The following is a 57,671-nucleotide window of genomic DNA, read 5'->3' as shown; positions in this document are numbered from 1 at the left end:
TAATTCCCGATAAATTGACTGAATTACGAAAATGAACATCTGCGAATAGATTTTTAACTATTTTTTGACAATCATCAAAACTACCTTCGATAGCTATAATATCAACATTAAATGCTCTAGAAGTCGTCATTTGTTTTTGCTGAACAAGAGAAACTCTTCCCTTTGGGAAAAGAATACAAACTTTAACTCTTTTCTTTCCTGCAAATGCCTTGATAGCAGCAGCACCCGTATCCCCAGAAGTCGCCCCTACTATTGTAATATACTGATCTCTTTCTTCTAAAATATGATCAATCAATTCTGCAAGTAATTGCATGGCTATATCTTTAAATGATAAAGTCGGACCATGAAACAATTCTAACAAGAAGTCATTTTTATCTAATTGAACAAGTGGTGTAACCGCAGCATTACGAAAACAATGGTACGCTCTATTCACTATTTCCTGAAGTTTGCTAGATTCAATCTCTTCCCCAACAAAAGGAAGAAAAATAAATTGTGCTATTTCTTCATAGCTTAAACCCCGCAAATTTCTAATCTCTTTTTCTGAAAAATAAGGAATATCTTTTGGAATATACAATCCTCCATCTTCTGCTAATCCAGAAAGGATTGCATCACAAAAACCAATATTCAGATCAACATTGCGCGTGGAAATATATTTCATAAAATCTACCATCAAAACTAAATTTTTTCAAAAAAAGGAAATACTATACAGATAAACATATTCCCAAAGGGGATATAATCATTTTTTTTGTTCTGTTAATGTATATTAAAGTCCAATTCATTTATCATAGGTTAATTGTATCATATACTATTAAATATCAGAAAGATTATATAATGGTTCAAAGATGATGAAGGATTTAATGTGTTTATAATCCCGGGTATTGGTAATCCAGGTAATGAAATGACCGCCATAATCTTGCTTTTATGGCAGTTGATAGTATTTATTCATTTTATCAATTCTCTTCTTGGAAAAAAAATTCAGCACTGAAATATCCGCTGAAAATCTTGATGGAATAAAAACAATTCTAGTTAAGCCACAAACGTTTATGAATTCATCTGGAAAAATCCATTGTTGAAATAGTAAATTTCTATAAACCCTTGTTGAAAAATTTCCTGATCATACACGATGGAGTAGATCTTAAAATTGGAAAAAATACGCCTTAAAATTGGTGGCGGAGATTCTGGACACAACGGATTAAAATCAATCTGTGAATAATCATGCATTAATTATTTTATAGCCAATCTTGTTTTGCGGGTTCAACTGTTTCCTGTTTCCAAAACATATCATGCCTCACTCCAAAATAGCTTGTGTAAATAATCGTCATTCATAATTAAAAAAAGACTGATATTCCTCTGAAAAGTCCTTGCCCTTAGAAATATATACAATATCCATTAATTCATCAAAAAAACATTACTTATTAAATTGATCTCAAAAGAAAAAACCTATTATTCAATGACATATAATACTTGTAATAATTTGATTTGGTACTGTCAAAAAGGCACAATACTCCTTTTGCTTACAATATATAACACCAATAACTTTACAAAAAATAGAATCCTAATCTTTAGAAAATAAAATAACGTTCGTAAAAAAGAATATGTGGATGGATTATGGATTAATATCGGCTAAATAGGCATTTTCCAATAATTTACTATCAATACATAAAAATTATGTAATCGCATTAATGCAGAAGTCATCAAACAAACCAATAATTACCTATAGCAATATAATAAATCGCGTATTTAGATAATAATGTAATAACAATACACTTTTTAATGCTGTTTCTTTCACATTTACTTCTCTGGCAAGGCATTAATTAACCGATTTTGATAATCTAATCATTAGATTGAAATGCATTGATCAATACCAATAATATCTCATTGATAATATGTTATACTTTTCACTCATAAAACGGCTTTAGTTAGCGGCATATAAATAACTAATCACTTCAATACTGCATTCAATTATGGATGATTATTTTTTAATTCCTCAAACATTGATTGTGCCAAAAAAGCTTGAGAAAGCTGTATACCCGGCAATACAAAATAGTATCCACCACCAAATGGCGTTATGTAACGCTCCAGGGGCTCACCATTAAGGCGGTTCTGGGTATCAATAAAACCTGTTTTTAAGTTTTTTTGATAAGCAACAAAGATCAATCCCATATTAAGCGAACCATTACTATTCACACCCAATGAATAGCTATAGCTACGACGCCTTAATTTTGCGGTATATCGTTCAGGATGACGCGGTTCTGCACGACGCATATGAGAATCAAATAATATGATATCACCATGTGGATCTTTTTCAAATTCAGGTGATTCCATTTCTTGTTTTTTTCCTATAGGAGCACCAGTTACCTTATGACGTCCAAAATCATTTTCCTGATCTTCTAATGGAGTTCTATCCCAAAACTCAAGACTAAAACGAATGAGACGTACTACTTGGTATGATCCACCCTTAGACCAAAATGGTTCATGATCCTTTTCTGTTACCCATATCAAATCATCCATTAACTTTGCATCATGAACTGGCGCATTACCTATCCCATCTTTAAATCCAAATAAATTGACAGGTGTGGCATTTTGATCAATATCTCGAGAAGGTAGGAAACCATCAATTTTCCATAATGGATATAGGTATGCAGATGTATGTCGTAAAATATCACGTAGCGCATAAATTACGCTTTCTTGACTATTTGCACAAATTTGTAACATTAAATCGCCACCATACCATTCTTTTTCCAATTTATCATTTGGAAAACTAGTCATATCTTTTAAAAAATACGGTTTAATCTTTTCAAGTCCAAAACGTGAATCAAACAAGCTATTTCCTAAGGAAACAGTAATTGTTAATGAATCAGGTTTTAAGTAAGAGCCTAGAATGCCAGATTCAGCGGGTGGCATCTTACGATTATGATTAATCGGTGCTGTTCGCGCTTTTGTTAAGTAAGCAATCCGATTAGTGAGTATTTTAAAAAGATTTTGTAATTCATCAAGTGTTTTAGCCGTAACATTCAAAGAAACAAATGATGCATTTTTCTGTTCGGATGTTATAACACCCGCCTGATGAACATCTTCAAAAGAAATGCTCTTCTCATAATTAGATGGACAGCCTCTTATATATTCTAGGATGATAATTATTAATAAAGTATAAACAATAATACCCAATGATAATATTTTAAATGCATTGCGTCTTAATATTTTATAATTTTTATTATACTTAATTTTCATATATTTTCTTTTAATATTAGTGATATACATCAATATTCAATTCAGATCTCAATATAGCAAGACATTCCGCTTGTTGTGATAAGATGGAATAAAGAACCATTTTATCTGTGAATCTTAATTGGAAATATGGACGATATCCCCCTTGCATGAGCTTGTAATGCGAAAGAATCTCATTTATATTACGGTAATTCTGCGAAATGGGGAGCAATACTTTTTCTGAGATAAAAGAAGAAAGTCTTTTAACTAACTCTTGAGATCCACGCACGTTAGAAGCAATATTATTGAGATCAGAAAAGCTATAAATACTTTCTTTGCCATTTATTTTGTTTTTAAGAATCATTTCAATAAAATCGCTAGCAGCTCGCACCATATCCAAAATGGTAAAATTATGGATAGATATGCGTTTTTTAAGGTCTCGTAACTGTATTAAAAGTTGATCTGTAGCATCTAATGCTGCTTTGATATCTTGCTGATTAAAGAGCTGATACTCAATAAAATGAAAACCTGTAAAGAGACGGTCTTTAACACCATCACGAAAATAATCTGCCCGAGCATCAATTATACGGTCAATATTACCAAATGAAATAACAATTGGGCGTATTGATTCATAGTGATAATAAGATTGAATATACGCCTGTTGTGCCGCTGCTAATTCACCTATTTGCAATTTTTTATTAACAATTTCTAGATTAGAAATCATCTCAATAGATTCTGAAAGGATAAAATCTAAATAGGATTTCATTGCTGGATGGTATTTTTCAGCGGTGGGGATATCTCCTTTGGCAATAATCATATTACCCTCTTCTATAGAAGCGAAGAACATTATATATACTACCATTAGAATGCCAATAGACAACATCATAACACTCAGAATTAGCATTCGATGAGTCAAACTACACATGTTTTGTATCCCGTGAAAACAAAGAAATTACAACGACCCAGTATATAATAAAAGCGATTACGCTTAATCCCGTAGGCTGCGACTGTAAACAATAGAGAAAAAATGAAGAAATAATATTTTCTATCAATCCTAGATTATCAGCACTCCATATAGGATAAATCAAAAATGACGGCAAAGAATAATCGAACTCAATCAATAGATTAACACTTTCTTCCATCGCTTTAAGCAATATGACAGAACAAAAAAATAGCAAAATAGCACTAGTGACTTTAAAAAAAATACGCCAGGAGACAAAGCGGCTTGTCAGCAAGAACACATATAGAGTTATAATTGCACATATTGCGCCACCCGCAATCTCCATAAAAAATTTTAGTGCATTGGATCGTGTAAGTAACATTATCAAACCAGAAAGGAAAACTATAATCTCACTACCTTCTCGAGCAATGACAAACATGGTGATTAATGTAATACCCCACCAATTATAGCGTGCAACATTGCTTTTTATATTTGATTCGATTGTAGAACTTCCGTAGTTATTTACACAATAGACTGTGTGAACGATCAAGATACAAGCCATAAACTCCATAAAGATCATAAACAGCGCTTGTCTTGTATTATCAAGAATATTAAATATACCGTATATTAACAGGGCTAATAAGATAGAAGAAAATATACCAAGGGCAATACCCATCCAGAGAAATTTTATTCCGTTATGCACATCAGGATGGCGCTTAATCCAAGAATAAATTATACCGATCACCAGAAGCGCTTCGAAGCTTTCACGCCACACAACAAATAAAACTTGTCCCATACAACACTACTCCATCGCGATTATCTCACCTTTTGGATGAGACGGATGAAAGTCATCAAAAAAGGTATAAGTGCCAGATTTAAGAGGAGCAATCACCACTACAGAACTTGCATTTGGCACCAATACTTTCTCTTTACGCAACTGAGTGCTTTCAAATTCGGATGGTTCAGTCCCCGTATTAGTGATTTTAATACGAATAACCGTTTCTGATGGCACTTTTATTACACGAGGATTGAAAACACCATCCTTCATTTCTAACTCAACAGTAATTTTTTCATAAGCAAAAATAGGAACTGGTATTAATATAAACAACACCACTAATCCTAATATTTTTCTCATGAAATCGTTCCAAAGAAAATAATTTACTTATTCAAATCTATTGATTCTTGTATTAATAATTTTGTTTGCGACCCAAACCTGAATATGTAAAATCCCACGAAATTTCAAATGGATCAAACCATGGAGAAACGCCTGTTTCTTTATCAATGTGGCGACCAAATTCTACCTTTTTATTATGAGAAGATGGGTATATTTTATAGGTAACACGATATTTACCATAACCGTTTAATTTAATATTATCACCGTAATGGGGACCATCAGAGGCAATCATTGGCATAAAAGTTCCCGATTGTTCTTGAGAATCTACACCTATCTTAGAAATCGAATATTCAATAGTAAGATAAGGAATCCAGTCACCTTCTGCAAAACCATTTGGATTGTCTTGAACGGCATGGATATCGGCCTCTAAGTGAATATCAGATTTATCCGCAGCAAGATGATGTTCTGAATTAATATCCATAGTAATGGGCTGCAAATAAACAGCTTGGATTTCCATACCATTTTTAATGGTAGGATGACCAACAGGATACTCCTTAGCAAAAACAACCGAAGAAAAAAGCATTAAACATAAAGTGACGCTGTAATAAACGAATCTCATTTTTTTTCCAATATAAACACATAAAATTAAAATAATAAAAATAAAGATAAAGATAAAGATAATAAAAACATCTTCGTGTAACATTGTTATGCAGAATATTCAAGATAAATTTATAGAAAATTAATCAATAACGATACCAATTTTAAATCACTTATTTCCTAATAAAAACTATTCAAGGTTATAATGATATTGTGTATCTATTATTCTGTAAAAGAAATCCATAACTGATTGATAAGATGAACTATTGACACATAAATATTCAAATAAAGATGCCAATTTATTAGAAACAAAAAGTGGTATTGCCATAGATTTTTCACTTTTCAATTTTCTTCTAAGAGCTTCCAATGATTAAGATATTTCAGAAAAATGAAAAACGCGGGAGAACAATGGGACCGCTATAATCGTATTAGCTTGCAAAAGGCAAAAAATTGGTTCTTAAGGAAATAATCAAATCAGTGACTATTCAAGAAATTATACCAAATCCTTCTATCATAGCTTCTTGACTTTCAATGTTAGTACTTTAGTTATGAATTTCATTAAGAATAGAAATAAGGAGAACAGTTTTTACTTCTTCTCCTTGCTCAATCATTTGAGCAATTTGTTTCTCAATATCTTCCTGTTGCCGAGATAATATTCGATATCATTTATATAGTTCTAAATCTTGTTCATAACTTTTACGCACATCTACAATATTGGCTTCTGTTGCTATACTCCAAAGTCATGCATCACGGATATCCTGATCAATATTGTGCAACAATTCACTAAAACCACCCATAAAATCAGCTGTTATAGTAACCCCTTGATTTTACATAGCTGTATTTATAGCATCCCGCGCTTTTGTCTATTACATGGATATTTCAATTAACTCCACCACTCCCAAACTATTTTATCCGTACCAAGACTTTAATTATTAATAATAACATACAAGAATATCCTGAGCACTACAAAGAAAGTGAGGGAAAAACAAAAAAACAACTAATATCTTATTCTTATAAGATGTTTTCAAATATCAGAAAGGTATTTCGATATCATTTACCAACTATTTTCATTTTACTACACAAATAAATTATCTTTTTATATTCAATAAATATAAAATTATTTTTTTTAATAATTTATAAACTAACTTCGGTAACCATGTTCTCAAGATTAAAAAGCATTAACTCGAGAATAAAGTAATCCTTCATGAACAAAAAGAGCCGTCTTGTTATTGATCAAAATAAAAATTCTATTTTGTCATGGAAAGATAAGATAATTAAAGGCAACAGTATATCAGTTCTAGAAAAGTTGCCTGCTAAATCCGTTGATCTTGTTTTTGCAGATCCTCCCTACAATCTTCAACTGAATGGAAAACTACATAGACCCGATAATTCTTTAGTCAATGCTGTAACTGATTCATGGGATAAATTTTCTTCTTTTGAGGCTTATGATGCTTTTACACGCGCATGGCTTTTAGCTTGTCAACGTGTTCTCAAGCCTAGTGGAACATTATGGGTCATAGGTTCATACCATAATATTTTCCGTATCGGAGCAATGTTGCAAAATCTAAATTTTTGGATATTAAATGATATAGTATGGCGCAAATCCAATCCAATGCCAAATTTCAGAGGACGTCGATTTCAAAATGCACACGAAACCCTTATTTGGGCGTCTCCTTCACCAAAATCAAAAGGCTATACTTTCAATTATGATGCTTTAAAAGCAGCTAATGAAGACGTGCAAATGCGTTCTGACTGGCTTTTCCCTATTTGTTCCGGCGCAGAACGCTTACGCAATAAAGATGGTGAAAAATTACACGCTACTCAAAAACCTGAATCTCTCTTGTCACGCATTCTCACATCTTCTACAAAACCCGGAGACTTTGTCTTAGATCCTTTTTTTGGATCAGGAACAACTGGAGCCGTTGCAAAAAAACTTGGCAGATCCTTTTTAGGAATAGAAATGGAGCAAGATTATATTGATATTGCGACCAAACGCATCGAATCCGTAAAACCTTTGGGAAATATTGAGTTAACTGTGCTAACAGGGAAAAAGGCTGAACCTCGCGTTGCTTTTAATCTCCTCGTAGAAAGGGGAATAATCCAAGCAGGCCAAGTTCTGACAAATGCCCAACGTAATATAAGTGCGATTGTCCGCGTTGATGGCACTTTAGTCTCTGGAGTTGAATCTGGCTCTATTCATCGTGTTGGCGCTAAAGTAAGTGGTTTAGAAACATGTAACGGATGGAATTTTTGGTATTTTGAAAAATATGGAAAATTACATTCAATTGACACGTTACGTTCTTTAGTACGCAAAGAGTTATACGCAATTGATAATAATGAGAAATAATCTATCCAACCTCTCTATCTATCTCCTTGTTTTTCTAGACAAAAAACGGAAACATAACGATTGAAAGACCTAGAGGATTATTCGAAGCAGATTAACAAATATAGACAACATTACACATGGATAATCTAATGATGCAAAGGGTTACAAGTGTCGCACGATCGTCGCAAATCACTAAGATATGGTTTATTCGCTGAATTTTTTGCTGCTATATTTTTACTAATAAAAGGATGGAAAATTATAGCTTTACGTTACCGTAACCGCCGCGGGGAAATTGATATCATTGCCCGTCGGAAGGATCTTATTATTTTTGTTGAGGTCAAAGCGAGAAAAAATTTTCAAGAAGGTATTGATTCTGTTTCCTATAATAGTTGCAAACGCATTCGTGCCGCTAGCAAAGTTTGGCTTGCACAGCGAGAAAATAGTCCATTACTTTCATATCGATATGATATCATTGCAGTGGTTCCTTGGCGATTACCGAAACATTTCCCGCATGCTTTTTAAGCATATACGCAATCATTTGCTTTTAAATTCTTTGAAATTTTGTCTTGGTTCATTTATAAAATACTGCTTAAAGCGAGCTAAAATTATATTTTTCTATTTGCATGGATAGAGTAAATATCTCAAAATCTATTATGAAAAATAATACAATAAACGGAATACATAATAATGAACGATTTAGTCAATAAAAACGATATTTCTCTTCTCCCCTTTGAACAAGCGGTATCTGAACTTGAAAACATTATCACAAAACTTGAGCGTGGTGACGTAACGTTAGATGAATCTATTTCCATTTATGAGCGTGGTGAAGCTTTAAAACTGCATTGCGAATCCTTACTCTGTTCTGCAGAAAAGAGAATAGAGCAAATAAAATTAAATCGTGATAATAAAATACAAGGCGTTGAACCTTTTGACAAAGAACTTTGAAAAAGCCATGTTAATTTTAGATTAATCTGAATAATGTTCAAAAAAGCATTTTTAATCTATAACTTAAGTATTTTTTACTAGAGGGAATCTATCTTTTAATAATTTTAATATAGAGCTAGATCTTAAAGGAGAAGTAATATGAGAACCTTGGATATAATCGCATCCCATTCTTGCTAGTTCTTTTGTATCTATTTCTCCATAGATATCTTTTGCGATTATCATCACCTCTAATTTTTTTGCTATTGAAACAAGCGACCGTAACATAGAAATACGCTTTGTTGTAGAACCGGTCATTAAAGATCCATTGAATTTTATCGCATCAAATGGCATATAGCCAAGATACGACAACAATGAACATTTTGTTCCAAAATCATCAAGAGTTAAACCAATTCCCATTTTCCTTAATTTATCAAGTAATAAGCAACTTTTTTCAGGATTTTCCATAACAATAGATTCAGAAAATGCTAATTTAATACCACTTGGCGAACAAAGTGTCTTAGAAATAATTGCTTGTATATATTCACATAGCGAATCATCTAGAAGAACGGTACTTCCAATATTAATAGATACAAAAATTGGGGGCATGTTTGCTTGATCGCGCCAATTGATGATATCCGCCGCAATACGTTCTAACATGAATAAATTTATTGATTTGATAATAGATAACTCTTCGGCAATAGACATAAATTTAGAAGAAGGAATATTACCAAATTTAGGATGATTCCACTGTAAAAGTGCTTCAAGCCCTACAATTTCTTCATCCGCCAATCGTATGATAGGATTATAAACAAGATATAATTCAGAATTTATTATTGCACGACTTAAATCTTCTTTTATTCTTAATTTATCGCTACGAAAAGATATCAAAGATGGACGAAATGATTCTATACAATTTCCCCCTCTATTTTTAGCATGATACATAGCTAATTCAGCATTTTTAAGCATTTCAGTTGACGTAATCTTAGAACTTGTCCAGGATACAAAACCAATCGATGCAGTAACAATAATTTCACGATTGAGAAGATGGATAGGCATAACTACAGCTTTACTCACAGTCATAGCAAAATCTGCTATCTTTGTGCGATCCTTTTCAGATGTAAGAATAATACCAAATCGATCACCTGAAAGACGTGCTAGCGTATCTTGAGATCTCAACAAGCTACGAATTCTTCTAGTTAAAACGACTAGAACATCATCCCCAATAGCAATACCTAATGTTCTATTAATCTGTTTATATTTATCAATATCCAAAACCATAACAGCAGGATGCAAATTATTGTCTACGGACAAACTAATAATCGTTGTGAGACGATCTAGAAAAGATTGTAGATTTGGTATTCCCGTCAAATTATCTTGAAGTGCATTGTATAGAATCCCATCGATTGATTTTTTCTGTACCGTTATATCATTGGCGATTCCGATACAACGCAAAATTTCACCATTAACATTTAAAACAGGACGAATCCGAAGCATTATCCAGTGAAATTGTCCGTCTTTCGCAAAAATTCTAAATTCGTGTTTTAATCTTCCTCGTCGATATTCTAAAAAGCTATCAAGTATAGTACGAAAACTATCTTGATCATCTAGGTGTATATGAGGCAACCAATTGCGTATCGCTCCATGCATGGAACCAGCAGCCAAACCCAATGTAGTCGCAATATCTGGTGTGGTTGTTACCTTATCGTGCACCACATCCCAATTCCATATAATATCTCCTGATCCCAATACTGCTAAAGACTGACACTCCACATCGGGAAAAATCCCCTGTGATATATTGCCACTTGTCAATACATGCTGAATTACCGTAAAACCTATTAATAGGATAATTAGCACTAAGCCACCATCAAGAGCTGACTGTATAATATCGTTGTCTAATCGCTTGGTTATAGCCATCCACGATCCAATTGACCATATAACAATCAGCATCCACGCAGGGATCAATAAAATAGAACGCTCATATCCTTTTTTCCCTAGATAAAAAATACAACACGTTCCCAATAAAACAATGCCACCAAAAGAAAGACGGGCGATACCCGCTGTCAGCGATGGATAATAGAAAGATATACAGAATAATATCGCTAAGCATGTAATCCAAGCAAACGTGATGTGTCCCAATTTAGTACGCCATCTATTCAAATTAAAATACGTAAAAAGGAAAATCAGCAAAGAAAGAGACAATGCCATTTCAGAACAAGCTCTCCAAATTGGCAATTCACCTGATGGAGAATTAATCAGCTTAGAAATAAATCCGAAATCAATGCAAATATATCCAAGAACAACCCATGCCATTGTAAAAGCAGAAACAAGCATCGAGCTTTTATTGACCATATAAAGAACAGTCAAGAACACCGCTAATAAGCTTGCAATGCCTATTATTATGCCTTGATATAATGTAAAAGAATTGACTGTATCTTTATAAAAATCTGGTTCCCAAAGATAGATTTGAGGCAAATTTGAACTAGTTATCTCCATAACAAAAGTAACAATAGCCCCTGGATTAATTGTAATGCGAAATACATCAGCATCAGGATTAGGCACACGATCTAACGAAAAACCTTCTGATGGAGTAACGGAAATAATACGACGAGATCCAAGATCTGGGAGGAAAAAACGTGATCCTACAAGACGGAAATGAGGCACAACAATTAAACGCTCAAGCTGACTATCAGAAGTATTAGCTAACGCGAAGACAGCCCAATCACCTTGATGCTTAATACTTGATGCGCTTACTTCAATACGCCTACTTATCCCATCTATATCTGCCGCTGTGAATACTTGAAAATTTTCACCTCGATTGACATAAATTTCTGTTACAGCAGTTAAATCTAACGCACTATCACTAGATGAAATCTTAATCGGCTCAATAGCAAAAGAAGGCAATGCCATCCAAAGAAAAAACATCACTAAAATCGAGAAATTATTTTTCAAAATGACTTCCCAAATAATTGCCTGAAAACACAAATATTCGTATACCTATAAAAAATAGGCTGCGATTACTTAAAATAGCATCACTTCGGCCAAAGGATACGAAACTGCATTCTAATTCTATTACATATTTTTTACCAAATTTTCCACAAATTCATCAAATTTTTTCACAATATCCACCACGTAATGTCTCAAAAAAACGAGCAATCTAATACTGATGAATATCCAAATAAGAAATCAATAAACTAATGAAAATTTTATCGTGGCTAACATTTTTATTTTAACTAATATTCATACACAATACAAACAAGAAATATTTTTATAATACAACCAATCTTCAAGGTTCTTCCGCAACAAATCCAAAAACAATATATTTTCGATATCAGTAGCTTAGTTAAAAAACAAAATACAATAAATGCCTTATTATTAAATGGTGCCCAGAGCAGGATTTGAACCAGCGACACATGGATTTTCAGTCCATTGCTCTACCAAGCTGAGCTATCTGGGCATCTGAAAGATAATATATGTTGGACTAATATGGTCATCCTTCCCACTTTTCATCCGCAAAGTAATTACATGCTAATCCAAAAACATTTTTATGAAGAAAAATCAAGTCTTACCAACTATGAAATATCTTCCTCTTTATTGAATGCCTCATTTTCCGTTCTTACAATGACATATCCATCACTCAACCAACGTGAAAGATCAATCGAACGACATCGCGTAGAACAAAAAGGATAAAATGCAGATACAGAATCTTTCCTACACTCAGGACAAAGACACCTTACTAATTCACAATCTGACTTTTGCAAGATCTTTCATCCTTTTTCGCCACCCTATATAACAAAAGTGCATATTATCCTATTTATACTAAATAGCCGTTATAATATAATTTTTTATTCAAAAAACAATATTTTACAAAATATCCCCTCTTTTAAAACGGAACATACTTCTGCAACAAAAAAACAACCATTGATTCCTAAAAAATTATTTAAAACGATAAGTAATCCGAGCTCTCGTCATATCGCACGGACTAATTTCTAATTTTACCCTATCTCCGACTGATATACGAATCCTATGCTTGCGCATACGACCCGAAGTATAAGCAATTACTTTTGACTTGCCAATAAGAGAGATAAAATCAATGTCCTTGGAATTCAATTTGGATCCTGAAGATTTTAAATCTGAATCTGAATCTGAATCTGAATCTGAATCTGAATCTGAATCTGAATCTGATTTACAATAAGAAGAGTTATCTTCAAGTGCAATTAGCTGCACACGAAAGTTAGCATTCGGCAATAATTCAGAAACAACAGCAGAAAATTCAAGAATTTCTTCTTTGGCCATATTATACAAAACATCCTATAAAAAACAAAAATTTATAGTTTTTACGCTATAAATAAATCTACATATACTCAACATTCTTTCCTCAGAGAATTAACTTTAAGGAAATATACCTTCTTTCTAACAAAAGAAAGAAACTATTCCTCATATACAAACTATGAAAGTACAGTTATTCCCCAATAAAGTAAAAAAGACGATAACTCCCATTACCACATAAAGACTAATGTAACAACTAAAAAATATTTTATTAAGGCATCTCCTTACAAAGAGACAATCAATTCAACAACACAGCTATTGTAGCTATATCTTAATGAAGATATAATAATAGCTTTGGCAACTTATGAGACCTTACTCTATCATAAACTATTTTAGGAATCAAAACCTCGTAATCGACATAATAGGAGTTATCCGCTTCACATTACATTATAACTTTTTGCTAATGTATACTACGCATACTTTCATCCATCGGCATCATATTATAATTAAGATGGTACATCACCCACATAGAACCAACGAAACAAATGGCAATGATAATAATGGTAAAAACCATCGCCATCACATTCCACCCATCTTCAACCTTCACATTCATATGCAAGAAATATACTAAATGAACTATTATTTGTGCAATAGCACATAGAACAATTACTAGATATGTCATGTTTTTATCTAGAAAAGAAGAGCCCTGCATTACCATTCCAAAAGGGATAGAGGTTAAAATCAAAGATAATATGAATCCAATCAAAGATTCTCTTCTTGTCCCATGAGAATGAGTTCTTTTATTATGATTATAATCCATCCCGTTTTCTTTCCACAAAAAATATCAAACAACACCCATAAGGTATACAAAAGAGAAAACACATATCCAAATTAAATCTAAGAAATGCCAAAACATAGATAGACACATCAAACGACGCCTATTGTCTGGGATAAGACCTTTTTTCAAAATCTGTATAACCAGAATAAAAATCCAAATAAGCCCAAAGAATACATGCAATCCATGAAGGGCAACTAAAGAAAAAAAAGACGATAGAAATGCAGATCGTTGAGGTGTCGCCCCCTTAGAAATCAAATGGGCAAACTCATGAATTTCCATCATAATAAAAATAATCCCGAAAAATGCTGTGACTAGCAACCAAAAAACTGTTTTATTCTTCACATCTTCGGAAGCCAACATGGCGAAGCTATATGATAGAGATGATAATAACAAAACAATAGTCGACACAAGGATATCCCTAATACCAAAAATATCTATCGGTGCCGGACCCGCTGCATAATTTTTTCCAAGAACAGCGTAAGTTACAAAAAAAACCGCAAACATTAAGCAATCGCTCATCAAATATATCCAGAAACCCAGATACGTCCCATCATGATGATCAATACAACTCCCCTTCTCCTCTTTGAGATAAAAAACAGGTGTATTGGGCGATTTTCCAATCTTTCGTTTGCTCATCTTAACAACGCTCCTTGTCTTGTTCCATGCTAATTTGTCTACAAGATTCTTCAGAAGATTCTACATCTTTCGCCGGTATTTCATATCCATGACTATAATTAAATGTATGAAAAATCGTATATAAGACAATTGACACAAAAGAAAGGATTGCTAACCACCACATATACCATACCATGGCAAAGGAAAATAAAAAGCTCAATCCCGCTAAAACAATGCCCGTAGCAGTATTCTGTGGCATGTGAATAGGCAAGAAACCATTAATTGGACGACGATATCCCTGCTCTTTCATATCACTCCAAGCATCTATTTTATGCACTACAGGAGTAAAAGAAAAATTATACATTGGTGCAGGAGAAGCAATAGACCATTCCAAAGTACGCCCATTCCAAGGATCACCACTCGTATCACGTAATTGAGCTCGATTTAGGAAAGAAACAATGAACGAAAGAATAAAAGAAAATATCCCTCCCGCTATCAGAACAGCTCCTAAGAGAGCCACAACATAATAAACTTGCAAAGAAACATCTTCATACTGACTCAAACGACGAGTCACACCTTTTAAGCCAAGAGCATAAAGCGGCATAAATGCAAAATAAAAGCCCATAAACCAGCACCAAAAAGAAACCTTGCCCCAGAAAGGATCTAATCTATAACCAAAGGCCTTAGGAAACCAATAGACAATACCCGCTAACAAACCAAAAACAACACCTCCAATTATAGTATTATGAAAGTGAGCAACCAAAAATAACGAATTATGCAACGTAAAATCTGCAGGAGGAACAGCAAGCAATACTCCTGTCATCCCACCTATTAAAAAGGTGAGCATAAAACCCAAGGTCCACATCATCGGAACCTCAAAACGTACTTTTCCAAAGCGCATTGTAAATAACCAATTAAAAATCTTGGCCCCTGTAGGAATCGCGATAATCATTGTCATGATTCCAAAAAAAGCATTTACGTTCGCACCAGACCCCATAGTAAAGAAATGATGCAACCAAACAGTGTAGGATAGAATTGTTATTGCTAGAGTTGCATAAACCATGGAGCTATATCCAAAAAGTCTTTTGCCTGAAAAGGTTGCCACTACTTCAGAAAAAATTCCAAAAGCAGGAAGTACTAATATATAAACCTCTGGATGCCCCCAAATCCAGATCAAGTTAACATACATCATTGGATTTCCACCAAGATGATTGGTGAAAAAATTAGTGCCTATATAACGATCAAGAGTTAACAAGAAAAATGTGGCAGTTAAAATAGGAAAGGCCGCTATAATCATGATATTAGAACAAAAAGATGTCCAAACAAATACTGGCATTTTCATCATTGTCATGCCTGGACACCGCAATTTTATAATGGTTACCACCAGATTTATTCCAGACAAAGTCGTACCAATCCCCGAAATTTGCAGTCCCCAAATATAATAATCAACTCCAACCCCAGGAGAATACGATATTCCAGACAATGGAGGATATGCCAACCAACCTGCAGAAGCAAATTCACCTATGAATAAAGAAGACATCATCAGCACTGCACCCATCGCAGTCATCCAAAAAGAAAAATTATTCAAGAAAGGAAAGGATACATCCCGAGCACCTATTTGCAAAGGAACTACAAAATTCATGACGCCCGTCACCATAGGCATCGCCACGAAAAAAATCATAATAACGCCATGAGCCGTAAATATCTGATCATAGTGATGAGCGTCTAGATATCCTTCTCCCCCTCCTGACGCTATCGCTTGCTGAAGACGCATCATAATAGCGTCAGCAAAACCTCGGAAAAGCATTACCAACGATAGTATTATATACATAATGCCTATCTTCTTATGATCAACGCTCGTAAACCATTCTTTCCATAAATAGCCCCAAAGACGATAATATGTAACAGTAACAATGGTAGCTATACCTACTAAAGCAACAACACAAAACGTTCCCAAAACTATAGGAATCTTATAAGGAAAGGATTCAAGTGTTAGACGACCAAACACGAATTTGTAGAAATCAACATTTTGCAACATTTATTCTTTCCTTATACAAAAAACCTCAATCATTTAAATACGCTAATTAGGATGCAAGGACAATCTTTCCGCCATATCTTAACCACGCAGAATCATCTTTGCTTTTCCCAGGCATAATCCTCGTCATAAACAAGAAAACGACGATCAATCCCTTTCACGCCTCCCCCTCCCATCGCATTAATACGCATCACTTCATCCATACAGATTTTATTAGGATGGACGCAAAAATTCATGATAGCAGAATATAAACCCGATTCTACAGAAGAAAAATAAATAACCGGATCTTTTTCCGAAGGCTTTTCTAATAAAAGATACCTTTGTCGATCAAGACAATTTCCTTGGCGCTTCACTTTCGCGACCCAATCGTCAAATCCCTTCTCCGATTTTCCATGAAATGTGAAACGCATATGAGAGAAACCTTTTCCTGAATAATTGGCGGAAAACCCACTATACGCACCTTCTCTATTCATGACAGCATGCAACTTGGTCTCCATGCCGGGCATAGCATAAATCTGTCCAGCCAAGCCAGGAATATAGAAAGAATTCATAACAGAAGATGCTGTAATCCTGAATTCCAAAGGACGATCAACTGGAACTACCAATTCATTAACCACTGCAATTTTCTGCTCCGGGAACAAAAAAAGCCATTTCCAATCTAAGGCCACAACTTCTACAATAAGGGACTTGCTGTTTTTTGGAATAGATTTGTTCTCACTTATTCTTTCTAAGGGAGCATATGGGTCCATACGATGAGTAGCGTCCCAAGTAATTGCCGCCAAACACCCAATAATTATAAGCGGAATAAGCCAGACAAAAAATTCTAATCGAGTCGAATGATACCATGCAGGATCATAATGGGCTTTCTTATTAGTAGCGCGGTACCGCCAAGCAAAAAACAAGATAGAAAAAAAAACCGGTACAACTATCAACAACATCAAGGAAACCGATATATAAATAAGACCAGCCTGTTGCGAAGCAACGTCCCCGTAAGGATTCATGACAACAAAGTCAAATCCTGAAAGGATTACAATTGAAAAAAACAAAGCAACAAATTTCATATTTTTAGTCATATTCGCCATCATCTAATGCAAGACGATCTCCAATAAAAATAAAGCGCCAAATTATCATTTTTGTATTAAATTACAGAAAACAAAAAGTATTACCGCAATAATTCACGTTAACTAATAGCACAGTATCCTTAACAATAATAATATTTTTTATCGCATTTATATAAACATGATTTTTTTTAAAAAATTAACAAAATGAAAATGTGAATTCTTCTTGACTTTATCAGCAACGACTCGTACGATTTCTATGATACTTGTATAGGATTACTATCTCTTTTTTACCTATGTCAATATTGTATCGTAAATGAAATGCGAGATGTTATGGAATAGAAAATGGCAAAAGCTGCAACTATAAAAATCAAACTCATATCGTCAGAAGGAACTGGCACTTTTTACGTTACTAAAAAGAATTCCCGCACCATGCCAAAGCAAATGGTGAAAAGAAAGTATGATCCCGTAGTCAGAAAACATGTAGATTTTACGGAAGGGAAGATCAAGTAACATAGGGTACTATTCACCCGCTATAAACCGAATTTGTGATAGAAATATGGGAATACTAAGCCCAAACTTAAATATTTCTGGTTTCAATAAAAACAGATATCTCTAATTTAAAAACGACTTATTGACAATCAAAAGATGAGGTTAAATATATAGCTAAGTGTTTTTTATTGCGATGTGTTACCAGATAGCAAGATGGCAACAAGTCAAAGACGCTTTTCTCCCAAAACTAGAAAAAAGCCTCGTCGTCCCTCCTCTCAAAAAATAATTTAGCCGAGACAACTTTAAAAAAATAATTACAGGGTGTATTGTTTGTTCACAGCTCCCTTTAAATATAGGCCACCTGCAAAACACAATTTTTCATCGATCAAAAATAATTTACCGCTAAATATGTATCAAAAAAATATTATTAAACTTAATTTCAAAACCACGCATAAAAAATGCGATACATCTTCACTTTCAGGCCTCTCCAATATACTTTTTAATCGTTTCCATAAAAATAGAAAGCGAAATTGGCTTGGAAATATATGCCTCACACCCCCCTTTACGTATCCTTTCCTCATCTCCCTTCATCGCAAAAGCTGTTACCGCTATCACAGGGATATCTTGAAGTTCATTGTCTTCTTTGATCTGCTTTGTGATCTCTAATCCTGATATTTCTGGCAATTGTATATCCATGATTATAATATCAGGCTTATGCTGACGAGCAATCTCCAAAGCCTCTAAACCGCTCCTTGTCTGAATAGACATATATCCAGAAGTTTCAATCAAATCCCTAAAGAGCTTCATATTGAGCTCATTATCTTCTACAATCATTACTTTTTTAGGCATTTCAATATCCCGATCATAATTTTTGTACTTTTCAAAAAATATAAAAATGCATCAGAAAAAAATGCCTATTTTATCTTTATTCATAATTCTCTCAAATAAAAAATTGAGTTGTTAACCACTCCACCCACTATAGCAATGCCCTCTAAATATAAAATTAAAAACAGCCCATTAAAATTCTTTATGATCGTCTAAATTTATCATTTATAACCTAATATATGCTCACATAAACGCACCTTAATTCTATTATCATAAGGAAAATGCAAACACTAAGCTCATCCCTAAACAATAAATATAAATTACATATTAAATTTCTATGACTAAACAAATCGAATCATCAAATCAAAATATTTAAAACAATTATTTCAATTAGGAATCTTTCTCTATCATGCTATCAATTATTTTTGAAAAAACTTCTTCTGACATATCGCCAAGGTAAAGATTACCTCCAATAAAAAAAGACGGAGTAGAATTAATTAAAAGCTTCTCAACAGCAATCTTATTCCCAGTCTTAATATCATCTAGAATACTTTGGTTCCCCAGACATGAATCAAAATCATTCCGCGAAAAACCAGCAATTTTAGCCATATTAAACATCGATTCTCGATAATTTTTTGATTCTATCCAATCATTTTGCTTTTTAAATAGCATTGATACGAAACCAAAATAACCGCCTTTCACACGATTTTCCGCGCATCGTGCTAACATACTTGCAGCGGTAGAAACAGAATCCAAAGGAAATTCTCGGAAAATAAAGCGTACTTTACCTGTTTTTATGTATTTATCTTCAATCTTTTTAAAGGTTTTATTATGAAATTCCGCACAATGAAAACACGTCATTGATGCATATTCAACTATTGTAAGCGGAGCATCTTGTCGTCCAATTGATATCTCTTCCATGGCATGAGGAGAAGCAGCAAGTAAAATATCCACATCTATCATACTGTAGGGAAGCGGTAACGCATTAGAGGAATTTCTACTTTTTGTATAAAAAAAGACAGATCCCACAACAAACACTACTGCGATGCATAAAGCCCCTATTTTAGCCGTTTTCATAACTACCTTTTCTCCCGTTTAAAAATTACTTCTAACATCAATATCATTGTCACAAATTTATTATTAACTGCACCAGTACCAACTCACATCCCCTATAAATAGGAAAATCCGATCACCGCATGACCAAACCGGACCAACGCTTTTTTTAATGGCTCATCCTTAATTCCTTCAGTCATTTTTTCGATTTTTTTACAGTCATTTTCTCTCAAAGAAGGAATCGCACAAGGAGAATCTTGATTCGTGATGCCTACGGGTTTCTGAAGAAAGCGAATTTTTTTAATAGCACAAAATCCAAAAAAAACATTAACGTTTCTAATGATTTTCGACTGATCGTGCATCAAAAAAAGAGCATATGGACCCTCACATGCAATAACTAAAATTCCACCGATATTGCTTGAAAAATCTCGTTCATCAGCATAATCTCTACGCGGCCAAATTATTTTTTCCGGCTTACAGTGCTTGGCAACATCGTCTCCCACCAACTCACTCCATACACCGATAAGAGATATACTTATACCTGCTCTACGACGTAAAAAGGGATCTAATAAATCATCAATAATTTCAGAAAAATGCATCATACCTTCACAATCCTCTTTAATCCCTATCATACTAACCTAATAATTATATAAATAAATGAAAAAATATCTTGTTATAAAAATTTCTACTTTCATCGTTGAAAACAAAATATTTCTACGATAAAAATAGTGTAATTTTACATTTTTTAATTTATTAAAAAACAGATGATAATCTCATAGTTATATCCTATGCTCAATATGAAATTACAGTGAGACTTAAAAAATCATGCCTCAATATGAGAATACAATTCAAATCGATATTCTCAATTGGTACGATATTAATCACCGGACACTTCCTTGGAGAATCCCTCCTAAAACCAACAAATCTAGTTTACCTGATCCTTATACAATATGGCTTTCTGAAATAATGTTGCAACAAACAACCGTTACAACAGTAGAGCCATATTTTAAAAAGTTTATGCAAAAATGGCCCACAATATTTTGTCTGTCTTCTGCAACAGAGGAGGAAATTTTATCTGCATGGGCAGGACTTGGATACTATACACGAGCAAGAAACCTCAAAAAATGCGCCGACGTTATCGTACAAAAATATGAAGGAGATTTTCCAAACAAAGAAGATATTCTTAAAAAACTTCCTGGTATAGGAGATTATACGGCATCCGCCATAGTTGCCATAGCATTTAATCATTTTGCAGTTGTAATAGACACCAATATTGAACGAATAATATCTAGATGCTTTGCAATCACCAAATCCCTTCCTCTCTATAAAAAAACAATAAAAAGCTATGCTCGTACAATCACCTCAGCATCCCGCCCAGGAGACTTTGTTCAAGCTATGATGGATTTAGGAGCGCTAATCTGTACTGCTAAAAAACCTTTATGCCATTTATGTCCTATTCAAAAAAAATGTTTAACTTTTTCTAGAGGAGAATCTCATCTTCTCGGCATAACTTGCCCTAAAAAAAAACCCGCACGCGTTGGTGCTATTTTCCTAGCAATTACATCCGACAACCGTATCCTTCTTCGCAAAAGAACAAAAACGCGCTTATTGAAAGGAATGGATGAGCTTCCAGGAAGTGATTGGAGTGCAAAAAAAGATGGAGAAATTGATGTTGGAAACGCCCCTTTCTTAGCAAATTGGACTTTATGCAACACAATAACTCATACATTTACCCATTTTAACTTAAAGCTATTCATTTGGAAAACAGTTGTGCCCCAAATCATATCGATACCAGAAAGTAAATGGTGTTACGTGCAAGATCTCACAAATATTGCCTTGCCAACTGTCATGAAAAAAGCCATCTCTGCGGGAGGGATCAAAGTACCCAAATAAATTAAATAAATAATTCGTTGTCAACAATATTACTTAAAAATTCAAGTTGCCAAAACCAATTTTCCCTTTATCTAAAATGTAATCGCTGTCAGAGATCGTTCAAATCAAAAACTACTCAATAGCACGGAAATGTTTTGATAATTTTAATCCTTGAGCTTGATAATTAGATCCTCTTGTGTCGCCATAAAGATTCTCCGGCTCCTTCATCATAGACTCATATCTAAGTCGTCCAATAATTTGACTATGCTCCAAGAAAAAAGGAACATACGAACGCACCTCTAAAACAGCTTTTGCCCCAGACCCTTCCGGGTATCCAAATCCAGGATCAAAAAAACCAGCATAATGAACCCTAAATTCCCCTATCAGAGGGTTATATGGACACATCTCAGCTACAATTAAAGGCGGAATCTGCACAAATTCTTGCGATGCGAGAATATAAAATTCATTTGGATAAAGAACCAGTCCATTTCCTTCTTGGGAATACAGAGGATCCCAAAAATCAGCAATATCGTATGCCTTTTTAGAATCAACGTCGATTGCTGCTGTATGGCGTTTACTTCTATATCCTATAATTTGCCCACTGTTCCCTTCTCCCTTAAGATTCACAGATAAAGCAATACCTTCGTCTGAAAAATCAACTATGCCACCTTGAATTAAAGGTTTTTCTTGATGTAACAACAGTAATTTTTCTTTGGAAAAAACCTCTCTCTTGTACATGAATCTAAGCTGCGACAAACGAGATCCAGTCCTAACAGTAATCGGAAAGCTTAACGATAAAATTTCCAAATAAAGCCTTCCACAATAGTTTGCAGGAATGCAATCAAACTGCGAGTTCCTATCAACTAACACACGGGCTAATACATCAATTCTTCCAATAGAACTCTTAGGGTTTGCATAAGCATACATGCCCCCTTGGAGCTTAAGACTCTCCATTAGCGGAACAATATATACACAATTTTCCTCTAATACAGCTCCTTCTAAAAGGTCTATTTCATGTAACTTAAATCGCTCTATTCTATCTAATACCAAACCTTCATCCTTGGGCAAAAAACTTGCACTAACGCGATACGCTTTTGCAGAAAGACGCAAATCAAGGCTAGAAGGTTGCACCTGATCTTCTGCTAATGGACAATCAGCAATAATCTCCCCGTTTGCAACCAATTCAGTTATAAATTTATCTGGTAAGACTCCTATACCCATTTTGTGTCTATCCATGCTCCACTTAATACTATTTTTATAAAAATATTTACTATAATATCACAATTAGGATTTCATAATACCGCACCCATACCCGCACCTCTTGGAGTTTAAAGTTCTCCATTAGTGAAACTAATCTCTACAATTTAGCTCTAAAACAGATCCATGTAACTTAAACAGCTCTATTTTTTAACACCAAACAAATCTTCTGCCAATGGATAATCAACAATAATCTCTCCGTTTGCAAACAATTTAGTTATAAATTTGTCTACTAAGATCCTATGCCCATTTTGTGTCTATCCATGCTCCACTTATACTATTTTTATAAAAATATTTACTATTTAATCTCACAATTAGGATTTCATAATCCTGTACCCATGCCAACGCCTCATAAATATTTGCTTCAATTGACTTCCAAAGTTTTCTTATTTAGAGTACCGGTTATATTGTGTATTAAATCGTGAAGGGCCTTTAGGTTATTGATCAAATGAAGCGTACGTATAATCCCTCTAATATTGTCCGAAAAAGGCGCTGCGGTTTCCTTGTTCGAATGTCTACACGCAGCGGAATCAAGTTAATGGCTCGCCGAAGATCTAAGGGTCGTAAACGCTTGTCTTTTTAACGATCTTTAAATGTTGTTTCTATGCTAATTGCGGATGTATACTGTCAAAATGCTAACTATGAATTTTCAGATGCGTGGATGAGCAATATCTCTATACTTAAAAAATGCAGGCAATTTGCCTTAGTAAAAAAAGGGGAATCGAGGAAGGGTCCTTATTTTTCCTTAGAAGTATTGAACAATAACAATCCTAAAGGATTGTCACGTATAGGATTTACCGTAACAAAAAGACAAGGTTGTGCGGTTGTGCGCAATCGGATACGTCGCAGGCTAAAAGAAGTGGTTCGACTTTGTTCGAAAGATATTTTAAAACCTGGACACGATTATGTGATTGTTGCTAAACGGGATACCCTACTTGTCCCTTTCAAGGAACTCTGCACTCATTTCGTTGAACGTGTCCGTTACAATAAAAGGTTGTATCGTTCGGGAAAAATTTTCTCTAGGGAAACATGATGGAAAAAAATTGGAACTATTTTGCTGCCATTGCAATATCTGTGGCTATTGTATACGTTTGGCAACTCGTATATGTTCAACCTCGCATTGAGGCAATCAAAGAAGGAAAGAAGACTCCCCTCACTATAGAAAAACAATCTATTCAAAATACTATTGTTCCTATAGATAATCGTGCGCAAGCTTTATCTCGTTCCCCTCGCGTTGAGATTAATAGCCCTTCTCTTGCTGGATCTATCAATCTAAAAGGCGCTCAGTTTGATGATCTTAGCTTAAAAGGATATCGTGTTGATGTTTCTCGCAATAGTCCAATGGTCGCACTTTTAAATCCACTTAATACAGAAAACGCCTATTTTGCTGAGCTGAATTATATTTCTACAACCAATACCACGGTATTTCCTAATGAAAATACTGTCTGGAATCTGGTTTCTGGTCAAGTGCTCACACCTTCCAGTCCAATAAAATTAGCCTTTAAAAGCGCAAATAATATTTTGTTTGAACGCATAATATCCTTAGATGAAAATTACCTTTTTACAATAGTTGATACAATAACGAACAATGGCACGAATCTTATTAGTTTTTCCCCGTATGGAAAAATAACACGTTACAAGCTACAAAAGGAAAGCAATTCTTTTGGTGTACAAGAGGGATTTATAGCTGTTTTAGGAGATCAATCTCTTATAGAAAAAAAATATTCCGATATTGAAAAATCCAGCGTATCTAATTTTCATGAATCTAATAGCTGGCTAGGAATATCAGATAAATACTGGGCATCCGCCTTTATCCCGCCCAAGGAAAAATCATTTCAAAGCCGATTTGATTATTTTTCTGATGGTCGAGCTCGTTATCAAGCAAATTTTAAAATTAATGAAATTATTTTATCTCCTGGAAAATCTACCAAAACAACAAATTCATTGTTTGTAGGAGCCAAAGAGCTTCCTATAATTCAACATTATGAAAAAGAATTGGAAATTCCGCGTTTTGAAATGCTCATTGACTGGGGATGGTTTTATTTTATTGCAAAACCTATGTTTGCGCTTATGAGTTATTTTTATAATCTTGTAGGCAATTTTGGAATTGCGATTATGCTGACAACAATTTTTGTCAAAGCTCTATTTTTTCCACTAGCGAAGAAACAATATGTTTCTACCGCTAATATGAAAAATATTCAGCCAAAAATAGATGCGTTAAGAGAGAAATTTAAGCAAGCTTCTCCTCAAGTATTACAAAAAGAAATGTTGCAATTATATAAAACACATAAAATCAATCCTCTTGCAGGATGTTGGCCTATATTGCTTCAAATTCCAGTGTTTTTTGCTATCTATAAAGTGATTTCTATCTCTTTGGAAATGAGACATGCTCCTTTTTTCGGATGGATTCAAGATCTTGCAGCGCCTGATCCAACCAATATTTTCACCTTATTTGGCATTTTACCATTTCAACTGCCGGAGTTTATACATGTTGGTATTTGGCCTATAATAATGAGTCTATCCATGTTTTTACAACTGAAAATGAGCCCTCCTCCTACTGACAAAGGACAAGCAATAGTTTTGAATTGGATGCCAGTTGTATTTGTTTTTGCACTCTCTTCTTTTCCCGCTGGATTAATTATATATTGGTCGTGGAGCAACATTATATCTATCATTCAACAAACAGTGATCATGAAAATGTACGGTGCTAAGATTGATATAATAGATAGATTACGCTCTATGTTTGCAAAATCCTCTAATTCTAAATAACTACATATAATTGTTGCTGTTTTATTGCAAAACGATCTAAGACGGATAAAATTATTGATAAATCAAAAAATTTTTACCAAATCTATGTGGATTTTTTTAAGAGGAGTCCCAGAGATGAGGCTGTTACCTGAAGAAGGACCTCCTGAAATAGCTTTTTCTGGACGTTCTAATGTTGGAAAGTCATCCTTAATCAACATGTTGCTTAATAGAAAAAATCTAGCAAGAACATCTAATTCTCCTGGACGAACTCAAGAAATAAATTTTTTTATTCCAAGTGATTGTTCTGGAAGAAAAGACAATCTTCCTACAATGACTTTAGTTGATATGCCCGGATATGGTTATGCTAAAGCACCGAAAAAAAATGTTGCGGCATGGGGTAATTTAGTTGTTAGATACTTACGTGAACGCTCAACACTAAGATGTGTATATCTATTGATTGATTGTCGTCATGGGATAAAAAAAATAGATCAGGATGTTTTTGCCCTTTTAGACAAAGAAGCTGTTTCTTATCAAGTTATTCTTACAAAAGCCGATAAACTGAGCCCTGCTATGGCACAAGAAAAATTGGAAAATACTAAATCTCTATTACAGAATCATCCTGCAGCACATTCAGACGTAATTCTCACTTCTTCTATCAAAGGAAATGGAATAGAAATGTTACGAAAATCAATTCTTGAAACAATAATTTATTAGCCATAAAATTGGATTGTCGAAAATATAGAATTCTACCAATATTTTAATGAATATTTGTATAAAAATTTGTTTTACTTTTATACTTAACAATTGATTGCAATAGAGTGCTTGTTAATGACGGAAAATATATATCAATTTCACACAGATATTCTAGAACAAGCTCTACCATTCGTGCAGTTTTATGAAAACGAAACCATTGTCATAAAATATGGTGGGCATGTCATGGACTGCGTAGAACTAAGCAAAGGTTTTGCTGACGATATCGCTCTTTTAAAAAAAGCAAATATTATTCCTATTATTGTCCACGGAGGAGGCCCGCAAATAGGAGCTGTACTCGAAGAAATGGGCATGGAGTCCAAATTTAAAAATGGTCTACGTATTACAGATCAAAAAACAGCAGAAATCGTTGAAATGGTTCTTGCTGGATCAATTAATAAAAAAATAGTTTCTTTAATTAATCAAACCGGGACTTGGGCTATCGGCATATGCGGGAAAGATGGCAACCTAGTATTTGCGAAAAAACACCTCATAGATTCACTGTCAAATACCAATAAAAAAGTAGATCTAGGTTTTGTGGGAGAGATAATAGAGATCAATCGCACTATTCTTGATTTATTAACAAAATCAGGAATAGTCCCAGTAATAGCCCCTATCGCGCCTGGACGCGATGGCTCTACTTATAATATTAATGCAGATACCTTCGCTGGAGCTATAGCCGGAAAATTAAATGTTATCCGCCTTTTATTTCTTACAGATGTTCCTGGAGTTCTTGATAAAAATGGAGAATTAATTAGCAAACTATCTATAAAAGAAGCTCGTACTCTGATTAAAGATGGTGTTATTTCTGGGGGTATGATTCCTAAAATTGAAACTTCAATTGAGGCTATTGAAAATGGCGTAAAAAGCATTGCTATTCTTGATGGAACAAAACCTCATTCTATTCTCATGGAAATATTTACTAAAAATGGCTCTGGAACACTTTTAGTTCCTTAGATGTTTTGTTGATGAATATTAATTTTTGCAAAGCTTATTTATCGGTTAAAAATATTTTTATAAAACCATATGTATGGATATTCCCCTAATAGTCAATTATTGACTCTAATGTCACATAATATACTAAAATAAAATAATTGGTCATGGTATTATTAATCTCAAAATTCTGAATTCTATTCCTATCCATCTCTTTTCCATTTGAATTATCGTATGAATTCTTATATTTTTCAATTAATAAATTATAATTTGACAATATATATTGTTTTATAATAGAAGTACAACTATATGTATTCCTATTGATTATTCCACAACATCCCGTAGCGTTCTCTAAAATGTGAAGGTTTCTATATTCTGAAGATAATGCTCCTTTCTGACAAATATTGAAGAGAAACATATGTGTAAATCTAATGCCACTTCAAAAAAAGAATGTGACAATAAACCAAAAACTTGGACTTTCAAAGAAGTCCTTCAAATATACCAAATGCCATTTAATGATCTTTTGTTTTGGTCTCACACGGTTCACAGAAAAAATTTTGAACCAAACCATATCCAGCTTAGTAAGTTGCTAAATATTAAAACAGGAGGATGCCCAGAAGATTGTGGTTATTGTAATCAGTCTGTACATAACAAAACAAAGTTAAAAGCTTCAAAACTGCTAGACGTTGATCAGGTTCTAAAAGAAGCGCAACTAGCTAAAGAGAATGGAGCTACTCGTTACTGTATGGGAGCTGCTTGGCGTGAACCTAAAAAACGTGATATTGCTGTTATTGTAGATATGATCCGAGGAGTAAAATCACTTGGACTTGAAACATGTATGACGCTTGGAATGTTATCTTCTGAGCAAGCTCAAGAACTCTCTGAAGCAGGGCTGGATTACTATAATCACAACATTGATACTTCTGAAAGATTTTATCCTAATGTCATTACTACCCATACTTTTGAAAATCGATTACAAACATTAGAAAATGTTCGTAAATCAGGTATTAAGGTGTGCTGTGGTGGTATATTAGGGCTTGGGGAAACGACTGACGATCGTATTGATATGCTCATTACTCTAGCTAATCTTGCAACGCCACCAGAAAGTATTCCAATTAATTTGCTGATTCCAATCCCAGGATCAAAATTCTCAGAGAACAAAAAAGTAGATCCAATTGAATATGTCCGTATTATCGCAGTTGCTCGTATATTGATGCCAAAGTCACGCCTACGTTTGGCTGCAGGACGTGTAATGATGTCAGATGAACTGCAAGCTCTTTGTTTTTTTTCTGGAGCTAATTCCATTTTTGTAGGAGATACGCTGTTAACAGCTAAAAATCCTAACTACAACAAAGACACTATCCTTTTTGATCGCCTTGGATTAATGCCAGATTTAAATATATGACAACTGTAAAAATGTCTTTTTATGAGGAAAGACTGAAAAAAATTAAATCAAAAGGACGTTATCGTCAATTATTATGCCATCAAGATAAATTTGATTTAACTTCCCATGATTACCTTGGACTATCGTCATCTCCTTTATTAAGAGAAAAAATATTATCTTCTCTCAGCTCTGATATTCCTATCGGATCAGGTGGTTCAAGATTACTTCGTGGGAACTATAAACAACACATAGAATTAGAAGAGGAAGCAGCTGATTTTTTTGGATTTGAAAAAATGCTCTACTTTGGAAGTGGGTATTCAGCAAATCTCGCAGTTCTTTCAACTTTACCACAATCAAACGATCTTATCCTCTATGATAAATTAGTGCATGCAAGTATTCGTGAAGGAATAGAATTAGGAAAAGCACAATCTATTGCTATTCCTCATAATGATATACATGCCTTTACTGATGCTATTAATAAATGGCGTGGAAATGGAGGGCAAGGATTCCCATGGATTGTAGTCGAAAGTATTTATTCCATGGATGGAGACAAAGCGCCATTAAATGCTCTTACCAAGCTTGCTAATGATTATGATGGGTTTCTTTTTGTGGATGAAGCTCATGCTACTGGAGTTTGTGGTCCATTGGGTAAAGGAAGAGCATACAATATAAAAGAACGACATAATGTAATTGTAATGCATTCTTGTAGCAAAGCTCTTGGAACATCGGGAGCGCTCGTGGGCTCTAATAAAATATTGTATGATTATCTTATAAATTATGCCAAACCATTTATTTATACCACATCTCCTTCCCCGCTTCTAACAATAGCTACACGAGAAGCTCTACGAATCCTCAAGAGAGAACCAACTCTACATAACTCTCTTCTGAATCTTATTAATTTTACAAATAAAATTTCTAATAAAAAATTAGGTTTTTCAAGCCAAACCCACATACAACCGATTATCATTGGAAATGAAAAAGTAGCTCTGAACATAGCAAAAAAGCTTCAAGAAAAAGGTTTCGACATTCGTGCAATTCGTCCTCCAAGTGTACCAATTAATACAGCACGCCTGCGCATCAGTATTACGTTAAACATAGAAGAATCTACAATTATAAAATTTTTTGATATTCTTCCTCAAATTATTTCAGAGGAAAAATTATGAATTTACGTTTAGTCGTTACCGGAACAGATACATCCGTTGGAAAAACAATTTTTTCATCTGCGCTAGTACATGCATTGAATGCATACTATTGGAAACCAATCCAAGCCGGAATGAAGGAAAAAACAGATAGTGAAATTGTCCAAGAAATGGGACGTGTTCCACAAAGTCATATTATTCCAGAAAAATGGAAACTCAAAACACCCGCATCTCCACATTTATCCGCCGAAATAGATGGAGTTATAATTGATCCTAAAACAATTGATCCACCTCAATTAAACCATCCTATCATCATTGAAGGAGCCGGTGGTCTTCTTGTTCCTCTCACCACTAAATATCTATTTATAGATTTGATTGAACGGTGGAAATTTCCAACTATCTTGTGTGCACGCACATCACTTGGCACAATCAATCACACTCTACTTTCCTTAGAAGCCTTACGTCATCGTAATATAAAAGTTCTTGGAGTTGCTTTTATTGGAGATTCAATGCCAAAAGTAGAAAAAACTATTACAAAAATTGGACAAATTCCATGTCTTGGAAGGATGCCTAAAATTGATCCTATGGATCCTGATATACTTCATCAGAATTTTCACAAAAATTTTGCACAATCACTATTAAAGAAAAATGTTTATGAATAATTCAAACTATAAGTTTCCGATATGGCATCCTTTTGTTCAACATTTTTTCAATCCTACTTTTAACAAGATTATTAAGACACAAGGAACTTATCTTATTGATGAAGATCACAATAAGATTATCGATGCAATTTCTTCTTGGTGGGTTATTACGCATGGGCATTGTTATCCAAAAATCATGCGTGCCATACGATCTGCATCTAAAAATTATGATCAAATAATTTTCGCTGAATATACCCATGAACCCGCTGAAAAACTTGCAAAATCACTGATTAAAATTGTACCCCCAGGGTTACAATATGTTTTTTTCTCTGATAGTGGTTCTACTTCCGTAGAAGTAGCACTCAAAATGGCGCTAGGTTTTTTTTATAATAATAATATAGAACGTCATAAAATCGTTGTCATGGAACATGGATATCATGGTGATACAATCGGAGCTATGTCAGTTGGAATGCGTGGAGCATTTAATAATCCTTATCAACCTCTATTATTTGATGTAGAAAAAATTCCGTTTCCATATCCTCATTCAGAACAAGAAACTATTGATTGTCTTGAACAACACTGTCGCACCAAAAAGATTGCTGCTTTACTGATAGAACCACTAATACTTGGTGCAGGAGGTATGAAAACCTATCGTCCATATCTTCTAAAAGAATTTATACGGATAACAAAAAAATATGATACCCTTCTCATTGCAGATGAAGTGATGACTGGATGGGGAAGAACGGGCGAACTTTTTGCTTGTAATCATGCAAATATTACCCCAGACATACTTTGTTTATCTAAGGGAATAACAGGAGGTGCATTACCACTAGCGGCTACACTGTGCTCTGAAGAAATTTTTGATTCTCATGTATCTTCTGACCCTAGAAAAACATTTTTTCATTCTAGTTCTTATACTGCTAATCCTATTGCTTGTGCAGCAGCACTTGCTAATCTTAAAATATGGCAAAAAGAACCAGTAATGGAACGCATTAAAAATTTAGAAAAAATGCATGCTGATAAGTTGCTTTTATTCCAATCAAATAAAAAATTTATTAATATCAGACAAATAGGAACAATTGTAGCGCTTGATTTAAATGTTCAAAATAAAGGTTATTTTTTTAAAAAAAATGCAGAATTAAAAAAATTTTTCCGCGAAAAAAATATTCTTATCCGCCCTTTAGGGAATGTAATATACCTCATGCCTCCTTACTGTATAACATCAAGTGATATTGATCATATATATAATACAATTAATGAAACTGTTGATTTTTTGGAGTTATAGTTGATGAAAAGTTCTAGTTGTATTCTTGGATTCGGACATTCTGTTCCTAGCCAATGCATTCACAATTCGATAATTGAAAGACACCTAAATCTTAAATCTGGAATTATAGAAAAAAAAACTGGTATTAAATATCGATATTGGGCAGGAAAAAACGAAACGCTAACTGATATTGCAATACAAGCAGGAGATATAGCCTTACGCAACGCTAATATTAACAAGGATAGCATTGCTTTAACACTTCTTGCCACTTCAACTCCTGATCACTTATTACCACCATCATCTCCTGTAGTTACCCATCGCCTTGGACTTTTAAAATCCGGAGCTATTGATCTTACAGGAGCGTGTTCAGGTTTTCTTTACGCCCTTGTACTCGCTGATAGTTATATAAATTTACACCAAAAACCTGTTCTGATTATTGCAGCTAACCTCCTCAGTCGACATGTTAACTTAGAAGATAAAGATACAGCTATTATTTTTGGTGATGCTGCCGGAGCTATTGTACTTGCACCATCATCTTTGAAATATACAAGCGGTATTCTTGGAACTGAACTTATGTCAGATGGTAGTAAATATGATCTTATTAAAATTCCAGCAGGGGGTAGTACCGTTCCTACTGAAAAAAACTCGAATCCTAATGATTTTTTTATCCGTGTTACTGATGGATCAGATGTCTTCTATAATGCAGTTAAAATAATGACAGAATCTGCCCTAGAAGCATTAAAAAGAGCTCATCTAAAACCTGAAGACATTGACCGTTTTATCCCTCATCAAGCTAATACTCGAATTCTTCAAAAAGTTTGCGAAAAGATCGGTATTTCTAAAAAAACAATGGTGAACTCTCTAAGTAATTTTGGAAATTCTTCAGCAGCCACTATTCCTCTTTCGTTGTCTTTAGAAAACAAAAGGAAACCATTTCAGGCAGGAGAAAAAATCTTACTATCAGCTGTCGGTGCAGGAATGACTGGTGGATCTGTTGTTTTTATGATCTAACCAGCCACATATAGTGATAAATATACCTTGAAGCATGGCCACACGGGACCTGTTTATCCAGAGGTCTACTTGCATTAGACCAATATAAAGCAACTCTTGTGAGATACCTTATCCAGAACAAACAAAAATTCCTTACAAAGCTTGCCTCTCAGAAAAACAAGAAGGAATTATCACCGTCAGGTGATCGATATCTATGGCAAACACCATACTATAGAGCTCTCATATCTCATGCACCAAGAAAATACACCTTGGCATCAAACCATAAATACAACAGGATACCGTATCCCTATATCTCTAGATTCGGTCTAACGCTACTATAACCAAAAGCTAAAAGATCAAATTAAAAGTGCATAAATATACCAAAGGAGCAGATAGGATGCGACTGGGCATTAAATCTTCTAGAGTTGTTGTCTTTATTGAGCATGTTTATTGAGCATGAATATCATGATCCCCTTAAAGAAAGTGAGGAGAAAGATCATAAAAAATAAGTGATATCATCTGCTTACTATGCAGATATTAGATAGTCTTTTCATATCCACGATATTAATTGTTTCTCCTGGTATGTACAGGATTTTCAACGCATCCAAAATTTGTTGCTCTATGTTTTGGTTCATTGTAATAAGATTCCATAATACAATGGTTGCGGGGGTAGGATTTGAACCCACGACCTTCAGGTTATGAGCCTGACGAGCTACCAGACTGCTCCACCCCGCGACAATAATTTTGATCAATATACAAATAACAATAAAATAAGAACCCGCTTTTTATAGACCTGGCAGCGACGGACTCTCCCGCATCTTAAGATGAAGTACCATAGGCGCTAGGGCATTTAACGGCCGTGTTCGAAATGGGAACGAGTGCAGAAACCCCGCAAAAGCCACCAAGTCTATAAAAAACGAATGGAAAATGGTCTAAAACATTATATGACTATATATGACTATGGACAATAAGAGCAATCAAGCCAATCGAGCTATTAGTACTGGTCAGCTTCACTAGTTACCTAGCTTCCACATCCAGCCTATCAACGTGGTAGTCTCCCACAGCTCTGATAGGGAATACTCGTTTTCAGGTTGGTTTCCCACTTAGATGCTTTCAGCGGTATCCATTCCGTATTTAGCTACCCTGCTATGCTATTGGCATAACAACAGGTCCACCAGAGATACGTCCATCCCGGTCCTCTCGTACTAGGGAAAGATCCTGTCAATATTCCTACACCCACGGCAGATAGGGACCGAACTGTCTCACGGCGTTCTGAACCCAGCTCACGTACCGCTTTAATTGGCGAACAGCCAAACCCTTGGGACCTTCTACAGCCCCAGGATGCGATGAGCCGACATCGAGGTGCCAAACAACCCCGTCGATATGAGCTCTTGGGGGTCATCAGCCTGTTATCCCCGGCGTACCTTTTATCCGTTGAGCGATGGCCCTTCCACTCGGAACCACCGGATCACTATGACCGACTTTCGTCTCTGCTCGACTTGTCAGTCTCACAGTCAGGCAGGCTTATGCCATTGCACTCAACAAGCGATTTCTGACCGCTCTGAGCCTACCATCGCGCGCCTCCGTTACTCTTTCGGAGGCGACCGCCCCAGTCAAACTACCCACCATACAATGTCCCGGCCCCGGATAACGGAGCGCAGTTAGACGTCCACATGGATAAGGGTGGTATTTCAAGGATGGCTCCACAAAAGCTAACGCCTCTACTTCAATGCCTACCACCTATCCTACACATATCAACGCAAACGCCAATGTAAAGCTATAGTAAAGGTGCACGGGGTCTTTCCGTCTAACCGCAGGAACCCCGCATCTTCACGGGGAATTCAATTTCACTGAGTCTGCGTTGGAGACAGTGGGGAAGTCGTTACGCCATTCGTGCAGGTCGGAACTTACCCGACAAGGAATTTCGCTACCTTAGGACCGTTATAGTTACGGCCGCCGTTTACTGGGGCTTCAATTCAGAGCTCTCACCCCTCCTATTAACCTTCCAGCACCGGGCAGGCGTCAGGCCCTATACTTCGTCTTACGACTTCGCAGAGCCCTGTGTTTTTGGTAAACAGTCGCTACCCCCTAATCTGTGACACCTCCTCCTGGTTGCCCAAAAAAAAGGTCACGCTTATCCCGAAGTTACGCGTGCAATTTGCCGAGTTCCTTCAACGCAGTTCTCTCAAGCGCCTTAGTATACTCTACCTGACCACCTGTGTCGGTTTCGGGTACGGTCTATACGGTGAAGCTATTTCCTGGAATTAATCCAAAGCACATCTAATCCAATAAAGATGTACAATATACTTAATCCGTCACTTACACCAGGCCCACAAATATTAATGTGGTTCCCATCAGCTACGCGTTTCCGCCTCACCTTAGGGGCCGGCTAACCCTGCTCAGATTAACTTTAAGCAGGAACCCTTGGTCTTTCGGCGAGAGGGTTTCTCACCCTCTTTATCGTTACTCATGTCAACATTCTCACTTCCGATACCTCCAGAAGTCCTCACAGATCCTCCTTCATCAGCTTACGGAACGCTCCGCTACCACTCGCTTATCTTAAAAAAAATAAACAAATCCTCAGCTTCGGTGCATGGCTTGAGCCCCGTTACATTTTCGGCGCAAAAATCCTTAATTTTAGACCAGTGAGCTGCTACGCTTTCTTTAAATGATGGCTGCTTCTAAGCCAACATCCTGGTTGTTATGGGATTTTCACTTCCTTTCCCACTTAGCCATGACTTCGGGACCTTAGCTGGAGGTCAGGGTTGTTTCCCTCTCCACAATGGACGTTAGCACCCACTGTGTGTCTGCCAACTATTACTCCTCGGTATTCGGAGTTTGGTTAGGATCAGTAAGGCGGTAAGCCCCCATAGCCTATCCAGTGCTCTACCCCCGAGGGTATTCAGTTAACGCTCTACCTAAATAGATTTCGCGGAGAACCAGCTATCTCCGAGTTTGATTGGCCTTTCACCCCTAGCCACAAGTCATCCCAATCTATTGCAACAGATACGGGTTCGGTCCTCCAATTGGTGTTACCCAACCTTCAACCTGCTCATGGCTAGATCACTCGGTTTCGGGTCTAATGCAACAAACTAAACGCCCTATTCAGACTCGCTTTCGCTGCGCCTACACCTATCGGCTTAAGCTCGCTTGCCACACTAAGTCGTTGACCCATTATACAAAAGGTACGCCGTCAGCTTTACAGCCTCCGACTGTTTGTAGGCATTCGGTTTCAGGGTCTATTTCACTCCCCTAGTAGGGGTTCTTTTCGCCTTCCCCTCACGGTACTAGTTCACTATCGGTCATGCACGAGTACTTAGGCTTGGAGCGTGGTCGCCCCATCTTCAAACAGGATTTCACGTGTCCCGCCCTACTCAAGGATAGAAAAAATTATTACGTGTACGGGGCTATCACCTTCTATGGCTTACCTTCCCAGATAATTCTACTTAAATCTTCCCTACCACTGGCCTGATCCGCGTTCGCTCGCCACTACTAACGGAGTCTCAATTGATGTCCTTTCCTACAGGTACTTAGATGTTTCAGTTCCCTGCGTTCGCTTCTTTTACCCTATTTTATTCAGGTAAAGATACCTTCAAGTACCTAGAAAATTAAACCTTAATAGTATACTTTCCTAGACACCTAAGGTGGGTTGCCCCATTCGGAAATCTACGGATCAATGCTCATTTGCAGCTCCCCGTAGCTTATCGCAGCGTATTACGTCCTTCATCGCCTGTGCATGCCAAGGCATCCACCAAATGCCCTTATCGCGCTTGATCACTCTCATTGTCAATACGTCATAAAGTTCATTACAAACGTTTCTTAATTAAAAAAACATAAATAAATTATGCTCTTTCAATAGACCAATTTCCTGAGATAAATCTTCAACGTGCGGTTATACAACGTCGGTACCTCCCATATCGCATACAATGCCAATATAAAAAATACAAAAAAATCTACCTTCTATTCAATTTTCAAAAAACTATTGCTCTAAAAAAAAAATCCCCTAGAACAAAAAAAACTATAAATTCGCAATTGGTGGAGCCGAGCGGGATCGAACCGCTGACATCCTGCTTGCAAAGCAGGCGCTCTCCCAGCTGAGCTACGGCCCCTTGCCTGATTGAATGGTGGGCCCAGGTAGATTCGAACTACCGACCTCACCCTTATCAGGGGTGCACTCTAACCGCCTGAGCTATGGGCCCTTAACATAAACTCAAATGACCCCATCAACCGCAAAGTTATTCAAAAAGAAAGAGAAACATGGACGGCGATCCCTTAGAACTTGCTAAAATTAACAAATTCTCTTCTTGAGCTTATCGCTCTAATTCTTTAAAAAATGCTCAGATCATTAAATAAATCTAACAATACTAAACATCTTCCTTAGAAAGGAGGTGATCCAGCCACAGGTTCCCCTACGGCTACCTTGTTACGACTTCACCCCAGTCGCTGACCCTACCGTGGCCGGCTGCCTCCTTACGGTTAGCGCACCGTCTTCAAGCAAAACCAACTCCCATGGTGTGACGGGCGGTGTGTACAAGGCCCGAGAACGTATTCACCGCGGCATGCTGATCCGCGATTACTAGCGATTCCAACTTCATGCACTCGAGTTGCAGAGTGCAATCCGAACTGAGATGGCCTTTTGGGATTAGCTCCGCCTCGCGACTTCGCAACCCATTGTAACCACCATTGTAGCACGTGTGTAGCCCAGCCCATAAGGGCCATGAGGACTTGACGTCATCCCCACCTTCCTCCGGATTATCACCGGCAGTCCCTATAAAGTACCCAACATCTAGATAAAATCTAAACTTGATGGCAACTAGAGGTAGGGGTTGCGCTCGTTGCGGGACTTAACCCAACATCTCACGACACGAGCTGACGACAGCCATGCAGCACCTGTATAAAGGTCTCCGAAAAGAAAATACCATCTCTGATATCGTCCTCTATATGTCAAGGGCTGGTAAGGTTCTGCGCGTTGCATCGAATTAAACCACATGCTCCACCGCTTGTGCGGGCCCCCGTCAATTCCTTTGAGTTTTAATCTTGCGACCGTACTCCCCAGGCGGAGTGCTTAATGCGTTAGCTGCGCCACTGAATGGTAAACCACCCAACAGCTAGCACTCATCGTTTACAGCGTGGACTACCAGGGTATCTAATCCTGTTTGCTCCCCACGCTTTCGCGCCTCAGCGTCAGTATCAGGCCAGTGAGCCGCCTTCGCCACTGGTGTTCCTCCGAATATCTGCGAATTTCACCTCTACACTCGGAATTCCACTCACCTCTCCTAAACTCTAGATAACCAGTATTAAAGGCAGTTCCAAGGTTGAGCCTTGGGATTTCACCCCTAACTTAATTACCCGCCTACGCGCCCTTTACGCCCAGTTATTCCGAACAACGCTCGCCCCCTTCGTATTACCGCGGCTGCTGGCACGAAGTTAGCCGGGACTTCTTCTCCGGATACCGTCATTATCTTCTCCGGCGAAAGAGCTTTACAACCCTAAGGCCTTTCTTCACTCACGCGGCATGGCTGGATCAGGGTTGCCCCCCATTGTCCAATATTCCCCACTGCTGCCTCCCGTAGGAGTCTGGGCCGTGTCTCAGTCCCAGTGTGGCTGATCGTCCTCTCAGACCAGCTATAGGTCGTAGCCTTGGTAGGCATTTACCCCACCAACTAGCTAATCTAACGCGGGCTCATCTCTCTCCAATAAATCTTTCCCCTTCTCAGGGCGTATACGGTATTAGCACACGTTTCCGTGCGTTATCCCGTAGAAAAAGGTAGATTCCCACGCGTTACTCACCCGTCTGCCGCTCCTATTAAAAATAAGCGCTCGACTTGCATGTGTTAAGCCTGCCGCCAGCGTTCGTTCTGAGCCAGGATCAAACTCTCATGTTCTTGCCAAAGGCGCCACCATGTAAAAAAAATCCTAATGCTAAAACATCTCTCAACGTCATAACAACCAGAAAAACATGAAAAAACGCCTCCTACCTTCGTAATTAAATCCTTAATTACAAATATAAAAAATCGCCGCCCATGTCTCCCTTTCTTCTCTATTCTATTCTCAAATAACATCCGCCATACTAAAACAATTGCTATAAATAAGTCAATAAAAAATAATCAAAAAAATATTATTACCCTCAAACCATTAACCATATCCAAACCCTATAATTTGACTCTTAGTAAGAAAAATTACAGCATATTTTACAGGATATAACGAGATATATCGGATTCTGAAGAAAAATCCCCCATATGTAGACGCACGTACTCAGCATCAATCACAACAGTTTTTTCTTGAAGTTCCGAAGCAGAAAAAGATATATCCTCCAAAACACGTTCCATCACTGTCTGTAAACGACGAGCCCCTATATCACCAACAACACTATTCAAATTAACCGCCACATCAGAAAGCGCATCTATTGAATCTTCCGTAAAATCTAAAGTAACACCTTCCGTTTTCATCAGTTCCTTATACTGCACTATAAGATTTGATTCTGTGTCTGTTAAAATCAAGCGAAAATCATCTCTACTCAAGGGTTTTAAATGGACACGAACTGGAAACCTTCCTTGCATTTCGGGCAAAAGATCAGAAGGCCTAGAAACATGAAAAGCACCCGATGCAATAAAAAGAATATGCTGAGTATTCACGGTCCCATATTTCGTCGAGACAGAGGATCCCTCCACCAATGGTAAAAGATCACGCTGCACTCCTTCACGAGAAACCCCCGCTCCATCCCCTGATTCGCGCGCAACTATTTTATCAATTTCATCCAAAAAAACTATTCCATAATGCTCAACCATCTGAATGCTTTCTCTGTGAACTGTATCAATGTCAATCAATTGATCGGATTCATCGCGCACAAGTTCAGGATAACATTTTTGAACAGACATACGTATCTTCTTCTTACGCACCCCTCCCATAACCTTGGAAAATAATTCTGAAAGGTTTAAAACCCCAACATTAGCTCCCGCTCCCGGAATATCAAAGCTTGAAATATCAGGAGATGTATCCGCTACTTCTATATCTATTTCCTTATCAGATACCTCACCGTCACGAAACTTCTGACGAAAAAGCTCTCGTGTAGTTGATGTAGCGGTTTTCCCAACAAGAGCATCTAATATTCTCTCTTCTGCATTGAGGCTGGCTTTTTCCCGCACTTCATCACGTCTATTTTCACGAACAAGATTTACTGCAACATCCACTAAATCACGTATAATTTGTTCAACATTACGCCCAACATATCCAATCTCAGTAAACTTAGTAACTTCAACCTTAATAAAAGGAGCTCCTGCTAATTTTGCCAAGCGACGAGAAATTGCTGTTTTTCCAACCCCAGTAGGACCAACAAGCAATATATTTTTAGGCATGACTTCATCACGCAGATTCTCTGATAATTGTTGTCGGCGCCAACGATTTCTTAATGCTATAGCAACAGCACGTTTGGCATCCAATTGACCAACAATATAGCGATCAAGCTCAGCAACAATTTCACGAGGAGAAAAATTAAATGTGAGCATCATTTATCCTTATTAAACCTCCACTTCTAACGTTTCTAATATAATTTCATGATTAGTATAAACACAAATATCAGCCGCAATAGACATAGCTTCACGAGCAATTTCCTCGGCACTTTTCTGAGTGTTCATCAAAGCACGAGCTGCAGCAAGAGCATAAGAGCCCCCTGAACCGATTGCCATAACTCCATGTTCTGGCTCAAGAACATCTCCTGCCCCTGTAATGACCAATGTTACCGTTTTATCAGCCACAAGAATCATCGCCTCAAGATTACGTAAATATTTATCCGCACGCCAATCTTTGGTTAATTCAACAGAAGCGCGTAAGAGTTGTCCTGGATATTGTTCTAGTTTTTTTTCCAATTTTTCCACAAGAGTAAACGCATCCGCAGAAGAACCTGCAAAACCAGCTATGATATTACCCTTACCTAAACGACGTACCTTACGAGCGTTACCTTTCATAACAGTGTTTCCAACACTTACCTGTCCATCACTGGCAATCACGACAATCCCACCTTTACGTACCGTTAAAATTGTCGTAGCGTGCATTTTAACGAAAGAATTACCCTCAACTATTGCGCTCATAATTACACCATAATTCCATTGTTAAACAAAGAAAAATTCCCATTAAACAGAAGTGCATTATAAAATTAAATTCAATCTAGTAAAGTTTATATATATATCTATCCAAGGTTATTTTAAGAGTAAATTACAGAAAAAATATAATTAAGAATGTTATTAGAAAGATTCAGTAATATCTAAAAATAAAATACAACAAACCCCATCCTTAAAAACATATAAAGCACTATTCAGATAATATTCTATGATTAAATTTCTATTTAATAATAGCAAATATAATATTGTTCAGAATAAAATTCTTGCCAATGTTAAGATCAACGATTAATCAATCATTTGCCGGGGAATATATTTCTGCTTTTATTACTTTTAATAATATTGGAGCCTCAATTTTCCTTGTCATTCAGGGTCTTAAATAATTGAAATAAGATCCGTTTATCGTTTAATCAAAGAGTATAGAAGATCTTAAACATGCATAATTCTTCTCCCTATCATTTTTTTACATCCGACGAATGGAAAGCTCACTCTAAAACCTTGCTCACCCCAACAAAAGAAAAGATTACTGGATTGTGTTCTTTTAATAAGATGATCGATGTAGATGAGGTTTGTAAAATATATTTATCCTTATCAAATCTGCTACTGATAAACATAGAGTCTACCAAAATAACCTGTCATCAATACAATAAATTTTTAAACCTTAAAGAAGATATCAAAATACCTTTTGTTATCGGAATAACAGGATCTGTTGCTGTAGGAAAATCTACTATTGCTCGTATTTTAGATGTATTATTACAACATCAATCTACCAATTTAAAAATAGCTCTTATTACGACGGATGGATTCCTTTTTCCTAATGCCATTCTTACAAAAAAGAACCTTATGCATCGCAAAGGATTTCCTGAAAGCTATGATGTAGGTAAATTCTTAACATTTCTTTCTGATATAAAATCCGGGGAAAAAGAAGTTTTTACACCATGTTATTCACATTCGAAATATGACATATTAGAGGGAAAATTTGATAAAATAACCCAACCTGATGTACTTATTGTTGAAGGAATTAATGTCCTGCAACATCATCCTTTATCGGAAAATAAAAAGATCACATCTATAGCTTCAGATTTCTTGGACTTTTCAATTTACATAGACGCTGACAAAGATTTTATTCGCCAATGGTATATAGAGCGCTTTATAAAATTACGGGAAACAGCCTTACATGATCCTAATTCTTATTTCCATCGTTTTGCAAAAATAAGTAAAGATCAATCTCAAAAAATAGCAGAAAAAATATGGGAAGAGGTAAACCTACCTAATTTAGAACAAAATATTTTACCAACACGCAGACGTGCAAATCTTGTTCTAAACAAGGGGAAAAATCACTTCGTAAAAACCGTAGAAATAAGAAAGCTATAATTTTCCATTTCCCCAAAAGGAGCGCTACCATAAACTTCATGCAAAAAAAGAATCATATATTGCGAAATTAAGAGACTTTTATAAAGATGAATTCACATGAAAATTTTTGAATAAACCAATATCGATTCACGCATCAAAAAATGTTTTTAAAAACGCTTTTTGCCTGCTAGCGCCAAGATCAATAACCTATAGCACCTTCATCAAACTTAGCAAAATTATGCTTGAACATTGATAATAATTCTTTCATTTTATGATCATATGCCTCGCCATTATCCCAAGAATCTCTAGGGTTTAGAATTTTTCTATCCACCCCTTTAACTTCTATCGGAACAGAAAAACCAAAATTCTCATCAACACGATATGCAACATTTTTAATGGAATGATCAAAAATCGCATCCAATAAAGAACGCGTCACGTCTATTGGCATACGATAACCCTCTCCATATGGACCAGCTGTCCATCCGGTATTAACAAGCCAACAATCAACCTGATATTTGATAATATAATCCTTAAGAATTTTTCCATACTGCATAGGATCTCTCGGCATAAACGGAGCTCCAAAACACGCAGAAAAGGTTGCCTCTGGTTTCAAAACCCCTTTTTCTGTCCCCGCCACTTTCGCAGTATAACCAGAAAGAAAATAATATACAGCCTGCTCAGGATTCAAATATGCAATTGGAGGCAATACTCCAAATGCATCAGCCGCAAGCATAATTGCATTTTTGGGATGCCCCCCTATAGATTTTTGGGCATAATTAGGAACAAAATGAAGAGGATAAGCCGCACGAGTATTTTCTGTATAAGAGGCGTCTTTAAAATCAGGAACACCATGCTCATTGACAGTTACATTCTCAAAAACCGTTCCAAAACGACAAGATGCAGAAAAAATCTCTGGTTCCATTTCTTTTGAAAGATTAATGGATTTTGCATAGCAACCACTTTCAAAATTAAATACACCCTCTTCATTCCAGCCGTGTTCATCGTCTCCTATAAGAACTCTGTCAGAACTCGCTGATAAAGTTGTTTTTCCTGTGCCAGAAAGGCCAAAAAACAACGCAACATCCCCTTCTTTCCCCGTATTGATAGAACAATGCATTGGCATAATCCCACGTTCTGGAAAAGTATAATTAAGATAGGTAAATATTGATTTTTTTATTTCTCCAGCATAAGAAGTGCCACCTATTAATATTAATCCCGCACTCAAATCAATCGCTATTATTGTTTCTGAGCGACATGCATGCCGAATTGGATCAGCAGAAAAATCTGGCAATACTATGACTTGTAAATTGATTGTATTGGGAATAGAGCTAAGCTCTTCTCTATGTTTTAACAAGTTGCGAGCGAATAAAGAATGCCATGCATATTGCGTCACAATACGTACAGACAACGCATTTTTTGTATGAGGGCAAGCTACTAGGTCTTGTTCAAATAATTCTTTTCCCTTAATATAATCTAGCATATCCGCTTTCAGCACAGAAAAATTAGCGGGAGAAATACCCTTGTTGCTTTCCCAGCAAACTCCCTCCTCGGTACTATCATCACGTACAATGAATTTATCAAGCGAGGAACGCCCTGTATGCTGCCCTGTTAACGCTCTCAATGCCCCATGACAAGTGAGGATTGTTTTTTCCCGACGGATAGATTCTTCATACAACCTGCTTGTGCTAAAATTATAATACACACAGGAAGAGCCTTCCAAATTAAATTTCTCCATAAATCCCCCTCTCTGCAAATATAAATTCTTAATCCAATACAATCAGAAAGATATTACTACTAGTACACACTATAATTCTTAATGCAATTATCTTGTTACCAATCAACCAGAATTTTCTTATTCTAAAAGGATTGAATTTCGCAATTTTACTGCTTTTCTATCATGAATATCTTCATATCAGGCAACATTCTATCAAATAAACATTATAAATAATACAAGTAAGATTTGCATATTAGCTTTTGCTAAAAATAAAATAATTATAACTAACACACTTTTTTTAAGAAAATAATTTTAAAACCATAGTTAATAACTTACTATTTATACTATAATATAGTATAAATTACGTATTTTGTTTGGAAAATTGCGTTGCGATACATCTTTAAATTTCTCAAAAATATATTTCCAATACTAATAAATATCAAGGAGATGTTGATGTAATTAAGCTAGAGAAAACTATCAAAGGCTATAATTATCATTTTGTGATATTCCAGTATGTCTCATATTATGAATCTGACCTTGCAACTTTGCTATAATTGTTAGAGACTTAAATCATGCCCATATATCTTATTTCCTAAAAATTAAAAAAAATGCTTATTTTTATTTTTAATGCACTTAAGTATTGGTACAAAAAACAAGACCCTTGCAAAAAAATCCAAATATAATACAAAAATCATACAATAAATGAGCTGCAATAATGGTTTACATTAATAGAATTCCCTCATCAAACAAACCGAAATCTACTCAAAAGATAATAACTTGTCTTCAATAGATTCTTAAAGTGGGTATAACTGCACAAATGACGACAGGCATAGCAACAATAGATATTGGAAATGAAATGGGAATTTGGGCAATTTTCTCTTGTAAAATGCTAATCTTCGGGACGATAGTTGGGATGCTTTTAGCAACTATTATTCCCCTTATAATGCTGATTAAACAACGAAATAATCTCGCTAAGCAAGTCAATGAATCATATTCATCCTTTTCTGAAATATGTTACCAGCTATCAAAATACCACGCATTATTAACTGAAAATAATTGTCTCATCATTGTTTGGGACGGAAAAGACGGAACACCTGAAATAATTGGGCAATTAAATCGAAGGATGGATATTCCCCTAAAAGACACAGATTTCCTTTCTTTTGAAAATTGGCTTAAATTTCATCATTACATACAATTATCAAAGGAGATAAAGAAACTCCGCGAAGAAGGTCAAAGCTTTGATTTGATAGCGGAGACTAAAAATGATTGGGCAATTAAAATAGAAGGAAGGGTGTCGGGCAGTTGTGCTTTTCTTCGATTTTTAACTCTTAACGGAGTATATTCGGAATTAGCAGAAACAACTTTGGAATGCAAAAAAATCAGCGGACATATGTCAGTTTTCAAATTATTGTTCGATTCTCTTGATTTTTTAGTATGGCAACGCAATCAAAGAGGAGAGCTTCTTTGGGCAAATAATAGTTATAAAAAAAATACAGAAGAAACATCTCCTCAAAAAGAAATTTTTGATAATTACAAACTATTTGAGGAAGAGGTTAAAAAGCGAATGATTTCTTCTGTTGAATTAGAAGAAAATTTTTGCAAAACTGTCTCTTCAATTGAACGCGGAAAACACAAATCTTATAAAATAATTAAGGTATTAAATTCTTTTGGAGAAGCTGGTATTGCCATTGATGTCTCCAAAGAAATCACCGCAAACGATCAACTCACCCATACATACGATATACTGCAAAATCTAACTGTTGCCATAGCCATATTTGATCAAAATCGCTATTTGCAGTTTTACAATCAATCTTTTATGGCATTATGGCAAATGGACCCTGCCTTTCTAAAATCCAATCCTAGCAATGATGAATTTCTTGAATTTTTACGATCTGCCAACAAGTTGCCGGAACAGCTCGACTGGAAAACCTGGAAAGAAAAAATTTTTTCCGCTTACAAATCTTCCGGAGATCATAAGGATACTTGGCATCTGCCTACTGGACAAACACTTCACGTTATAGTTGTTACCAATCCGCTAGGAGGAACAATTTGGATGTTTGAAAATTTAACAGTCCAAGTGGATCTTGAAACAAGATATAATACTCTCGTGAAAGTACAGGGAGAAGCTATAGATCATTTGTCTGAAGGGGTTGCTGTCTTTGGCCCAGATGGCAGGATCCAGTTATCAAACCCTGTCTTCCGATCTCTTTGGAAGGTAGAAGAGGAACAAGTGTCTCCTGGAACGCATATTAGGAACATTGCGTCTACATGCTCAAAATATTATAATAAATCGGATGGTTGGGATCTATTCGCTGCAATCATCACCAGCTTTGAGGATGAAAGAAAATCCTTACAGGGCACATTAGAGCTTTTATCAGATGCCGTCCTTGAATATTCTGTTATTCCTTTACCAAATGCACAAACTATGTTAACTTTTGTCAATGTAACGGATTCGGTCCGAGCAGAGAGAGCCTTAACAGAAAAGAATGAGGCATTACACAAAGCAGATGAAATAAAAAATAATTTTGTCCAGCATGTATCATATGAGTTGCGCTCCCCTTTGACGAATATCATTGGATTTACCGACTTACTTAAAACATCTAAATTAGGGGGGTTGAATCCTAAACAATCTCAATATGTAGAATATATATCTACTTCATCGGAACTTTTGCTTAATCTGGTTAATGATATTCTTGATCTAGCGACCGTTAATGCCGGTATTATGAAATTGAACTATAGCGAAATTATTCTAAGTGATCTTTTAAATGAAGTAAAACAATCCATTGCCAGTAAGATGCATGAAAACAATATAACGCTAGAAATTGTTTCTAGAAAAGCACTAGGGTCTGTAGTTGCCGATCGACAAAGATTGCTTCAAATTTTTGCAAAGATCCTCAGTAATGCCGCAGATTTTTCTTCCAAAGGATCTACTGTGCTCTTAGAAGCTGATCGCGATGCCACTGATTTTGTTTTTTCTGTCACAAGCAATGGGTCAAACATCCCTGAAGATATGCGTCAAAACGTATTTAATGGATTTGTTTCAGATTCTCATCATGGACAACGTAGAGGGATGGGATTAGGGTTGTCTATAGTTAAAAGTTTTCTCAATCTTCATGGTGGAAGTGTCTTTATTAGTAGTCCTCATGAAGGAACAACTATATTTAATTGTCGAATTCCTTCGAAGAAAATGGAATAATAATTTTTATGAATTTTTCTGATACACATTCGACCATCATATCCCTTCCTCATGAAAAAGACACCATTCTTCTTGGTCATACTTTAGCCTATGTGCTTAAATTAGGAGATTGTCTCACTCTATCAGGAGATCTCGGCTCAGGAAAAAGTTTTTTAGCTCGCTCTATCATACGTTTTTTATCGAATAATAATGAATTAGAAGTTTTAAGTCCCACTTTTACACTAGTCCAACTCTATGAAGCTAGCATACCAATAGCTCATTTTGATTTCTATCGACTATCTAGTCATCAAGAACTATTTGAATTGGGATTTGATGAGATTTTAAACGAACGACTATGCATCATTGAATGGCCTGATATTGGAAAAGAATTACTACCATCCCAATGCATTTGCATTCACCTTGAACAGGAAAAAAATGGAAGAAAAGCCACTATTTTATCTTCTAAATGGATAATATCTCATCTTAATCAGATGATTAATCAAGCGTCCCAAGAACATAATAAATCATCTAAAACCAATTAACTCTCGTTAGAATTATGGAAAATAAAAAACCAAATATTTTTACTATTGCACCATCTTCTTCTTTTTTTAGAGAAATGGTCCTTTCTCTTTTAAATGGAACATTAGTGGAAAGTTTTCAATATGATCCATCTAACCCACTATCTTTAGCTTCAATTACAATTTACGTTCCAACAAAACGTGCAATTCAAGCATTGCGTTCAGAATTTACTGCAGCTATAGGTGAAAAATCTATAATTTTACCGGTAATCAAACCACTAGGGGATATTGTAGACGAAAACTTTAATACGGACTTTCCCCTATCGTGCAATTTAAACCCGCCTATTTCTAATATGAAACGCCTTTTAGAGCTAGCACGCTTAATTCTTGCTTGGCGGAATCAATTTCCCAACAAAATAAAAGATATTTATCCCGAATCGCCGTTAATTCTTCCAGCGAGTCCTGCTGATGCTATTTGGCTCGCAAAAAATTTAGCAGATATTATCGATGTCATCGAAATAGAAGAAAAAAAATGGGAAGACTTGTATACGCTCGAAAACGATAAATATGGAATGTGGTGGTTATTTGCTTTGGATTTTTTAAAAATTGCCAGCGAATATTGGAAAGATAGACTTTCTGAACTCAGCGTTTCTTCTGCCGTCCATTATCAAATAGCCCTGATGCGTGCTGAAGCGGAATATATTGCAAAAAGGAAGGGAACAGGCCCTATCATTGTAGCAGGATCAACTGGCTCCATGCCGGCAACTGCACGATTAATGTCAGCCGTGGCAAGTGATCCAAATGGTGCAATAGTTTTGCCAGGGGTAGACGTTTTTATGCCTAGTAATATATGGGATACAATCTCAGAAAAATCTAATAATATTACTCAATCAAATGCGACACACCCAATGAATCCGCAATATTCTTTGTCTAAGCTTTTGCATTTTTTGAAAATAAAACGTGAAGATGTCAAATGTTTGGGAATCGTTAATGACGAGATGCGTATGCGTTCTATTATTATTTCAAAATCGTTTTTTCCATCAGGTTCTTTTAATACATACGATACTGATCGTATGGAAGATAAAATACTAGATCTTCAAAAATCTTTTTCTGATGTAGCATTAATTGAGGCAAATAACGAACGAGAAGAGGCAACTTCCATAGCCATAGCGCTACGAATGTCTCTTGATGAAAATAAAAAAACAAAATCCGCCTTAATAACCGCCGATCGAAACCTAGCGCGTCGTGTAAAACTAGAACTTATACGTTTTGGAATAGATGTTGATATTTCTGCTGGTATTCCCCTATCAACCACATTACAAGGCTCTATTCTTACATCACTTTTAAATGCAGTCTTTAAAACCAACGATCCTATGGCACTTGCTGTGCTCATTAAACATCCCTTGGCAACATTTGGATTTCCTGAAAAACATTTGTTTAAAGCAAAAAATGCACTTGAATTAATTGCGCTTCGAGGGAATAGAAATCCTTGTGATATAATAGATTTGAAATCCTTGGTTATTAATAAAATTAATGAACAAAAAAATGACAAATACATTCCTCGTTGGCAATCACGCCTTTCTGAGGAAGATAAAAAGTTATCCTTATGGTTGGCAGATCATATTGTTAAATCGATAGCTCCTCTGGCTGTATATAAAATGAATGAAAATTCTATTGGCGATAGTCTAAGTACACCTGATTGGACAGAATTAACGGCAGCTTGTTTGCAAAATGTCTGTCTTGATGAAAATAAAAAATTGCCAAGTTTATGGCTGGCAGAAGAAGGGAAGGCTTTATCTGCATTGTTCAGCAAAATCATTGAAGCTGGTCCTTGTATAAAAGCAAACGCTATTGAATGGATTGATATTATTACAGCACTCATTGCCGGAGAAACAGTAAAACCTAAAATAGAAAAATCATCTACTATTTTCATACTTGGTACGCTGGAATCTAGATTGCTGAATTTTGACACATTAATATTAGGAGGGCTTAACGAAGGAATTTGGCCAAAATATACCCCTAAAAATCCGTTTTTATCACGCATGATGCAATCAGATCTAGGATTAGAAACAGCTGAAAAATACATCGGGCAGGCTGCCCATGATTTTGAAATGGCCAGTGGGACACGTCATCTTATATATACACGCTCTTTACAAGAAAATAACATTCCAACTGTCGCATCACGTTGGTTACAAAGACTTTTAGTTTTTGGAGGCAATGCTTTTTCAAATGATCTTAAAAAGAAAGGGGAGCGCTACTTAGATTGGGCTAGACGTCTAGACGATTCTACCAAAAAACAAATAATTTGTAAGCGCCCACGCCCTTTCCCGCCTCTAGAAACACAGCCTAAAACTTATTCTTTTTCAGAAATCAAAAAACTGATGTCAGACCCTTATGCTATTTATGCGCAAAAAATTCTCAGGCTAGATTTTATGCCCCGTTTTAAAAACGATCCCAATCCAAAGGATCGCGGAATTCTTTTTCATAAGATTGTCACAGGGCTCATAGAAGAAAAAATAAATAAAAATACACCTGAAATAACTCGTCGTATGAAAGATATTATTGATTCTTGCTTTGAAAAAGAAAATTTACCTCCGCATATTGACATTATTTGGCGTTATCTATTTCATAAAATTGCTCTTCCTTTCTTAGAATATGAAGAACAACGACAGCCTTTAATAGAAAAAACAATTGTTAATGTTCCTGCAAAAATGAAAATAGATTCTATCGGAATTCATCTAACTGGTATTGCTGATCGTATTGATATACTAAAATCAGGATATGCGGACATAATAGACTATAAAACCGGTAATAATCCTACAAAAAAAATTGCTCAAAATCTTATTGATCCACAACTTTCATTAGAAGCGGTGGCTTTGAAAGCTGGATCTTTTTCTCAAATTGACTGTAGAGAAGTTGGGAAACTTGTGTACATAAGATTAAAGCTAGATCACAAAAGACTCAAGCCAAGACTTATAATCGATTGCATTGCAGGAAATGAAAAAGATCTTTCCGCTGACGAACTTTCAGAAGAATCCCTAAAGAATTTTATTGAAATTATAAAATCCTTACAAAGTGGCAAGAAGCCTTTTATATCACATTTACGCTTCTCAGAAAACGCCAATATTCCTAGCGAGTATGATCATCTTGCCCGAGTGGAAGAATGGAAAGAAAACTATGATGCATCTTAATTCATCACAAAATAATTCTAATATTACAGATTGGATAACTTGGACGAAATCTCAACAATTATTAGCTTCCGATCCTACTCGTTCTGCGTGGGTTTCTGCTAATGCAGGCTCTGGAAAAACACATATTCTAGTACAAAGAGTTTTACGCCTTCTCCTTTCGGGAGCTAATCCTTCTGCTCTTTTGTGCCTTACGCACACAAAAGAAGCGGCAGCAGAAATGTCCCACCGTGTTTTCGAAATAATCACTGAATGGTCTCATTTATCAGACGAACAACTTTCTGTTGAAATTACAAAAATACAAGGCATAAAACAAAATGAAAGTGATATTTCAAAAGCTCGACTCTTACTTGTCAAAATACTTGAAACTCCTAATGGATTAAAAGTTCAAACCATCCATTCTTTTTGCGAATCACTTATTCGACAATTTCCATTAGAATCAAATATTACAGGAGACTTCTCTGTCTTAGATGGCGATCAATCTAAAAAACCAATAGAAGAAGCAAAAAAATCGACAATTGCATCTATTTTGCTAGATGATAATGTGGAGTTTAAACAAGCCTTTGATGACATATTGAATTCTTATAATGATATAAATTTAGAAGATTTAATGTCTGATATCATTAGTAACAGGAGTGCTCTCAATCGGTTTTCTTCTTTTGCTAAATCCTATGGTGGGGAAGAGAAATTACTAAAAGATCGCTTTGATTTGCCCCCTAATGAAAGTTATGAAAAAATATATCAAGATATGTGGCCCTTACCACATTTAAGAGAAAGTGACATTAAACAATATATTTTTTTGGCTACCACAAAAAAAATGCTTAAAAAAGCTAATATCCTCAAAAAATTATCTCAGGATCACTCTATCGAAGAGCGTTTAAATCTTTTATTGTCTTTTTTTCTAACAGAAGAATTTAAACCATACACACACACAACGATGATGACTGCAAGTGCGGCTAAAAAATTACCTGATTTGAAAGAAAAAATAATAAAATCACAGCAAGAATTTATCCTAATATGGGAGCGTTTAAAAACATATAAAATATTTAGCACCACATTAGCATCATTAACATTAGCTAAACATCTCAATTTCCATTATGATAAACTGAAAAAAAAGAATTTTTTCCTTGATTTTGAAGATCTCATTGTTTATACCGTCGATCTTTTAAAAAAACGTGATATAAGTGCATGGATACGCTATAAAATTGACCAAGAAATCAATCATATACTCATTGATGAAGTACAAGATACTAGCCTAAGTCAATGGGAGATAATCCGCTCTTTAACTGAAGATTTTTTTATTGGGGGCAATGTATACTCAAATCCACGTACGTTGTTCGCAGTAGGTGATGAAAAACAATCTATTTTTTCTTTTCACGGCGCAGAACCAAAGCGTTTTTTCCACGAAAAAACAATTAATAAAGAACGTATCATTAGCGCAGGGCAGAAATTCTCCACAATACAATTACCATTGTCTTTTCGCTCAACTCCCGAGATTCTTGCTGCCGTGGATAAAGTTTTTTCTACTTCGGAAAATGCACAAGGACTAACTGAAGATAAACAGCAGATTCTACATCGTTCTAATCGTATAGGACATGCTGGGAACGTACAACTCTGGGAAAAAGTAATTTCAAAGCCTAATCCCAAACAGGAAGATTGGATATCTTGTTTTGATTCCGTGCCAGAGGAAACTTCTGCTTCTATTTTAGCGCGACGTATTGCCTACACTATTTCAAAAATGATCAGATCTGATACTATCATCAACAACGGTAAAAAAAGACCCGTTCATGCGAAAGACATTCTAATATTAGTACGCAAGCGCAAGAACAACCCTTTTATCGCATTCCTTACTAGATTTCTTATAAATGATCATAAAATATCCGTAGCTAGCAATGATAGATTTGTTCTGACAGATCATCTCGCCATAAAAGATTTGATGGCTCTAGGAAATTTTATCATTTCGCAAGAAGATGATCTCTCTTTAGTTTCGCTTCTTAAGAGTCCCATTTTTAATTTATCTGAAAATGATATATTTGAAATATGCACAAAACGTCACGAAACAGAAACCATCTATGCCTACATACAAAAACTTGCCAATCATGGAATATCCAAATGCTGTCATATCGTCCAATATATGCAAGAACTCATTTGTATTTATCAGTCTTGTTCCCCTTATGATTTTTTTACATTAATACTAGGGGCTAAAGAAGGAAGAAAACAGTTCATTTCTCGTTTTGGAATTGAGGTTGTTGATGTTCTCAATGAATTTCTCAACTTTACATTAAGAAACGAACAAAAAAACTGTTCTACTCTACAAGAACTAATGTCCGATTTAGAACATTATCCACCTACCTTAAAAAAAGAAAGCGTTAACCGCAATGAAGTAAGGATTATGACAGTACATTCCGCCAAAGGATTGGAGTCTCCTGTGGTATTCCTTGTTGATACAGGATCCGAGGTATTTTCTAGTAATCACATAAAAAAAATTCATATTTCCCCTTCTTCTGATGACTGTCCTGGAACACCAATATGGATTCCACAACAGTTTTTACGTAATAAGATCGTTTCGGACCTCATCCAAGATCTAAAAAAATCTGCCCAGGAAGAGAACAATCGTCTCTTGTATGTTGGAATGACGCGTGCTTCAGACAAGTTAATTATTTGCAGTCATTCCAATGCTAGCAACGAAAATAAATCCAATCAAAGAACTTGGTACAACATGGTTTATGAATCTTTTTATGAGGATACGCAAGTTAAAGAGGTAAAACTAAAAAATCCTACCAATAAAGATGAGTGGCTAGCTTATGAATGGTGTCTTCCTAATACTGAAAATATACAAGTTGAAGAAGAAGCAATTACAGCACCATCGAATCGCGAAGAAAAAATCCCAGAAAAGCTCTTTGCCCCAATTAAAAACGAGATGGAAACATCCTATGTCCTAAATCCGTCAATGCTCAATTTAAAAGACAAAGCTATTCCAGAAAAATTATTGCCTGACAATACTTGTCTCAAACGTGGGCAGATTATTCATCAACTACTACAAGTTATTTTTACACTTCCCGAAGAAAAGAGAGATCCGTATATACTTTCATACTGCAAGAAAAATGCGAATTTTTTATCCGTAGAAGAAGATAATAATTTACTAATATCTATTAAAGCACTTTTAAAAGATCCTATAATGTCAACGGCTATGTCTTCTGATTCTTATGCAGAAGTTTCAGTTTCTGGAAAAATACATTTATCCAAAAAGGATGTTTTAATATCTGGGCGTATTGATCAAATAGCCATTTCACAGAAAAATGTTTTTATTTTTGAATATAAGACTCACCCGCTTCTTCCTAAGGGTATTGAATATATTCCATCCTCTCATATTACACAACTTGCTATATATGAAAAAGTTCTTAAAAATTTATATCCTGATAAATCAATAATTTGTTTACTGATCTATATTTCAGGTCCGAAAATATTTATGATTCCCCAAGAAAAATTAGATCAATCTTTTATGGAAATAGAGGATAAAATTTCTTGATTTTTAATCAAATTAAGATTAGTAGAAGGTTGACTTGGTTACACGTAGAGGGGATGTTTTATGGGTGCATTAGCAACAGACGCAGATAATTTTGATTTAGAGGTTTTGAAATGCTCAAATCCGGTAGTTGTAGATTTCTGGGCGAGTTGGTGTCGTCCTTGTGTGGCGCTATCTCCTATTATTGATGATCTTGCCGATGAATTGTCCGATAAGGTGAAAATCGTAAAAGTAGATATCGAAAAAAATTCTTCTATATCTACACGCTATAAAATAGTTTCTATTCCTACCCTTATTTTATTTAAAGATGGTCAAATGATAGACAAGATGATGCCTGGTGGATTGTCTAAAAATGATATTTCCAAATGGATATTATCTCTAGTTTAGTATTGCTAAACTAAAATTATTCAGATGTTATGCCTAAACTAAACAACATTTAGGATTGGGTTGGTTTTAATAACAATATGTTCCATTTTTATAAAGAGCTTCTCCGGCAAGATAAAGAGATCCTCCTATAAGGACGATGGCAGGCGGAAGGTTTTTATTGGTATTTTTTACTTTTACCAATGATTCCGTTAAGGAAGAACAAGCAAATGCCGTCAAACCTAATTTTTTTGCCCCTTGCATTAAAATTTGCGGGTTGATGCTTTCTGGTATGCTTTCATGCCCTTTGCACATAATAGGAACTGTTAATACAATTGGAGATAATCCTACAAATGCTTTCAAATAACCCTCATAGTCCTTATCTGCTAACATACCTATAACAAGATAGAATGTCTTTGTATCAAGTTCTTTCAATTTAGAAATTTCCCTCGCAATAACCAATCCTGCATCTGGATTGTGACCTCCATCTATCCAAAGCTCAGAATAATTTGGTAATTCGTTAAGCAAAAAACCTTGAGTTATTTTTTGAAGACGTCCTAACCAGTTAACTGATTGGAGAGCAATGTTGACACAATCTTTTTCTAATTTAAAACCAGCCGTTTGAACGGCACAAATCGCAGTTGCCGCATTAAAATACTGATGCTCACCCAAGAGATTTGGTGTTGAACAATTTATTTGAGAAGACTTGTCCTGATATACAAGATGCCTATTTTTGCGAAAAGCATAAAAATCATCCCCGTATACACGATATGTACATCCCATTTTTTGTGCTTTTGAAACAAGAACATCTCTTGCTTCATCATATGACTGATGACCTATAACCACAGGACATCCACTTTTCATAATAGCTGCTTTTTCTTTTGCAATTAAATCGACAGTTTTTCCTAAATATTTTTCATGATCCAAAGAAATAGACGTGATTACAGAAACCGCAGTTTTTTCAATTATATTCGTAGCATCAAAACGTCCACCTAAACCCACTTCAATAATAGCAACATCTGCAGGATATTCTGCAAACAAAACAAAAGCAGTGGCAACCGATGCTTCAAAAACACTAATATCTCGATCGTTATTAGTCTGAATAACACGACGAAATGTATCAAGTACTATAGCGTCTTCTACTAATTTTCCCCCACCCCCCTTAACACCTAAGCGAAAACGTTCGTTCCACCTAATAAGATGAGGAGATGTATGAACATGGACCGATAAACCTGACGTTTCAAGCAATCTCTGGATAAATGATGCCACTGATCCTTTGCCATTTGTTCCTCCTATATGAATAACCGGAGGAATATTATTTTGTGGTTTTCCCAAGTCTTCCAAAAGACACTTGATCCGTTGTAGCGAAAAAAAAGTCATTTTTTGCTCTTTAAACAGAAAATAGATTTAAAAGAGAGTTCGTCTCTCTTTTTACTACGTTTTTTTGGTCAATATTTTACATAATGTATATAGAGTTTTTGGAATATCATGCCTATGAACTATTTTATCTATCATTCCATGTTCCACTAGATATTCAGATCTTTGAAAACCATCTGGCAATTTTTCTCTTACTGTCTGTTCAATCACTCTTTTCCCAGCGAAACCTATTTCGGCTCCAGGCTCAGCTAAATGAATATCGCCAAGCATAGCATAGGAAGCAGTAACGCCTCCTGTTGTAGGATTAGTCAGGACGACAATATAAGGAAGACCCGCTTCTTTAAGCATGCCAACCGCAATTGTGGTACGAGGCAATTGCATAAGTGACAAAATACCTTCTTGCATGCGTGCACCACCAGATGCAGTAAACATTACAAGAGGGCATTGTTCCTCAATAGCTTTTTCAAAAGATTTTATGATTATTTCACCTGCAGCCATACCTAACGATCCCCCTATAAAAGAAAAATCATGCACAACGGCAACTAATTTTAAACCATGTACATTACCAATAGCTGATATGACTGAATCCACCAAATTGGTTTTAGAACGATTTTCTTTTAAGCGATCTATGTATTTTTTATTATCACGAAATTTCAATGGATCTTGACATGTTTGAGGTTGATCTAACAAAGAGTATTCCCCGTTATCAAACAAGAAATTCAATCTTTCTTTTGCCGGTATTTTCATATGAAAACCAGAAGAAAGTATAACCCTTTGGTTTTCTTCTAGATCTTTGTGATAAATCATTTCTCCTGTTTCCGGACATTTTACCCAAAGATTTTCCGGAATTGAGCTACGTCCGAATACAGAACTTATACGAGGACGAACAAAATTTGTGATCCAGTTCAAATCAAAAACTCCTACTGATACTTTGAATATTTGTAAAATACTACATCATATGCAAATTGCCAAATAGATCAATTTTTTTCAAGAAATTAAAATAAACAAAAGCTTTTTTTTTAATTGATATTTAACAACGCAACTATTTTTTAGTAAAACTAATTAGTTGAAAAAA

General features: G+C 35.7%; 44 protein-coding genes, 4 tRNA genes, 3 rRNA genes and 1 pseudogene (1 of these 52 cut by a window edge). 22 read left to right on the top strand and 30 right to left on the bottom strand.

Translation table 11 applies throughout. From position 1 onward, the window contains the following. Positions 1–658, bottom strand: partial view of a threonine synthase gene (gene thrC, locus CKC_RS01630; protein ID WP_013461743.1) — the 5' end (the start) only. The gene continues 746 nt to the left of window position 1, outside the view; the window shows 658 of its 1,404 coding nt (coding positions 1–658); the start codon lies at positions 656–658; the stop codon falls past the left edge of the window. Positions 659–962: 304 nt separating this feature from the next. On the opposite strand from thrC, the gene CKC_RS06375 reads away from it, so the two are divergent. Next, positions 963–1,073 carry a hypothetical protein gene (locus CKC_RS06375; RefSeq protein ID WP_275450005.1) on the top strand — a complete coding sequence of 37 codons (111 nt, stop codon included), beginning with the start codon at positions 963–965 and terminating at the stop codon, positions 1,071–1,073. Positions 1,074–1,962: 889 nt separating this feature from the next. On the opposite strand, the gene CKC_RS01625 is transcribed toward CKC_RS06375, so the two are convergent. The 5 genes from CKC_RS01625 to CKC_RS01605 are packed head-to-tail and all read right to left on the bottom strand — an operon-like array spanning position 1,963 to position 5,880. After that, positions 1,963–3,231, bottom strand: a complete 1,269-nt coding sequence (locus CKC_RS01625) for a Dyp-type peroxidase (RefSeq protein ID WP_044054226.1) — start codon at positions 3,229–3,231, stop codon at positions 1,963–1,965. A gap of 16 nt (positions 3,232–3,247) precedes the next feature. Next, the gene (locus tag CKC_RS01620; protein ID WP_044054066.1) at positions 3,248–4,132 is read right to left on the bottom strand and encodes an EfeM/EfeO family lipoprotein; all 885 of its coding nucleotides are present in this window, start codon (positions 4,130–4,132) and stop codon (positions 3,248–3,250) included. Then, positions 4,125–4,943, bottom strand: a complete 819-nt coding sequence (locus CKC_RS01615; RefSeq protein ID WP_013461739.1) for an FTR1 family iron permease — start codon at positions 4,941–4,943, stop codon at positions 4,125–4,127. The genes CKC_RS01620 and CKC_RS01615 overlap by 8 nt, the downstream gene beginning before the upstream one ends. Positions 4,944–4,949: 6 nt before the next feature. Continuing rightward, the gene (locus tag CKC_RS01610) at positions 4,950–5,282 is read right to left on the bottom strand and encodes a cupredoxin domain-containing protein (RefSeq protein WP_013461738.1); all 333 of its coding nucleotides are present in this window, start codon (positions 5,280–5,282) and stop codon (positions 4,950–4,952) included. Between the two features lie 52 nt (positions 5,283–5,334). After that, positions 5,335–5,880 (bottom strand): iron transporter, encoded by a 546-nt coding sequence (locus CKC_RS01605; protein WP_044054065.1) that lies wholly within the window; start codon positions 5,878–5,880, stop codon positions 5,335–5,337. Between the two features lie 1,182 nt (positions 5,881–7,062). On the opposite strand from CKC_RS01605, the gene CKC_RS01600 reads away from it, so the two are divergent. The 3 genes from CKC_RS01600 (at position 7,063) to CKC_RS01590 (ending at position 9,129) form a co-directional block, all read left to right on the top strand. Continuing rightward, positions 7,063–8,205, top strand: a complete 1,143-nt coding sequence (locus CKC_RS01600) for a site-specific DNA-methyltransferase (protein ID WP_013461736.1) — start codon at positions 7,063–7,065, stop codon at positions 8,203–8,205. A 147-nt stretch (positions 8,206–8,352) separates the two neighbouring features. Beyond that, complete coding sequence (locus tag CKC_RS01595) at positions 8,353–8,706, top strand: YraN family protein (protein WP_013461735.1); 354 nt, start codon at positions 8,353–8,355, stop codon at positions 8,704–8,706. Between the two features lie 165 nt (positions 8,707–8,871). Next, entirely contained in the window at positions 8,872–9,129 is a 258-nt protein-coding gene (locus CKC_RS01590; protein ID WP_013461734.1) for an exodeoxyribonuclease VII small subunit, read from the top strand. 63 nt (positions 9,130–9,192) lie between these two features. Here CKC_RS01590 and CKC_RS01585 read toward each other — a convergent pair whose 3' ends face one another. From CKC_RS01585 to cyoA, 9 genes and pseudogenes are all read right to left on the bottom strand, one after another. Then, on the bottom strand, positions 9,193–12,030 hold the full coding sequence (locus tag CKC_RS01585; RefSeq protein WP_080551006.1) for an EAL domain-containing protein: 2,838 nt from the start codon (positions 12,028–12,030) through the stop codon (positions 9,193–9,195). Positions 12,031–12,485: 455 nt separating this feature from the next. Continuing rightward, a tRNA-Phe gene (locus CKC_RS01580) sits at positions 12,486–12,562 on the bottom strand. Between the two features lie 115 nt (positions 12,563–12,677). Then, a complete protein-coding gene (gene yacG, locus CKC_RS01575; protein WP_013461732.1) occupies positions 12,678–12,866 on the bottom strand; it encodes a DNA gyrase inhibitor YacG in 189 nt (62 codons plus the stop codon). A 175-nt stretch (positions 12,867–13,041) separates the two neighbouring features. Further along, complete coding sequence (locus tag CKC_RS06270; RefSeq protein WP_244391990.1) at positions 13,042–13,143, bottom strand: S1 domain-containing protein; 102 nt, start codon at positions 13,141–13,143, stop codon at positions 13,042–13,044. 159 nt (positions 13,144–13,302) lie between these two features. After that, positions 13,303–13,401, bottom strand: a pseudogene (locus tag CKC_RS06265) (translation initiation factor IF-1); the annotation flags it as partial. A gap of 433 nt (positions 13,402–13,834) precedes the next feature. Then, positions 13,835–14,194: a cytochrome o ubiquinol oxidase subunit IV gene (gene cyoD / locus CKC_RS01565; protein ID WP_013461730.1), complete on the bottom strand. Its 360-nt coding sequence runs from the start codon at positions 14,192–14,194 to the stop codon at positions 13,835–13,837. 24 nt (positions 14,195–14,218) lie between these two features. After that, a complete protein-coding gene (gene cyoC / locus CKC_RS01560) occupies positions 14,219–14,848 on the bottom strand; it encodes a cytochrome o ubiquinol oxidase subunit III (protein ID WP_013461729.1) in 630 nt (209 codons plus the stop codon). Between the two features lies 1 nt (position 14,849). Further along, positions 14,850–16,865, bottom strand: coding sequence for a cytochrome o ubiquinol oxidase subunit I (gene cyoB, locus CKC_RS01555; protein ID WP_013461728.1), 2,016 nt, complete (start codon positions 16,863–16,865; stop codon positions 14,850–14,852). 92 nt (positions 16,866–16,957) lie between these two features. Continuing rightward, positions 16,958–17,935, bottom strand: a complete 978-nt coding sequence (gene cyoA / locus CKC_RS01550) for a ubiquinol oxidase subunit II (protein ID WP_143827763.1) — start codon at positions 17,933–17,935, stop codon at positions 16,958–16,960. A gap of 330 nt (positions 17,936–18,265) precedes the next feature. On the opposite strand from cyoA, the gene rpmG reads away from it, so the two are divergent. After that, a complete protein-coding gene (gene rpmG, locus CKC_RS01545) occupies positions 18,266–18,433 on the top strand; it encodes a 50S ribosomal protein L33 (RefSeq protein ID WP_013461726.1) in 168 nt (55 codons plus the stop codon). A 456-nt stretch (positions 18,434–18,889) separates the two neighbouring features. Here rpmG and CKC_RS01540 read toward each other — a convergent pair whose 3' ends face one another. From CKC_RS01540 to CKC_RS01530, 3 genes are all read right to left on the bottom strand, one after another. Further along, positions 18,890–19,261 carry a response regulator gene (locus tag CKC_RS01540; RefSeq protein WP_013461725.1) on the bottom strand — a complete coding sequence of 124 codons (372 nt, stop codon included), beginning with the start codon at positions 19,259–19,261 and terminating at the stop codon, positions 18,890–18,892. A 366-nt stretch (positions 19,262–19,627) separates the two neighbouring features. Then, a complete protein-coding gene (locus CKC_RS01535) occupies positions 19,628–20,314 on the bottom strand; it encodes a DsbA family protein (protein WP_013461724.1) in 687 nt (228 codons plus the stop codon). Positions 20,315–20,406: 92 nt separating this feature from the next. Then, entirely contained in the window at positions 20,407–20,892 is a 486-nt protein-coding gene (locus CKC_RS01530) for a DUF721 domain-containing protein (RefSeq protein WP_044054222.1), read from the bottom strand. Between the two features lie 223 nt (positions 20,893–21,115). On the opposite strand from CKC_RS01530, the gene CKC_RS01525 reads away from it, so the two are divergent. Continuing rightward, a complete protein-coding gene (locus CKC_RS01525) occupies positions 21,116–22,183 on the top strand; it encodes an A/G-specific adenine glycosylase (RefSeq protein ID WP_013461722.1) in 1,068 nt (355 codons plus the stop codon). Between the two features lie 111 nt (positions 22,184–22,294). Here the strand turns inward: CKC_RS01525 and CKC_RS01520 are convergent, their stop codons facing one another. Continuing rightward, the gene (locus CKC_RS01520) at positions 22,295–23,383 is read right to left on the bottom strand and encodes a 2'-deoxycytidine 5'-triphosphate deaminase (protein ID WP_013461721.1); all 1,089 of its coding nucleotides are present in this window, start codon (positions 23,381–23,383) and stop codon (positions 22,295–22,297) included. A gap of 484 nt (positions 23,384–23,867) precedes the next feature. On the opposite strand from CKC_RS01520, the gene rpmH reads away from it, so the two are divergent. The 10 genes from rpmH to CKC_RS01475 all read left to right on the top strand — a co-directional run bounded on the left by rpmH (position 23,868) and on the right by CKC_RS01475 (position 33,289). Then, positions 23,868–24,002: a 50S ribosomal protein L34 gene (rpmH, locus tag CKC_RS05910; protein WP_013461720.1), complete on the top strand. Its 135-nt coding sequence runs from the start codon at positions 23,868–23,870 to the stop codon at positions 24,000–24,002. Positions 24,003–24,080: 78 nt separating this feature from the next. Beyond that, complete coding sequence (rnpA, locus tag CKC_RS01515) at positions 24,081–24,452, top strand: ribonuclease P protein component (RefSeq protein ID WP_034442998.1); 372 nt, start codon at positions 24,081–24,083, stop codon at positions 24,450–24,452. After that, positions 24,452–26,188 carry a membrane protein insertase YidC gene (gene yidC, locus CKC_RS01510; protein WP_013461718.1) on the top strand — a complete coding sequence of 579 codons (1,737 nt, stop codon included), beginning with the start codon at positions 24,452–24,454 and terminating at the stop codon, positions 26,186–26,188. Before rnpA ends, yidC begins: the two co-directional genes overlap by 1 nt. 114 nt (positions 26,189–26,302) lie before the next feature. Further along, positions 26,303–26,881, top strand: a complete 579-nt coding sequence (gene yihA / locus CKC_RS01505) for a ribosome biogenesis GTP-binding protein YihA/YsxC (protein ID WP_013461717.1) — start codon at positions 26,303–26,305, stop codon at positions 26,879–26,881. A 114-nt stretch (positions 26,882–26,995) separates the two neighbouring features. Next, positions 26,996–27,874 carry an acetylglutamate kinase gene (argB, locus tag CKC_RS01500; protein ID WP_013461716.1) on the top strand — a complete coding sequence of 293 codons (879 nt, stop codon included), beginning with the start codon at positions 26,996–26,998 and terminating at the stop codon, positions 27,872–27,874. 394 nt (positions 27,875–28,268) lie between these two features. Further along, positions 28,269–29,255: a biotin synthase BioB gene (bioB, locus tag CKC_RS01495; protein WP_013461715.1), complete on the top strand. Its 987-nt coding sequence runs from the start codon at positions 28,269–28,271 to the stop codon at positions 29,253–29,255. Then, a complete protein-coding gene (locus tag CKC_RS01490) occupies positions 29,252–30,397 on the top strand; it encodes an 8-amino-7-oxononanoate synthase (protein ID WP_013461714.1) in 1,146 nt (381 codons plus the stop codon). Before bioB ends, CKC_RS01490 begins: the two co-directional genes overlap by 4 nt. Then, positions 30,394–31,035, top strand: a complete 642-nt coding sequence (bioD, locus tag CKC_RS01485; RefSeq protein WP_013461713.1) for a dethiobiotin synthase — start codon at positions 30,394–30,396, stop codon at positions 31,033–31,035. Before CKC_RS01490 ends, bioD begins: the two co-directional genes overlap by 4 nt. Further along, on the top strand, positions 31,028–32,299 hold the full coding sequence (locus tag CKC_RS01480; protein ID WP_013461712.1) for an adenosylmethionine--8-amino-7-oxononanoate transaminase: 1,272 nt from the start codon (positions 31,028–31,030) through the stop codon (positions 32,297–32,299). The genes bioD and CKC_RS01480 overlap by 8 nt, the downstream gene beginning before the upstream one ends. A gap of 3 nt (positions 32,300–32,302) precedes the next feature. Beyond that, complete coding sequence (locus CKC_RS01475; protein ID WP_013461711.1) at positions 32,303–33,289, top strand: beta-ketoacyl-ACP synthase III; 987 nt, start codon at positions 32,303–32,305, stop codon at positions 33,287–33,289. Between the two features lie 637 nt (positions 33,290–33,926). On the opposite strand, the gene CKC_RS01470 is transcribed toward CKC_RS01475, so the two are convergent. The 8 genes from CKC_RS01470 to hslV form a co-directional block, all read right to left on the bottom strand. Further along, positions 33,927–34,003: transfer RNA gene (locus tag CKC_RS01470), tRNA-Met, on the bottom strand. 56 nt (positions 34,004–34,059) lie between these two features. After that, positions 34,060–34,174 (bottom strand): 5S ribosomal RNA (gene rrf, locus CKC_RS01465). Between the two features lie 67 nt (positions 34,175–34,241). Then, positions 34,242–37,044: ribosomal RNA gene (locus CKC_RS01460) — 23S ribosomal RNA — on the bottom strand. 257 nt (positions 37,045–37,301) lie between these two features. Then, a tRNA-Ala gene (locus CKC_RS01455) sits at positions 37,302–37,377 on the bottom strand. A 13-nt stretch (positions 37,378–37,390) separates the two neighbouring features. Beyond that, positions 37,391–37,467: transfer RNA gene (locus CKC_RS01450), tRNA-Ile, on the bottom strand. Positions 37,468–37,649: 182 nt separating this feature from the next. After that, positions 37,650–39,153 (bottom strand): 16S ribosomal RNA (locus tag CKC_RS01445). The 16S, 23S and 5S rRNA genes sit together here with 3 tRNA genes alongside, the layout of an rRNA operon. A 306-nt stretch (positions 39,154–39,459) precedes the next feature. After that, positions 39,460–40,776, bottom strand: a complete 1,317-nt coding sequence (gene hslU, locus CKC_RS01440; RefSeq protein WP_044054063.1) for an ATP-dependent protease ATPase subunit HslU — start codon at positions 40,774–40,776, stop codon at positions 39,460–39,462. Positions 40,777–40,785: 9 nt separating this feature from the next. Beyond that, positions 40,786–41,355 (bottom strand): ATP-dependent protease subunit HslV, encoded by a 570-nt coding sequence (gene hslV / locus CKC_RS01435; RefSeq protein WP_013461709.1) that lies wholly within the window; start codon positions 41,353–41,355, stop codon positions 40,786–40,788. Between the two features lie 462 nt (positions 41,356–41,817). Here hslV and coaA point away from each other — a divergent pair, with 462 nt between their 5' ends. Beyond that, a complete protein-coding gene (gene coaA, locus CKC_RS01430) occupies positions 41,818–42,756 on the top strand; it encodes a type I pantothenate kinase (RefSeq protein WP_013461708.1) in 939 nt (312 codons plus the stop codon). Between the two features lie 178 nt (positions 42,757–42,934). Here coaA and CKC_RS01425 read toward each other — a convergent pair whose 3' ends face one another. Continuing rightward, positions 42,935–44,470: a phosphoenolpyruvate carboxykinase (ATP) gene (locus CKC_RS01425; RefSeq protein WP_013461707.1), complete on the bottom strand. Its 1,536-nt coding sequence runs from the start codon at positions 44,468–44,470 to the stop codon at positions 42,935–42,937. Positions 44,471–45,248: 778 nt separating this feature from the next. Between CKC_RS01425 and CKC_RS01420 the strand changes: the two genes are divergently transcribed. Genes CKC_RS01420 through trxA form a run of 5 tightly spaced genes read left to right on the top strand, consistent with a single transcriptional unit; the run spans position 45,249 to position 55,243 of the window. After that, complete coding sequence (locus CKC_RS01420) at positions 45,249–47,645, top strand: sensor histidine kinase (protein ID WP_244391974.1); 2,397 nt, start codon at positions 45,249–45,251, stop codon at positions 47,643–47,645. A gap of 8 nt (positions 47,646–47,653) precedes the next feature. After that, the gene (gene tsaE, locus CKC_RS01415) at positions 47,654–48,166 is read left to right on the top strand and encodes a tRNA (adenosine(37)-N6)-threonylcarbamoyltransferase complex ATPase subunit type 1 TsaE (RefSeq protein WP_013461705.1); all 513 of its coding nucleotides are present in this window, start codon (positions 47,654–47,656) and stop codon (positions 48,164–48,166) included. A 14-nt stretch (positions 48,167–48,180) separates the two neighbouring features. Continuing rightward, on the top strand, positions 48,181–51,333 hold the full coding sequence (gene addB / locus CKC_RS01410) for a double-strand break repair protein AddB (protein WP_013461704.1): 3,153 nt from the start codon (positions 48,181–48,183) through the stop codon (positions 51,331–51,333). Then, positions 51,320–54,859 carry a double-strand break repair helicase AddA gene (gene addA / locus CKC_RS01405; protein ID WP_013461703.1) on the top strand — a complete coding sequence of 1,180 codons (3,540 nt, stop codon included), beginning with the start codon at positions 51,320–51,322 and terminating at the stop codon, positions 54,857–54,859. Before addB ends, addA begins: the two co-directional genes overlap by 14 nt. 60 nt (positions 54,860–54,919) lie before the next feature. Beyond that, entirely contained in the window at positions 54,920–55,243 is a 324-nt protein-coding gene (gene trxA, locus CKC_RS01400; RefSeq protein WP_013461702.1) for a thioredoxin, read from the top strand. Between the two features lie 66 nt (positions 55,244–55,309). Here trxA and CKC_RS01395 read toward each other — a convergent pair whose 3' ends face one another. Further along, a complete protein-coding gene (locus CKC_RS01395) occupies positions 55,310–56,599 on the bottom strand; it encodes a bifunctional folylpolyglutamate synthase/dihydrofolate synthase (RefSeq protein WP_013461701.1) in 1,290 nt (429 codons plus the stop codon). Between the two features lie 54 nt (positions 56,600–56,653). Next, entirely contained in the window at positions 56,654–57,505 is an 852-nt protein-coding gene (accD, locus tag CKC_RS01390) for an acetyl-CoA carboxylase, carboxyltransferase subunit beta (protein ID WP_013461700.1), read from the bottom strand. Between the last annotated feature and the right edge of the window lie 166 nt (positions 57,506–57,671).

This window comes from Candidatus Liberibacter solanacearum CLso-ZC1, assembly GCF_000183665.1.
Classification (GTDB): Bacteria; Pseudomonadota; Alphaproteobacteria; order Rhizobiales; family Rhizobiaceae; genus Liberibacter; species Liberibacter solanacearum.
The sequence above is the reverse complement of the archived record's forward strand: the minus strand, read 5'-3'. Positions and strand labels throughout refer to the sequence as shown.

Excerpts from the sequence above, each read along its gene's own strand:
- rpmG (WP_013461726.1), top strand. The coding sequence starts at position 18,266 with ATGGCAAAAGCTGCAACTATAAAAATCAAACTCATATCGTCAGAAGGA.
- CKC_RS01530 (WP_044054222.1), bottom strand. The coding sequence starts at position 20,892 with ATGATGCATTTTTCTGAAATTATTGATGATTTATTAGATCCCTTTTTA.
- cyoA (WP_143827763.1), bottom strand. The coding sequence starts at position 17,935 with ATGACTAAAAATATGAAATTTGTTGCTTTGTTTTTTTCAATTGTAATC.
- CKC_RS01475 (WP_013461711.1), top strand. The coding sequence starts at position 32,303 with ATGAAAAGTTCTAGTTGTATTCTTGGATTCGGACATTCTGTTCCTAGC.
- CKC_RS01525 (WP_013461722.1), top strand. The coding sequence starts at position 21,116 with ATGCCTCAATATGAGAATACAATTCAAATCGATATTCTCAATTGGTAC.
- cyoD (WP_013461730.1), bottom strand. The coding sequence starts at position 14,194 with ATGGATTATAATCATAATAAAAGAACTCATTCTCATGGGACAAGAAGA.
- CKC_RS01395 (WP_013461701.1), bottom strand. The coding sequence starts at position 56,599 with ATGACTTTTTTTTCGCTACAACGGATCAAGTGTCTTTTGGAAGACTTG.
- coaA (WP_013461708.1), top strand. The coding sequence starts at position 41,818 with ATGCATAATTCTTCTCCCTATCATTTTTTTACATCCGACGAATGGAAA.
- CKC_RS01590 (WP_013461734.1), top strand. The coding sequence starts at position 8,872 with ATGAACGATTTAGTCAATAAAAACGATATTTCTCTTCTCCCCTTTGAA.
- addA (WP_013461703.1), top strand. The coding sequence starts at position 51,320 with ATGATGCATCTTAATTCATCACAAAATAATTCTAATATTACAGATTGG.
- rpmH (WP_013461720.1), top strand. The coding sequence starts at position 23,868 with ATGAAGCGTACGTATAATCCCTCTAATATTGTCCGAAAAAGGCGCTGC.
- CKC_RS06270 (WP_244391990.1), bottom strand. The coding sequence starts at position 13,143 with ATGCGCAAGCATAGGATTCGTATATCAGTCGGAGATAGGGTAAAATTA.
- tsaE (WP_013461705.1), top strand. The coding sequence starts at position 47,654 with ATGAATTTTTCTGATACACATTCGACCATCATATCCCTTCCTCATGAA.
- argB (WP_013461716.1), top strand. The coding sequence starts at position 26,996 with ATGACGGAAAATATATATCAATTTCACACAGATATTCTAGAACAAGCT.
- cyoC (WP_013461729.1), bottom strand. The coding sequence starts at position 14,848 with ATGAGCAAACGAAAGATTGGAAAATCGCCCAATACACCTGTTTTTTAT.
- CKC_RS01585 (WP_080551006.1), bottom strand. The coding sequence starts at position 12,030 with ATGTTTTTTCTTTGGATGGCATTGCCTTCTTTTGCTATTGAGCCGATT.
- CKC_RS01625 (WP_044054226.1), bottom strand. The coding sequence starts at position 3,231 with ATGAAAATTAAGTATAATAAAAATTATAAAATATTAAGACGCAATGCA.
- CKC_RS01605 (WP_044054065.1), bottom strand. The coding sequence starts at position 5,880 with ATGAGATTCGTTTATTACAGCGTCACTTTATGTTTAATGCTTTTTTCT.
- CKC_RS01540 (WP_013461725.1), bottom strand. The coding sequence starts at position 19,261 with ATGCCTAAAAAAGTAATGATTGTAGAAGATAATGAGCTCAATATGAAG.
- cyoB (WP_013461728.1), bottom strand. The coding sequence starts at position 16,865 with ATGTTGCAAAATGTTGATTTCTACAAATTCGTGTTTGGTCGTCTAACA.
- yidC (WP_013461718.1), top strand. The coding sequence starts at position 24,452 with ATGGAAAAAAATTGGAACTATTTTGCTGCCATTGCAATATCTGTGGCT.
- addB (WP_013461704.1), top strand. The coding sequence starts at position 48,181 with ATGGAAAATAAAAAACCAAATATTTTTACTATTGCACCATCTTCTTCT.
- CKC_RS01490 (WP_013461714.1), top strand. The coding sequence starts at position 29,252 with ATGACAACTGTAAAAATGTCTTTTTATGAGGAAAGACTGAAAAAAATT.
- bioD (WP_013461713.1), top strand. The coding sequence starts at position 30,394 with ATGAATTTACGTTTAGTCGTTACCGGAACAGATACATCCGTTGGAAAA.
- hslU (WP_044054063.1), bottom strand. The coding sequence starts at position 40,776 with ATGATGCTCACATTTAATTTTTCTCCTCGTGAAATTGTTGCTGAGCTT.
- CKC_RS01480 (WP_013461712.1), top strand. The coding sequence starts at position 31,028 with ATGAATAATTCAAACTATAAGTTTCCGATATGGCATCCTTTTGTTCAA.
- CKC_RS01620 (WP_044054066.1), bottom strand. The coding sequence starts at position 4,132 with ATGTGTAGTTTGACTCATCGAATGCTAATTCTGAGTGTTATGATGTTG.
- CKC_RS01600 (WP_013461736.1), top strand. The coding sequence starts at position 7,063 with ATGAACAAAAAGAGCCGTCTTGTTATTGATCAAAATAAAAATTCTATT.
- bioB (WP_013461715.1), top strand. The coding sequence starts at position 28,269 with ATGTGTAAATCTAATGCCACTTCAAAAAAAGAATGTGACAATAAACCA.
- yihA (WP_013461717.1), top strand. The coding sequence starts at position 26,303 with ATGAGGCTGTTACCTGAAGAAGGACCTCCTGAAATAGCTTTTTCTGGA.
- CKC_RS01615 (WP_013461739.1), bottom strand. The coding sequence starts at position 4,943 with ATGGGACAAGTTTTATTTGTTGTGTGGCGTGAAAGCTTCGAAGCGCTT.
- CKC_RS01535 (WP_013461724.1), bottom strand. The coding sequence starts at position 20,314 with ATGAAAACGGCTAAAATAGGGGCTTTATGCATCGCAGTAGTGTTTGTT.
- CKC_RS01610 (WP_013461738.1), bottom strand. The coding sequence starts at position 5,282 with ATGAGAAAAATATTAGGATTAGTGGTGTTGTTTATATTAATACCAGTT.
- rnpA (WP_034442998.1), top strand. The coding sequence starts at position 24,081 with ATGAGCAATATCTCTATACTTAAAAAATGCAGGCAATTTGCCTTAGTA.
- CKC_RS01520 (WP_013461721.1), bottom strand. The coding sequence starts at position 23,383 with ATGGGTATAGGAGTCTTACCAGATAAATTTATAACTGAATTGGTTGCA.
- CKC_RS01425 (WP_013461707.1), bottom strand. The coding sequence starts at position 44,470 with ATGGAGAAATTTAATTTGGAAGGCTCTTCCTGTGTGTATTATAATTTT.
- trxA (WP_013461702.1), top strand. The coding sequence starts at position 54,920 with ATGGGTGCATTAGCAACAGACGCAGATAATTTTGATTTAGAGGTTTTG.
- hslV (WP_013461709.1), bottom strand. The coding sequence starts at position 41,355 with ATGAGCGCAATAGTTGAGGGTAATTCTTTCGTTAAAATGCACGCTACG.